Annotated in this window: 49 protein-coding genes (2 of these 49 cut by a window edge); 33 read left to right on the plus strand and 16 right to left on the minus strand. The window is 63.4% G+C overall.

From position 1 onward, the window contains the following. Positions 1–1,671: the 3' portion of an acyltransferase family protein gene (locus CLV47_RS02450; RefSeq protein ID WP_170110931.1), read on the plus strand. It extends 486 nt beyond the left edge of the window; 1,671 of the gene's 2,157 nt are visible here — the last part of the coding sequence; its start codon lies beyond the left edge, outside the window; the stop codon is at positions 1,669–1,671. Positions 1,672–1,738: 67 nt separating this feature from the next. Here the strand turns inward: CLV47_RS02450 and CLV47_RS02455 are convergent, their stop codons facing one another. Together CLV47_RS02455 and CLV47_RS02460 are read right to left on the minus strand one after the other, a co-directional pair. Beyond that, positions 1,739–3,040: an acyltransferase family protein gene (locus CLV47_RS02455; RefSeq protein ID WP_106347390.1), complete on the minus strand. Its 1,302-nt coding sequence runs from the start codon at positions 3,038–3,040 to the stop codon at positions 1,739–1,741. A 17-nt stretch (positions 3,041–3,057) separates the two neighbouring features. Next, entirely contained in the window at positions 3,058–4,878 is a 1,821-nt protein-coding gene (locus CLV47_RS02460) for a rhamnan synthesis F family protein (protein ID WP_202862334.1), read from the minus strand. Between the two features lie 461 nt (positions 4,879–5,339). Here CLV47_RS02460 and CLV47_RS02465 point away from each other — a divergent pair, with 461 nt between their 5' ends. Then, positions 5,340–7,373 (plus strand): DUF7657 domain-containing protein, encoded by a 2,034-nt coding sequence (locus tag CLV47_RS02465; protein WP_106347392.1) that lies wholly within the window; start codon positions 5,340–5,342, stop codon positions 7,371–7,373. Positions 7,374–7,419: 46 nt separating this feature from the next. On the opposite strand, the gene CLV47_RS02470 is transcribed toward CLV47_RS02465, so the two are convergent. Next, a complete protein-coding gene (locus tag CLV47_RS02470; RefSeq protein WP_106347393.1) occupies positions 7,420–8,460 on the minus strand; it encodes a glycosyltransferase family 2 protein in 1,041 nt (346 codons plus the stop codon). After that, positions 8,457–9,803: a lipopolysaccharide biosynthesis protein gene (locus CLV47_RS02475; RefSeq protein WP_106347394.1), complete on the minus strand. Its 1,347-nt coding sequence runs from the start codon at positions 9,801–9,803 to the stop codon at positions 8,457–8,459. Before CLV47_RS02475 ends, CLV47_RS02470 begins: the two co-directional genes overlap by 4 nt. A 149-nt stretch (positions 9,804–9,952) precedes the next feature. Between CLV47_RS02475 and CLV47_RS02480 the strand changes: the two genes are divergently transcribed. Together CLV47_RS02480 and CLV47_RS02485 are read left to right on the plus strand one after the other, a co-directional pair. Then, positions 9,953–10,651, plus strand: a complete 699-nt coding sequence (locus CLV47_RS02480; protein WP_202862335.1) for a glycosyltransferase family 2 protein — start codon at positions 9,953–9,955, stop codon at positions 10,649–10,651. Beyond that, positions 10,648–11,034 (plus strand): DUF2304 domain-containing protein, encoded by a 387-nt coding sequence (locus CLV47_RS02485; protein WP_106347396.1) that lies wholly within the window; start codon positions 10,648–10,650, stop codon positions 11,032–11,034. Before CLV47_RS02480 ends, CLV47_RS02485 begins: the two co-directional genes overlap by 4 nt. On the opposite strand, the gene CLV47_RS02490 is transcribed toward CLV47_RS02485, so the two are convergent. After that, positions 11,031–11,660 (minus strand): class I SAM-dependent methyltransferase, encoded by a 630-nt coding sequence (locus tag CLV47_RS02490; RefSeq protein ID WP_177557465.1) that lies wholly within the window; start codon positions 11,658–11,660, stop codon positions 11,031–11,033. The genes CLV47_RS02485 and CLV47_RS02490 overlap by 4 nt on opposite strands. 181 nt (positions 11,661–11,841) lie before the next feature. Here CLV47_RS02490 and CLV47_RS02495 point away from each other — a divergent pair, with 181 nt between their 5' ends. The 3 genes from CLV47_RS02495 to CLV47_RS02505 all read left to right on the plus strand — a co-directional run bounded on the left by CLV47_RS02495 (position 11,842) and on the right by CLV47_RS02505 (position 19,781). Next, a complete protein-coding gene (locus CLV47_RS02495; protein ID WP_202862336.1) occupies positions 11,842–16,827 on the plus strand; it encodes an NAD-glutamate dehydrogenase in 4,986 nt (1,661 codons plus the stop codon). A 124-nt stretch (positions 16,828–16,951) separates the two neighbouring features. Continuing rightward, positions 16,952–17,893 carry an alpha/beta hydrolase gene (locus tag CLV47_RS02500; protein ID WP_106347399.1) on the plus strand — a complete coding sequence of 314 codons (942 nt, stop codon included), beginning with the start codon at positions 16,952–16,954 and terminating at the stop codon, positions 17,891–17,893. A 307-nt stretch (positions 17,894–18,200) separates the two neighbouring features. Continuing rightward, positions 18,201–19,781 carry an ABC transporter substrate-binding protein gene (locus CLV47_RS02505; protein ID WP_106347400.1) on the plus strand — a complete coding sequence of 527 codons (1,581 nt, stop codon included), beginning with the start codon at positions 18,201–18,203 and terminating at the stop codon, positions 19,779–19,781. Positions 19,782–19,854: 73 nt separating this feature from the next. Here CLV47_RS02505 and CLV47_RS02510 read toward each other — a convergent pair whose 3' ends face one another. After that, the gene (locus CLV47_RS02510) at positions 19,855–20,274 is read right to left on the minus strand and encodes a cupin domain-containing protein (protein WP_106347401.1); all 420 of its coding nucleotides are present in this window, start codon (positions 20,272–20,274) and stop codon (positions 19,855–19,857) included. 191 nt (positions 20,275–20,465) lie between these two features. On the opposite strand from CLV47_RS02510, the gene CLV47_RS02515 reads away from it, so the two are divergent. From CLV47_RS02515 to CLV47_RS22410, 5 genes are all read left to right on the plus strand, one after another. Beyond that, the gene (locus CLV47_RS02515; RefSeq protein ID WP_202862337.1) at positions 20,466–21,167 is read left to right on the plus strand and encodes a lytic transglycosylase domain-containing protein; all 702 of its coding nucleotides are present in this window, start codon (positions 20,466–20,468) and stop codon (positions 21,165–21,167) included. A gap of 16 nt (positions 21,168–21,183) precedes the next feature. Then, a complete protein-coding gene (locus tag CLV47_RS02520; protein WP_106347402.1) occupies positions 21,184–22,107 on the plus strand; it encodes a ketopantoate reductase family protein in 924 nt (307 codons plus the stop codon). Between the two features lie 72 nt (positions 22,108–22,179). Beyond that, positions 22,180–22,803 carry a TetR/AcrR family transcriptional regulator gene (locus CLV47_RS02525; RefSeq protein ID WP_106347403.1) on the plus strand — a complete coding sequence of 208 codons (624 nt, stop codon included), beginning with the start codon at positions 22,180–22,182 and terminating at the stop codon, positions 22,801–22,803. A 108-nt stretch (positions 22,804–22,911) separates the two neighbouring features. Beyond that, positions 22,912–24,075: a flavin-containing monooxygenase gene (locus CLV47_RS02530; RefSeq protein ID WP_202862338.1), complete on the plus strand. Its 1,164-nt coding sequence runs from the start codon at positions 22,912–22,914 to the stop codon at positions 24,073–24,075. A gap of 46 nt (positions 24,076–24,121) precedes the next feature. Then, positions 24,122–25,750, plus strand: a complete 1,629-nt coding sequence (locus tag CLV47_RS22410; RefSeq protein WP_106347404.1) for a helix-turn-helix transcriptional regulator — start codon at positions 24,122–24,124, stop codon at positions 25,748–25,750. Positions 25,751–25,831: 81 nt separating this feature from the next. On the opposite strand, the gene CLV47_RS02540 is transcribed toward CLV47_RS22410, so the two are convergent. Beyond that, complete coding sequence (locus CLV47_RS02540; protein WP_106347405.1) at positions 25,832–26,440, minus strand: malonic semialdehyde reductase; 609 nt, start codon at positions 26,438–26,440, stop codon at positions 25,832–25,834. A 159-nt stretch (positions 26,441–26,599) separates the two neighbouring features. Here CLV47_RS02540 and CLV47_RS02545 point away from each other — a divergent pair, with 159 nt between their 5' ends. Continuing rightward, a complete protein-coding gene (locus CLV47_RS02545) occupies positions 26,600–27,403 on the plus strand; it encodes an alpha/beta hydrolase (protein ID WP_106347406.1) in 804 nt (267 codons plus the stop codon). A 93-nt stretch (positions 27,404–27,496) separates the two neighbouring features. Here the strand turns inward: CLV47_RS02545 and CLV47_RS02550 are convergent, their stop codons facing one another. Further along, on the minus strand, positions 27,497–28,789 hold the full coding sequence (locus CLV47_RS02550) for an NAD(P)/FAD-dependent oxidoreductase (RefSeq protein ID WP_106347407.1): 1,293 nt from the start codon (positions 28,787–28,789) through the stop codon (positions 27,497–27,499). Between the two features lie 57 nt (positions 28,790–28,846). Between CLV47_RS02550 and CLV47_RS02555 the strand changes: the two genes are divergently transcribed. The 4 genes from CLV47_RS02555 to CLV47_RS02570 all read left to right on the plus strand — a co-directional run bounded on the left by CLV47_RS02555 (position 28,847) and on the right by CLV47_RS02570 (position 32,627). Continuing rightward, positions 28,847–29,452, plus strand: coding sequence for a class I SAM-dependent methyltransferase (locus CLV47_RS02555; protein ID WP_106347408.1), 606 nt, complete (start codon positions 28,847–28,849; stop codon positions 29,450–29,452). Between the two features lie 24 nt (positions 29,453–29,476). Next, entirely contained in the window at positions 29,477–30,556 is a 1,080-nt protein-coding gene (locus CLV47_RS02560) for a glutathione S-transferase family protein (RefSeq protein ID WP_106347409.1), read from the plus strand. Positions 30,557–30,726: 170 nt separating this feature from the next. Further along, positions 30,727–31,797, plus strand: a complete 1,071-nt coding sequence (locus CLV47_RS02565) for an ATP-binding cassette domain-containing protein (RefSeq protein WP_238145177.1) — start codon at positions 30,727–30,729, stop codon at positions 31,795–31,797. Then, on the plus strand, positions 31,794–32,627 hold the full coding sequence (locus CLV47_RS02570; RefSeq protein WP_106347410.1) for an ABC transporter permease: 834 nt from the start codon (positions 31,794–31,796) through the stop codon (positions 32,625–32,627). The genes CLV47_RS02565 and CLV47_RS02570 overlap by 4 nt, the downstream gene beginning before the upstream one ends. A gap of 1 nt (position 32,628) precedes the next feature. On the opposite strand, the gene CLV47_RS02575 is transcribed toward CLV47_RS02570, so the two are convergent. Both CLV47_RS02575 and CLV47_RS02580 read right to left on the minus strand, forming a co-directional pair. Beyond that, entirely contained in the window at positions 32,629–35,775 is a 3,147-nt protein-coding gene (locus CLV47_RS02575; protein ID WP_106347411.1) for an ATP-binding protein, read from the minus strand. A gap of 245 nt (positions 35,776–36,020) precedes the next feature. Next, positions 36,021–36,287 carry a GlsB/YeaQ/YmgE family stress response membrane protein gene (locus CLV47_RS02580; RefSeq protein ID WP_106347412.1) on the minus strand — a complete coding sequence of 89 codons (267 nt, stop codon included), beginning with the start codon at positions 36,285–36,287 and terminating at the stop codon, positions 36,021–36,023. A 160-nt stretch (positions 36,288–36,447) separates the two neighbouring features. On the opposite strand from CLV47_RS02580, the gene purU reads away from it, so the two are divergent. Next, the gene (gene purU, locus CLV47_RS02585; protein ID WP_106347413.1) at positions 36,448–37,317 is read left to right on the plus strand and encodes a formyltetrahydrofolate deformylase; all 870 of its coding nucleotides are present in this window, start codon (positions 36,448–36,450) and stop codon (positions 37,315–37,317) included. A gap of 21 nt (positions 37,318–37,338) precedes the next feature. Here purU and soxR read toward each other — a convergent pair whose 3' ends face one another. Further along, complete coding sequence (soxR, locus tag CLV47_RS02590) at positions 37,339–37,812, minus strand: redox-sensitive transcriptional activator SoxR (RefSeq protein WP_106347414.1); 474 nt, start codon at positions 37,810–37,812, stop codon at positions 37,339–37,341. 95 nt (positions 37,813–37,907) lie between these two features. Then, positions 37,908–39,110 carry an acyl-CoA dehydrogenase family protein gene (locus tag CLV47_RS02595; RefSeq protein ID WP_106347500.1) on the minus strand — a complete coding sequence of 401 codons (1,203 nt, stop codon included), beginning with the start codon at positions 39,108–39,110 and terminating at the stop codon, positions 37,908–37,910. Between the two features lie 160 nt (positions 39,111–39,270). On the opposite strand from CLV47_RS02595, the gene CLV47_RS02600 reads away from it, so the two are divergent. The 3 genes from CLV47_RS02600 to CLV47_RS02610 all read left to right on the plus strand — a co-directional run bounded on the left by CLV47_RS02600 (position 39,271) and on the right by CLV47_RS02610 (position 42,803). Beyond that, a complete protein-coding gene (locus CLV47_RS02600) occupies positions 39,271–40,497 on the plus strand; it encodes a mannosyltransferase family protein (RefSeq protein ID WP_106347415.1) in 1,227 nt (408 codons plus the stop codon). Between the two features lie 159 nt (positions 40,498–40,656). Next, positions 40,657–41,295: a PadR family transcriptional regulator gene (locus CLV47_RS02605; RefSeq protein ID WP_106347416.1), complete on the plus strand. Its 639-nt coding sequence runs from the start codon at positions 40,657–40,659 to the stop codon at positions 41,293–41,295. Continuing rightward, complete coding sequence (locus tag CLV47_RS02610; protein ID WP_106347417.1) at positions 41,292–42,803, plus strand: DHA2 family efflux MFS transporter permease subunit; 1,512 nt, start codon at positions 41,292–41,294, stop codon at positions 42,801–42,803. The genes CLV47_RS02605 and CLV47_RS02610 overlap by 4 nt, the downstream gene beginning before the upstream one ends. On the opposite strand, the gene CLV47_RS02615 is transcribed toward CLV47_RS02610, so the two are convergent. Then, positions 42,800–43,333, minus strand: coding sequence for an AAA family ATPase (locus CLV47_RS02615; RefSeq protein ID WP_106347418.1), 534 nt, complete (start codon positions 43,331–43,333; stop codon positions 42,800–42,802). The two genes, CLV47_RS02610 and CLV47_RS02615, sit on opposite strands and share 4 nt — an antisense overlap. 367 nt (positions 43,334–43,700) lie before the next feature. On the opposite strand from CLV47_RS02615, the gene CLV47_RS02620 reads away from it, so the two are divergent. Continuing rightward, the gene (locus CLV47_RS02620; protein ID WP_106347419.1) at positions 43,701–44,750 is read left to right on the plus strand and encodes a molybdenum cofactor biosynthesis protein MoaE; all 1,050 of its coding nucleotides are present in this window, start codon (positions 43,701–43,703) and stop codon (positions 44,748–44,750) included. Positions 44,751–44,869: 119 nt separating this feature from the next. Continuing rightward, positions 44,870–45,637: an enoyl-CoA hydratase/isomerase family protein gene (locus tag CLV47_RS02625; protein WP_106347420.1), complete on the plus strand. Its 768-nt coding sequence runs from the start codon at positions 44,870–44,872 to the stop codon at positions 45,635–45,637. A 26-nt stretch (positions 45,638–45,663) separates the two neighbouring features. Here the strand turns inward: CLV47_RS02625 and CLV47_RS02630 are convergent, their stop codons facing one another. Further along, positions 45,664–45,906 carry a MoaD/ThiS family protein gene (locus tag CLV47_RS02630; protein ID WP_106347501.1) on the minus strand — a complete coding sequence of 81 codons (243 nt, stop codon included), beginning with the start codon at positions 45,904–45,906 and terminating at the stop codon, positions 45,664–45,666. Positions 45,907–45,910: 4 nt separating this feature from the next. After that, the gene (gene moaA / locus CLV47_RS02635) at positions 45,911–46,951 is read right to left on the minus strand and encodes a GTP 3',8-cyclase MoaA (protein ID WP_202862339.1); all 1,041 of its coding nucleotides are present in this window, start codon (positions 46,949–46,951) and stop codon (positions 45,911–45,913) included. Positions 46,952–47,161: 210 nt separating this feature from the next. Here moaA and CLV47_RS02640 point away from each other — a divergent pair, with 210 nt between their 5' ends. Both CLV47_RS02640 and CLV47_RS02645 read left to right on the plus strand, forming a co-directional pair. Then, entirely contained in the window at positions 47,162–49,432 is a 2,271-nt protein-coding gene (locus CLV47_RS02640; protein WP_202862340.1) for a HelD family protein, read from the plus strand. 2 nt (positions 49,433–49,434) lie between these two features. Further along, complete coding sequence (locus CLV47_RS02645) at positions 49,435–49,905, plus strand: tRNA (cytidine(34)-2'-O)-methyltransferase (RefSeq protein WP_106347422.1); 471 nt, start codon at positions 49,435–49,437, stop codon at positions 49,903–49,905. A 311-nt stretch (positions 49,906–50,216) separates the two neighbouring features. On the opposite strand, the gene CLV47_RS02650 is transcribed toward CLV47_RS02645, so the two are convergent. Then, on the minus strand, positions 50,217–51,866 hold the full coding sequence (locus CLV47_RS02650; protein ID WP_106347423.1) for an FAD-binding dehydrogenase: 1,650 nt from the start codon (positions 51,864–51,866) through the stop codon (positions 50,217–50,219). Positions 51,867–51,979: 113 nt separating this feature from the next. Here CLV47_RS02650 and CLV47_RS02655 point away from each other — a divergent pair, with 113 nt between their 5' ends. The 8 genes from CLV47_RS02655 to CLV47_RS02690 all read left to right on the plus strand — a co-directional run. Then, positions 51,980–52,786: an alpha/beta fold hydrolase gene (locus tag CLV47_RS02655; protein WP_106347424.1), complete on the plus strand. Its 807-nt coding sequence runs from the start codon at positions 51,980–51,982 to the stop codon at positions 52,784–52,786. After that, the gene (locus CLV47_RS02660) at positions 52,779–53,363 is read left to right on the plus strand and encodes a TetR/AcrR family transcriptional regulator (protein WP_106347425.1); all 585 of its coding nucleotides are present in this window, start codon (positions 52,779–52,781) and stop codon (positions 53,361–53,363) included. The genes CLV47_RS02655 and CLV47_RS02660 overlap by 8 nt, the downstream gene beginning before the upstream one ends. Before the next feature lie 62 nt (positions 53,364–53,425). After that, positions 53,426–53,854 carry a nitroreductase family deazaflavin-dependent oxidoreductase gene (locus CLV47_RS02665; protein WP_202862341.1) on the plus strand — a complete coding sequence of 143 codons (429 nt, stop codon included), beginning with the start codon at positions 53,426–53,428 and terminating at the stop codon, positions 53,852–53,854. Positions 53,855–53,894: 40 nt separating this feature from the next. Further along, entirely contained in the window at positions 53,895–54,749 is an 855-nt protein-coding gene (locus tag CLV47_RS02670; RefSeq protein WP_106347427.1) for an Fpg/Nei family DNA glycosylase, read from the plus strand. Between the two features lie 145 nt (positions 54,750–54,894). Next, positions 54,895–55,380 (plus strand): hypothetical protein, encoded by a 486-nt coding sequence (locus tag CLV47_RS02675; protein ID WP_106347428.1) that lies wholly within the window; start codon positions 54,895–54,897, stop codon positions 55,378–55,380. Positions 55,381–55,384: 4 nt separating this feature from the next. After that, positions 55,385–56,491 carry an alpha/beta fold hydrolase gene (locus CLV47_RS02680; protein WP_106347429.1) on the plus strand — a complete coding sequence of 369 codons (1,107 nt, stop codon included), beginning with the start codon at positions 55,385–55,387 and terminating at the stop codon, positions 56,489–56,491. Next, positions 56,488–57,021 carry a GNAT family N-acetyltransferase gene (locus tag CLV47_RS02685; RefSeq protein WP_106347430.1) on the plus strand — a complete coding sequence of 178 codons (534 nt, stop codon included), beginning with the start codon at positions 56,488–56,490 and terminating at the stop codon, positions 57,019–57,021. The genes CLV47_RS02680 and CLV47_RS02685 overlap by 4 nt, the downstream gene beginning before the upstream one ends. Further along, positions 57,018–57,671 carry the 5' portion of an alpha/beta fold hydrolase gene (locus tag CLV47_RS02690; RefSeq protein ID WP_106347431.1) on the plus strand. The gene runs 357 nt beyond the window's last position, so only the first 654 of its 1,011 coding nucleotides appear in the window; its start codon is at positions 57,018–57,020; its stop codon lies beyond the right edge, outside the window. Before CLV47_RS02685 ends, CLV47_RS02690 begins: the two co-directional genes overlap by 4 nt.

Genomic DNA, 57,671 nt, shown 5'->3' on the forward strand with positions numbered 1-57,671 from the left:
GGCGGAGAGACTGCGCGTTCACCGTTCCAGCACTTCTGGTCGTTGTCAGTCGAAGAGCAGTACTACATCGCCTGGCCGGTGTTAATCGGCCTCGCGATCGTGTTCTGCAGGCGCCGCGGCTCGACACGGCAAATCGTCGGTGTACTGGCAGTCGGCTTCGTCGTGGCGTCTTTTGTTTACGGACTCACCGCCAGTTATACCAGCCCGGCCGTCGCGTACTTCTCGACATTCGCGCGCGCTTGGGAACTTGGCATCGGGAGTGTTCTTGCGTGTGTCGCCCCCATTGCATCGAAGTGGTTGCGGCCACACGAGCGAGGGCGAAGTTTCGCCCTATGGGTAAGTCTTGGCGCTCTAGCCGCTTCGTTCGTATTAATAGACTCCGACGACGTCTTTCCAGGTTGGGTAGCGACGGTTCCGACAGTCGCTACTGCGCTAATAATCTTGGTCGAGGCGCCCGAGAAGGCGCGGCTGACGGGGCTATTCTCAGCTCGGCCGGTGCAGTTCATAGGCGACGTCTCATACGCGCTCTATCTTTGGCATTGGCCACTAATTGTCGTCACGCCGTTTGTGTTGTCACATGGGCCGTCCTGGTGGGAAAAATGCGGGGTGATTGCCGTCTCCGTGGCTCTCGCTTGGGTGAGCACTACTTTCATAGAGGCACCGCTGCGGCGCAATCGACTGCTTGAGCGGCGGACGCGGTACAGTTTCGTGCTCGCGGCCGGGCTGTCGTTAGTGGTCGTTGCGGCGTCGGTGATCGTCGTGCTCCAGACAGACCAGATGGAGCGTAAGACTGCGACGGATGTAGTCGCGCAGATAGCGAAATCCCCGGATTGTTTTGGGGCGGCGGCGATGGACCCAGGGAATAAGTGTCCGGCGCACCAACCCCTTGTCACCTCACCGGTGTACGCAAAATCGGATATGTCACCGGTCATAACGGACTGCCTCAACTGGCCACCCTTTGAATCGTTCCAGTCTTGTACGTATGGGACTCAGTCACGTCCGATTAAGCGGATTGCTCTCTTCGGCAATTCACACGCTGGGCACTGGCTTCCAGCGTTTGAGGCGCTGGCAACCGCACGAGGCTGGCAAATACAGACGTTCGTCATCGGTGTTTGCCAACCTGTCGACGATGTAGTGAAGTTCGCGGATGGAATGGCAGGCATGTCAGCTGGGGAGCTTGCCAACAAGTGTAAGAAGGTCGTCGACAACGCATTAAATGAAATCGAGAAGGGTCATTTTGATCTAGTCGTAATGTCCGATCTCGATCGCAAGCCGCAGGCCTCTGTGGAGGATTACGCTAAAACTATGGCTGCCCTTGCGACACCGTCGCGAAGGCTGATGGTAATCCGAGACACGCCCGCACCGTTAGACCCAAAGAACGAGCCTCCTGATTGCGTCGCGACCAATCCGGACAACTACGACGATGCATGCGCCGGTACTAGATCGGCGTGGATCGGCTACGACCCGCTGGCCGACGCCGCAAAAAAGCTGGACTCTCCAAATGTCACGACAGTCGATCTGAACCAGTATCTCTGCGGTCCGGTCCGATGCCCGGCGGTCATCGGCGGGGTCATCGTTTACGCCGATTACAACCACATGTCGACAACGTTCGCGAGGACGCTCGCGCCCTATCTACTTCCGTATGTCGAGCCACTCTTGATTCGCAAATGACAATCGAAGGACGATCCTGGTCGGCTGGCGTCATGTCTTTTGCGTGTTGGGCTCCTGGCTTTGCAGATCAGGCCCTATCCGTTGACCCGGCGCTTCGCCGGGTTTGATTCGGCTGAGAGTCGCCAGAGATAGCACTGGGAGCCTGACCGACCGACGTGGTCAGCTGATTATCGATATCGCGTAGTTTCTGCGCATACCGAGACGACGAGAAGTTCGGATTTACCAACGACCGCTTGATCTTGTCATTGAGCGGGCCAGCCTTTTTCTGTGCCGCCGCGAGCAATGAGGGTGTCCAGCTCTTAAGACTCATCGCGCGCTTTTCGATAAGGTGCCAACTCGCGAACGCAACTAGATGGATGGCTGCGACAATGCAAATGTGGTAAACCCACCAGCCGGCCTTCTGGAGGCCGAAGTATGCTGAAAACTGCATTATTGGCCACGCAAATATGTATATACCGTACGAAAGATCCGCGTGTACATCCCAGCGTGTTAGTGGAATTCGAATCGCGCACCACATCAGTACGTACACAAAACCAAACTGCCCATAAAGCAGCCATCCCGCACCCGAGAAATAGGTAAACGCCGCGAGGGCCAGGGCTGCAACGGCGATGCGATCGTCGATACGGATCACATCGTCAAATAGCGCAAATACCATACCTACCGCAAACGGCATTAGAACCATAATGTTCTTATAGTCGTTAAGGAATGGCGCGAACTTGGTGAAATCGCCGAAGCCGGCCCATGTCATCGTGTTAAGTACAACCATGAAGCCCGCAAAAGTGGCCACTAGCCAGCGAAATTTCAGAATACCAAGAAGGCCGAAGATCCCAATAATGGCGTAACCCTTGAACTCATAAATAAGGGTCCAAGCGGAACCATTCCAGTTGAACCCGCCCGCGTGACCCAACGGAATAGTCGAACCCATTCCGGCTATATTCGGCTGATTCATGCGCAGAAACATGTTATCGGTAAAATAACGGAACGGTGAATCGACGGTAGGCGACCAGTAGTTTGTGGCTGAACCATAGGTGTGTATATATGCGATCGGGCCGAGCACGAATGCCGTTACAAGCAGGGCCGCCCAGAACGCAGGAAAAATGCGTAGTATGCGCCTCCAGAAGTAGCGAAATATCGTCGATGACCCTTGGCGACTCTTGGTGATAAGAAAGCCGCTCAGAAAGAAGAATCCACAAACGGCCACGCCGCCCAACGACTGCTCGGTCGTGAACTGGAGCCCGAGGTCATGTCCTCCGTAAAAGCCTGCCAACGGACCTGCGTGTGAGAAAATCACGGCGAACGCCATCAGCCATCGAAGGAAACCGATGCTATTGGATTTCGGGTTAAACGCCTGGCGAATAGTTAAAGGCATAATGGCTTGCGCTATCTCTATAGTCTGTCTTGGGCCTGGTGTGGAGACCTTCCCGCTCTGTACGCCCGACGAGTTAGGCGGTATAGCGGTCGGAGACCGTGTCCCACTCTAGGAAATCGCCTATCGACGGCGTCTTTTACTGCCGACAGCAATGGGTGTCCAGCCTGAATCCGATCTAAGTAATCCATCTGATCCTGCGTAAAATGGGGGAGCCGCGACGCAACCCGCTGCAGCTTATATTCCAGGAATGCGTAGTTAATGCTGGCCCAGTCTCGATTTATGATCGACCGCAAATGGTATCCCTCATTCATTGCGGCATATCCGAGCAGCCGTTCCTGGACGTGAGCTAACCCGCCATCGTTATGACCTGGCTCCGCCGGATAGTCATCCCAGGTCCAATTGTGCTCCGCTAGAGTTCGGAGCGAATCCGGGCGAAACCAAAACATCGTCCCATATGGGGCAACAGGTGTGGAGCGATCGAACTTGGTCGTGATTCCCAACTTCTCAGCGATGTCCTCAGCCTGTTCGCGGTTGGTGAACCAGGAGTGCCCAAGGGTTGGGTAACCAACGTTCACTATTGGCGGAAATGCCATGCCGAGCGTGGGCTGGTCCTCAAAAAGCCTTAGTATGCTCGCGACGTAGCCTGGCGTATAGAGCAAATTATCAAACATGTGTTCTTTAAACAATACGGCCGTGTTGTAGTCGTTCTGAGGAGATTTTTTCGAGTGTACTCGACATATAAGATCGTATTTGTCGGACAGTAGGACATCTTTGCAAGTGATAAGGAGTGCGCTCATATCTCGCCCGCGGTTTTGCTCCATGACGCGGACTTCGACGTTTGCCGCGTCATACGGCTTGAGGTCTCGCTCGATATGCCGCTTCTTGTCCTCGGATACAGTCGTCACAATTAGGTCGTAGGGAACGGGGATGTTTTTAACGTAGGACATGGTCTCATCGACCATATCTTCGTAGTAGATGTGTGCGAGCACAGCTATGCGCGGCTGAGGTTCCGGTCGGTAGCCAGAATCGAACTCTGGAAGGACCTCGAGCAGAGATAGATTCGTATAGAGGGTTCGGGGTTCTGCTGAGCGAACCACATTGCGCCAGATCAGATCGGTCGGATAGTCGGTTGCCTCGATGGCTTCCATAACTCGTCGGCCAAGGATTGCGTTGCGCTCTAAGTAGGTAGGTTCATGGAAGAAGAGCCGACGTTTGACTATCGGGCAACGGTCTTTTAGTAAAAGATTGGCGTTTTCGAATATAGGGTGTGTCGACGGATAGTTCTCTGGGGGGAATGTCACGCTATACGAAAATCCGCGCTCCGAGAAGTGCTTCGTGAATCGTGATTCGTGTCTCAGTATCGAATCTTCATAGGAGTGAATCATAGGCATGGAATCCCAATAGTCCTGAAATTCAAGCGAGGTAAACATCCGCTTACGGACAGCGATCCAATGGGACTGGATGTGCATTGGCAGTTCATCGTTCGCGCCTGGGAAGGGGTTCGGATTCATCGACTTATGCGCCGTTATCCCCCAGAAGTCTACGTCCTGTCGATTCATGGTCTCGAACGTTTCAGAGAACGGAAACACCGGTCCAAAAAATGTGTAATTCATGAGGACAAGTTCGTCATATTTCGCGAGACGATCTCGGCCAAACGCTTCCATTGCTTGCTTGTATCCCCAGACGTCGAACCCGACGTTTTCCCGTACGTATACGGTGTCGGCAACCGACTCGAGTTTCGAACGCCCGTCCGTTGTCAGAGCCGAATTGGAGACCACGAAGATGGTTTCGGCGTGCTCGCGCAGTCTCGCTAACTTATGGACGATATAGTCGTCCACAATTCCGTGCGGATCGAAAAATAGGTAGAATATTACGCGGCGCACCCGTGTCCCTTCAGATGTGATTGTTTGGTTGTGAAGCGTCTAGATGCTCGGGGATTGCAGCAATGGACTCTCTAGCCCCGACAGCTGCCGGGTGTGGCAACCTAATCGCGACGTTGCTACGATACAGGCACTCTTCGTCAAGTTCGCGGATCTCGCGGATCGACGTTCAGGCGCTTGCCTGTTGAGTGTCTGATTCCTCACAGATGGCACCGTGGCCGGCTGCCCGGTATGCCCCAATACCGAGAGGTTTTGCCGGAACCCGCCGGCGCAACGGTCGGGTGGGCTTGCCGCGGGTGTAAGTTCTCGTTGTTCTTGCGCCGGCGGTTACTCTAATGCGCGGCACAGCTGTCAAGCGCTCGTATTGGCGCATGTCAGGGGTCGTTTTATCGAGCCGAAGTGAGGACTCTGAGTTTCAGATGGGTGTTGACAGGGCGTATGACAATTCTGACTTTGCCATTGCCGAGGAGTGCGATGATGGCGCTCCCCAGACCGCCGGCGGCACCGTCGCGGCTCGCATCTGTAGATCGGTGGTGTCTAGAACCTCAGTAGTCGTCCGGAGACTTGGAGTCGGACGTGCGTCTTCACTCGTAATCTATGCGCTATTGGTTGTGTTCGGTACTACGACCTCGTCGCTTGCCTACTCCATGATGAGCCAGGGTTCTGGATTTGCTCCCGGCGTTATTAGCGGGGAGCCACGGCTGATACGCGGCGATGAGTTTTTGACGTCTACCCCGATCCTGCTGGGATACATTGCGGCCCACGGAACGTCGGCCTTGACGCCTTTAGCGCAGACGCCAGACGTCGTTCATCAGATCCCGTCATCAGGGGTTTTCGAGTCGGTCGTGTTTTTCGATGGGTCCTTACTGCGCTTGCTGTCCTTTGTGCCTGATCAGATGTTGTTCGCCGCGTTTTGGTGGTTGCCTTCCCTGCTCCTAATGCTGTGTCTACCTCCGTGGATGCAGCGACTCGGCGCGAGTCGAATCGGCAGCTGGCTTGCCACGGGTTTGGTATTTGTCGCGCCGTCGGTTGCGTGGTGGTCGATGACGCCGATTCGAGTTATGGCTTTCACGCTCGCCGGATGTCTGCTCTTGATTCGTGGATATGATACTTGGGTAAGGCGACCCTGGCTTGGGTTTTCCTTGTGCGTGTTAGCCGGCATTCTCTGGTCGAGAGTTGTGTCCAATTACGTACCCTGGGCGATCGTGCTGTCGATTCCGATCGTGTTAGCGACAGTATCGTGGTTGCTTTTTCATCGCCGTGGCCGAAAGTTTGCTGTGAAGGCAGCTGTCACGACGTGCTTAAGCGCATTGGTTATGTTGGCTGGCCTAGTTTTCGACAACTGGGCGGCCCTGGTAGCGCAGTCAGACACCGTGTATCCAGGAGCTCGGCGCGTGACGGGTGCGATCCTTCCGGCCGCGAACATGTTCGCCGGACCGTTTCTTCGTAGCCTTCAAGACAACTCGGCGGCCACTGGCATCGGTCAGAGTGATATGTCGCAGGCCTTCACCGTGTGCGCCGTGTGGGCCCTGGTGCTGTGGGTCGGGCTTCCTCAGCGGAAATGGTCAAGGCGCTCAATTCCAATCGCGATGCTTGGCGTATCGACGGCGTTCTGGCTTAGCTGGTGTCTGCTTGATTGGGGTGGTCTTGGCGCGCACCTGCCGATTGTTAACAGAGTCGTGCCGATTCGTGCCGCGCAGACCGTGGGAATCTTGGCGACAATCCTGCTCGGGTTCGTGATCTCGCGAGTTCCTCGCGCGCCTTCCGCCAGGATTCCGCTTACGGCGGCCGTGAGTTGTGGTGCAGCGACTGCCATCGGTGGGTCGTCCCTCTCTGCGGTGTTCATGCCGAGCGTTGGGCCGAAAGAGATATTTCTGTGCACCGTTATCGTCGGGATATTGGTTGGGCTTCTGACGGCATTTCCACGTAGTGGGTGGCTGGCGGCGCTTGGTGTAGGTTGCGCAGCGCTCGTAGTCGTTGGTGCGAATCCAATCCAAGTCGGTTTGGGGGACCTACGAAACAGCAGCACCGCTCAGAAATTCATGGCGATAGGTGTCGACGCGCGCCGAGGACACGAGCTCTGGGCCACCGATTCAAAGTTGACGGCTGCACTCTTGACAGCAACAGGTGTCCCGCAACTGGGCGGCAATCAGGTCACGGGACCGGTCGCGAAAAAGTGGCAGCAACTAGATCCATCAAGCCAGTACAAGGAGATCTGGAATAGGGGTGTGAGCGCGATCATAATGCGGTGGACGACGGATTCGAACGCAACGATTTCGCTCGGTGCGGCTCGTGACCAGATAATCGTAAGTGTCGACCCGTGCGCGCTGCCCGCTAAGGGCTTCAACTTGACCCACATCGTTTCCGAGGGCCCCTTGCCGAACGGTTGCCTGATCTCGAACGGTACGTTCGAATGGAACGGCGCGGAGAAGTATATTTACGCGATCAACTAGCTCCGGTTAACGATTTGACCCGGTGGTCGGTGCGTTTAGGACGAGGTCAGCGTTGAATTATCGTGCGGGCAAACGACCAGTAGATCGCTAATGCGGAGTTCAGCACTCCCATTCCTGGGGGTTGGGTAATCATCGGGGGTTCGATCTTGGACTCGAGCAGTGACGCAAACGCACGTGGGCTCATCTGGTTCGTCGACTGGATCCGCCGTCGGGCTTGGACGATGAAACGTCGGTTGCGTGCCAGCCACATCCAGCCACTTACCTTCTGGCGTGTCCAGCCTTGGAGGATTGCCATGACGAGGAACGCGGGCTCCGTGAGAAGCACCATCGGCAAGACCACGCGCAGCACTGGAGTGGGGAAGTCCGTGAGTACGACGATCAACCGGTTGCGTTCGACGAGATGCATCTTGCGCGGGTTGCGCGAGAATTCGTAGAAGTGGTCCGCGATCGCGTCCGGCACGTAGTCGATCTGATAGCCGCGGAACTGGACGCGCAGGCTCAAGTCGGTGTCTTCGTGATAGGCGAAGTAGCGCTCCTCGAAACCGCCTACCTCATCCCAGACTTTGCGCCGCATTGCGAAGAATCCGCCCGTAGCGCACGCGACCGCCCGGCGCAGAGAGTGGTCGGCGGCCGGCTCGCCGCAGGACCCCGCCCAGGTCACGCCGAGGTAGTGGATCGGATTGCCGACTGAGTTGACCTTGTCCGGCTCGTCCGCCAGATGTAGTGAGCCGCTAGCGATTCCAATCTGCGGCTCATGCGCCACGGCTACGAGGGCATCGAGCGCCCCGTCCCGCACGATCGCATCTGAGTTGACGAAGATGAGCATCGAGCCGGTTGCTTCGTGTGCACCGTAGTTGCACCCTCCGGCGAAGCCGAGGTTGTTGCCGTTACCGATGACGCGAATTCGCGGGTCGATCCCAAGATCACGTGTCGTGCCGTCGATGATGCCGTTGTCGACGAGCACAACCTCGTCGCTTGGGCCGAGTTCTGCGCAGATCGCTGCCAGACATCGTTCAAGATGCTTTTCCTCGCCGTAGCCGAGTACGACAACCGACCGCCTGACCGCACCCTGCTCCAACATCTTCATGCCTCCGGTTCTGTCGCAGGGACGGCTGTTGTTTGAGTCGCCGGTGCGCTTGCAAGCAACCGCTCCAATTGCGTCCAGCGGTAAGCGAACAGCAGCAGGCCGCCGAACGACGAGAGCAACAAGCAGAGACTAACCCGGGTGGTCAGCTCGATCGGGAGCGCGAGGAACGCCAGGAACAGGACCACGGAGATGACCCAAATGATCCCGGCATCTTTCGCCCGCTGGGCTGCGATCAGTACCTGCGCGAGCGCCGAGGCCACCATGAATACGAGGCAGCCGAGGGATAGGAGACCGAGCGTCCAGCGGGAAATGTCGAAACGTGGACCGAAGACGAAGACCAGGAGTTCGGGACCGAACGCGATAAGCAGAACAGTGGCAAGCGCGCCGAGTGCGGTGAGCGCCACGCATACGCGCCGCACCAGTGACCGAACAGCGATGAGTTCCCGGCGCGCGATCAGTGCCGCGATGTTGGGCAAGAGTGACGCTTGGAGGGCCGCAAACAGGAACAACGGGATCCGCGCGATCACAAGGGCCGACAGGAAGACTCCCGCGGTCGGATCAGTAGGGCTGGCGATAGCCTTGGCGGCGAAGGTCCCACCGTTCGCAAGCAGTTGGCTCATCAGTACGGCGACCAGCATCCAGCCGATCACCTTGCGAATCGACGCCCAGCTGTCCTCGTGAGCTCGGCCGTTACTTGCGCCGTCGACGTACCGGAAGTGCGCGCCGATAACCGAGACGCCAGTGGCGACTAGCTGCGAGACGACGAAGACCGCCGCGTAATGCCACGCGGTACTCGAACCACCGAGCGCCAGCGCCGCAGCGCCGACGACGCGCAGGACGCCGTCCACGCAGAGGCCGACACCGTACCGACCGAAATGGCCGCTGCCGGCGAGCATGCCGCGCGAGGTGTGGACCGGCCATAGGCAGGCCGTCGCGGCGAGCGTCGTGATGAATAGAGGCAGGTCACCGTTGAAGATCCGAGTCCCGATGAGCGGCCACGCGGCCGCCGACAATACGACGACCGCGGCCAGGAGCAAGCCGCCAAGTGTGATGATTCGGCGAAGCGCGGGGCGGGCGATCGACCCGTCGTGAGCCGACGAGATCCTGCGGGCGCACTCTTGCTCCAAGGGCAGAAACAATCCAGGGCCAATGGTGAATAGCACCGTCCAAACGACGGTGATTTCGGCGTACCCGACCGGGTGCAGAGCGCGAGCGGCGATCAGCAGGAAACCGTACGACGTGAGGCCCATTACTCCGAGGCCGGCACCTACGGCGACCGTCCCTTTGGGTAGCTTGGCGAGGAACGCGCCGAGTTTGCTGCCGCTGGGAGTACGCCGGGTCATGTATCAGTAGCTTCCGAAGTGGGAGTGTCGCGGGGTTTCCCCCTGCGACAGTGGGGTAGAACGGTATGGTGGGGCGCCAGCCGGATCGGCAGAAGGCGTAGGGACCAGCATAGCGAGACAGATGCGGACAACGGCGGACAATGACGAGCGTGGCTAATCTCGATACGTGGATAATGGTGCCCGCATATAACGAGGCGACCGTGGTTCGCAAAGTGATCGAGGACCTACTCCGGACCTTCCCAAAAGTCGTCGTCGTCGATGACGGAAGTGCCGACGCTACCGTAGACGAGGTGCGGGCGACTGATGCCCGGGTTGTCTGTCATCCGATGAACCTCGGCGCTGGCGCCGCGCGACAAACCGCGATTGAGTTCGCGTTGCGAGATCGGCGCGCGCAGTACTTTGTCACGTTCGACGCCGACGGCCAGCATCGCGCCGACGATGCGAGCGAGATGGTTCAGTTCATGCGGGAGAACCCCGTCGATATCCTCCTGGGGTCGCGCTTTCTAGGCGCCGAGGCGATCGGGATGTCGAAGTCCAAGAAGCTGCTCCTTTCTGCGGGGCGAGTGTTCGAACGCTTCCAGTCCGGGATCGCACTGACCGATGCCCACAACGGTCTTCGCGCATTTCGTCGAAACTTCGCGCAGACCGTGAAGCTCAGCATGGCTGACATGGCGTACGCCAGCGAGCTACTGTCGCTGATCGCTAACAGCGGATTGCCGTACGGCGAGTTTCCGGTCACGATTGACTATTCGGACTACTCGAAGGCCAAGGGTCAACGCTCGATCAACTCGGTCAATATCGCTACCGACGTATTGCTGCACCGGATGCTGAAGGGGCCGCGCAAATGATCATCAAAGTGCTCTTGATCGCGGCGACCGTGGCGGTCCTGTTCTTCTTGCTCCGGCATCGCCAGCGGGTCAGCCTGAAGGCCGGGATACGGGTGACAGGCATTTTGCTCGTGATCGCGGCGATCGTGTGCATTGTGTGGCCGGATATTCCTCAGGCAGTCGCCGACGCAGTAGGCGTCACCCGCGGTACGGACCTCATGCTCTATGTGCTGATTGTCGTTTTTTTCTTCAGCGCCGTTGGGATGTACCTACGGTTGCGTGAACTCGATCGAAGGGTGGTTGAGTTGTCCCGGTCCATAGCGATCGAGACAGCAGTCAGCCGCGATGGTGTCCCGGGCGCGACGGAATCAGACCCGGGCAGCGACGAGTTCTCGGGCGCTTAGCCTTTTCGAGATACAACGACGAACTCGTTGTAGGGAAAGACCTTTCCGACCACACGCGGGAACGGGAACGAGTACTCGTACTCGAATTTCAGACCGAGACGCCCACACACCTCTTGGAGCACCGCGAAATCGGCGAACAGGACATGGGTGTCGTCGGTCTTATAGCCCATCTCCTGCGGACAGATGAAGACGCACCGGGCTCCGTCCTTGAGGAACGGTAGGTACGACTCCATGATCTCGACTGTCTGGTCGAGCGGCATATGCTCGACGAGATGGGCCGCCAGCAACGCGTCGTATCCGCCCTTGACGGCCACCTGAGGATTGTCGAAGAACTCGTCTGTGGTGTAGGCGTCAAGACCCCGATCGCGCGCGACCTGAATCGAGTGCGGGTTGTGATCTACGCCGACGGATTCCTTGCTGAGGTATGCCAAGTTTCGCCCGATGCCGCAACCGACGTCGAGGGTCTTGCCGAGGGTCAGCCGCTGGATATTGCGGCGGTACGGCGCCTGCACGTCAAGGGCTTGTTTCCATCGCTGACCCGATAGCCGGGTGAGTCGGTCGGCGTACTTCGTGCCGGCAGTCGACGGCTCCGTCGCATCTGTTTTGTCTACAGGTTCGTTAGTCATAGTCATGTCTTTGATCGGCAGATAGGTGGGCTACTAGACCGTACGTGATCTCCGGATGCTCGCCCACCATTTCCCTTGCGGAAACACCGAGTTGAGGCTGACTTGGTCGAAATCGAGCGCCTTAGTGGCTAGCCTCGGGGTGTGCTCACAACGGCGTGGACACGAACTCGGGAGGTCTGGAGTGAGCCAAGGCATGCTCGGTGTACAGGTCACTGAGGCCGAAGCCAATGCGGCATCGGCCATGATCAGGGACACAGCGAGTGCGCTCGCAGCGCTGATGGGCGACAGTTCGCCGATGTCGGCGAAGGCGTCCCGCCAGTTAGTCACGGCCTACTTTGCGCAGACACCGTTACAGGATGTTGGCCGGCGCACAGCTGAAGATCTAGCTGCGACCATCGCGGCGCATTTGCAGACGGGACGGCGTCGCGTCGAGGGTGAGATCGCGATCCAAGTACGTCGCACCGGCAACCGGCGGGTGGTCATCGACATCGTCGTCGACGACCGGCCGTTTCTCCTTGACTCGGTCCTTGACCAGCTGCAGACGCACAACGCGCACACCCGATTCGTCGTACACCCCGTGTTGCACGTCGTGCGTGACCCGGTCGGACAGTTCGAGGCGATCGCGAGCAACGACGCCGAGCGATCGGCGGCGATCGCGGAGTCCTGGATGCACCTGGAGCTCGGCGGCATCGATGTCGACGACGAGCTCGGTGCGCTCGAGGGTGAATTGCAGCAGGTGCTCCGGGACGTGTTCGAAGCGGTCGAGGACTGGCCCGCGATGCGCAAACTCGCCGACGACATCGCCACCGAGTTGCGTACGTCGCCGCCCGTGGGGATACCCACCGCCGAAGTCGACGAGACCGCCGAACTGCTCGAATGGCTTGCCGATAACCACTTCACCTTTATCGGCTACCGCGAATACGTGTTGAAGAGGCGCAGGGGAGCCGACTACCTCGACGACGTGCCCGGCACGGGACGGGGGATCCTGCGCGCCGACCGCGACCAGACCCGGCCGCGCAAGCCACTCCCGCCGCCCTCGCAGAAGATCGCCCGCGAAAAGAAGCTGCTGACGATGACCAAGGCGGCGTCGCGATCAACGGTGCACCGTGCGGCGTACCTCGACTACATCGGGATCAAGCAGTTCGACGCCAAGGGTGAGGTCGTGGGGGAGCGCCGGTTCATCGGCCTGCTGACCTCCGCGGCGTACCGGCAACGCGTCCAGCACGTGCCGATCATCGGCCACAAGCTCGCACGAATCATGGACGAGTCCGGTCTCGACCCGATGTCGCACACCGGCAAGGACCTGCGTGACATCATCGAGTCCTTCCCCCGCGATGAGCTGTTCCAGGCCAGTGTCGAGCAGATTCTGGCGGTCGCGGTGGCCGTAATGCAACTGGGAAAGCATCGCCAGACCCGGCTGTTCCTGCGACGGGACGACTTCGGCCGGTTCTTCTCGGCGCTCGTCTTCCTCCCACGGGATCGCTACAACACCGAGGTCCGCCTTCGGATGAACGCGATCCTGATGGAGGAGCTTGCCGGAACCCACATCGAGTTCTCCGCACAGATCAACGACGACTCCCAGATCGCCCGGCTGGAGTTCGTGATCCGGGTGCCCGCGGGCAGCGCGGACACTGACCTGACGCGCGCTCAGTTCGACAAGATTCAACGCCGGGTCGTGGAGGCATCACGGTCGTGGGACGACGACCTCAACGACCTACTCGACGACGTCGACCCGGACGAGGCGTCCGCGATCCAACTTCTCGCGCGCAGCCTCCCCGGCGGTTACCGCGCGCATTTCGACGCGACCGCAGGTATCGAAGACGTCCGCGAACTGCAACTACTGATGCGGGCCGACGCGAAGAGCGCATCGCCGACCGACCTGCCCATGGTCGCCGCAGGAATTTCTCTTCGACTGTTCCTGGACGATGAACCCGACGGCAGCATCGTAGACAGCCAGGCGGACCTGCAAGACAAGGTCAAGACGCGACTGAAGATCTACACCCTCGGCCACCACATGCAGATCTCGACGGTCATACCGCTGCTTCAACACCTCGGGCTTCAGGTGCTCGACGTACGCACCTATGACTTCGACGTACCCACCGATGACGGGCCGACGCCCGTGTGGATATATCAATTCGGGCTGCGTCCGTCGATCGAACTGGTCAAGGGACGTGAGGGGCTTGCCGCGAAATTCAACGACGCGTTCGCCGCGGCGTGGAGCGGCGTAAGTGAGAGCGACCGGCTCAACCGGCTCGTGCTCGGCGCCGGCATGACGTGGCGCGAAGTCGCGCTGCTCCGTGCGCTCGGCCGCTACGTGCGAATGGGTGCGCTGTCCTTCAGCAAGGAGCTCGTCGATTCTGCGATCGCGGCCAATCCGCACATCGCGCAGATGCTCATTGACCTGTTCTATGCGCTGTTCGACCCGGCCACGGACGAATCTAACGAGGCGCGAACGCGCAAGGCCGAACGAATCCGCAAGAAGGTGCGTGCGGCGCTCGTGGATGTCGCCAGCCTCGATGAGGACCGCGCGCTGTCCGCCGTGTTCCGGGTCATCATGGCGACGCTGCGGACCAACTACTTCCAGAAGGACCAGGACAACAACACCCAGCCCTACATCTCCATCAAGCTCGACCCGAACGCGATCCCCGAGTTGCCTGCGCCCAAGCCCTACCGGGAAATCTGGGTGCATTCGCCCCGGTTCGAGGGGGTACATCTGCGTTTTGGCGAGGTTGCTCGCGGCGGGCTGCGCTGGTCGGATCGACGCGACGATATGCGCACCGAGATCCTCGGGTTGGTGAAGGCGCAGATGGTCAAGAACACCGTCATCGTGCCGACCGGCGCGAAGGGCGGCTTCCTCCCCAAGCGACTGCCCGATGCAGACATCGACCGGGACGCGTGGCTGGCCGAGGGTGTCGCCTGCTACCGCGCATTCATCCGGTCGATGCTCGAGATCACCGACAACCGCGACGGTGACGCGATCATTTCGCCGGCGAACGTCGTACGACGAGACGACGACGATCCCTACTTGGTCGTCGCGGCGGACAAGGGTACGGCGGCGTTCTCGGACTACGCCAACGAAGAGTCGGTCAACGCCGGCTACTGGCTCGGGGACGCATTCGCATCCGGCGGGTCGGTCGGCTACGACCACAAGGACATGGGGATCACCGCGCGCGGCGCCTGGGAGTCGGTCAAGCGGCACTTCCGCGAGCTCGGCACCGATACCCAGGCGGAGGAGTTCACCGCCGTCGGGATCGGCGATATGTCCGGCGACGTCTTCGGCAACGGCATGCTCTGCTCGGAGCAGCTTCGGCTGGTCGCGGCCTTCGACCACCGGCATATCTTCATCGACCCCAATCCCGACGCCGCGGCGACCTACCCTGAACGGCAGCGACTTTTCGACCTGCCGCGCTCCTCGTGGGATGACTACAACCGCGATCTGATCTCGCGTGGCGGCGGGATCTGGCCGCGTACGGCGAAGTCGATACCGATCTCCGACGCCGCCCGCACCGCTCTTGGCATCACCGGCAAGGCAGCCGAGTTGCCGCCCAATGAGCTCATCAAGGCGATCCTGTTGGCGCCGGTGGACCTCCTCTGGAACGGCGGAATTGGTACCTATATAAAGGCTTCCGACGAATCCAACGGAGAAGTCGGAGACCGCAGCAACGACACGATCCGGGTCAACGGCGCGCAGGTCCGGGCCAACGTCGTGGGCGAAGGCGGCAACCTGGGCGTCACCCAGCGCGGCAGGATCGAATATGCGCTCGTGGGTGCGGGAGGAGATGGCGGGAAGATCAACACCGATGCCATCGACAACTCTGCCGGCGTCGACACTTCCGACCACGAAGTAAACATCAAGATCCTGCTGCAACAGGCGATCGCGGACGGCGTACTCAAGGCCGACGCGCGGCCCAAGCTACTGCACTCGATGACCGACGAGATCGGGCGCCTCGTGCTGATCGACAACTACGACCAGAACGTCGCACTGGCCTGCGAGGAATACAACAAGATGTCCCTCAACGACGCGCATCGGCGGTTGATGCGTTCGCTGGAAGCCTCGGGGCTGCTGGACCGCGACATTGAGTATTTGCCCACGGACGACGAATTGCGTGAGCGGTTTCGCAACGGCGACGGTCTGACCTCGCCGGAGCTCGCGGTGCTCCTTGCCTATTCCAAGATCCAGATGAAACAGCAGCTGCTGCAGTCGAGTTTGCCTGATGCGTCGGCATTTCACAGTCTGCTGGTCGACTACTTCCCGACCCCGCTGCGCAAGAAATATGAAGGGCAGATGGGTGCCCATCCGCTGCACCGCGAGATCGTCGCCACGCTCATTTCCAACCAGCTCGTCAACACCGGCGGTACGACGAGTGCACTGCGGATGGTCGAGGAGACCGGGGCGACACCCGAGGCGGTCTTCCGTGCCCAAACTGCCGCGACCCGGATCTTCGATATGCATGGAGTCTTCGCGAAGATTTCGGGTCTGGACAACAAGGTCCCGAGCAACATCCAAACGTCGATGCGAGTTGAGATCCAGCGTCTTGTCGAGCGCGGCACTCGGTGGCTGGTGCGCAACGTTCCGTTGCCGATCGATGTCGCGGCAACGGTCGAGCGCTACACCGGCGGAGCAGCCGAGGTAATCCGCAACCTGCCGCGCTCGCTAACAGGGATGGACCGGGACACCTTCGAGGGGCGCACCAGGGAGCTCGAGTTTGCCGGCGTACCAGCGGTTTTCGCAAAACTGGTCGCCTCGATGCCCAAGGCGATCGCGGCGCTGGACATCGTCGACCTCGCCGCCACCACGCAAGGCAAACTGTCGGAGATCACTGCGGCGTACCAGACGGTCGCCGACAAGTTCGAGATCTCGGCCTTGCTCGAGCGGATCATTTCGATGCCGCGCGACAGCCGGTGGCGGTCGATGGCCCGCGGCACGCTGCGCGACGACCTCAACTGGTCGCACGCCCAGCTCACGTCGCAGATCATGAACGTCACCGGCGCGACCAAACCCGAAGCTAAGTGCGAGGTGTGGCGCGACCAGCTGTCCGAAAACGGTGAGCAGTCGCTGGAGATGCTGGCCGAGATCATGTCCACCGACACCAACGATCTTGCATCGATTGTGGTCGCCGTACAGCTCATCCGGGACGTGGTGACCGGTACGACGACGACTCACTGACCCGCTCTGTCGTTACGTCCGGCAAGGTGGTCGTCAGGGCGACCACTTTGCCGGACCTAACAGTGCGGATGCGGGCACGTGTCATGATGTGGTCCAGATCGCTTCCGGACTGAAGGGCGCCCGCATGCTCGACCCACAGGCTCAGAATCTGCTCGACCTCATCGCGGCAAGGAACTTGCCCCCGGTTCATGAGCTCCCTCCGGTCGAGGCGCGGGCGGCGTACCGCTTGTCCTGCGAGGCGACGGGCCCGGCCGTGCCGGATGTCGCCTCGACGCGTGATTTCGAGGTACCGGGCCCGGACACACCGATCCCGATCCGCGAATATCGACCCCTTGGCAACGCGGCCGGCGAAATACTTGGTGCCCTGGTCTACATCCACGGCGGCGGGTACGTCATCGGCGATCTTGAAACGCACGACACGCTGTGCCGGCTGCTGTCCAACCAGTCCGGCTGCGCGATCTACGCCGTGGACTACCGGCTGGCGCCCGAGTCACCGTTTCCCGCGGCGGTCGACGACTCGCTCGCCGCTGTGCGCTGGGTATTCGACAACGCCACGACACTCGCGATCGACCCCTCGCGGATCGGGATCGGTGGCGACAGCGCGGGTGGCAACTTGACCGCCGTCTCCTGCCTAGCGCTGCGCGACTCCGGTGGGCCGCGTCCGGCGTTCCAGATGCTCGTCTACCCCGGAATCGACATGCACTGCACTATGCCGTCGCACAAGGAAAACGCCGAAGGCTACATCCTCACTGCCGAGACAATCGACTACTTCGTCGGCCACTACGTGGATTCGTCAGAGTACGACGACTGGCGTGCCTCGCCGCTGCTCGCGGCCAATCACGCCGACCTGCCGCCGGCCCTCGTGATCACGGCCGGGTTCGATCCGTTGCGCGACGAGGGTGCGGCGTACGCCGACAAACTGTCCGCGTCCGGCAACTCCGTGCAGTACGTCCACTTCCCGCGAATGGTGCACGGCTTCCTCACGATGAGTGGCGTACTTGACGAAGCAACGACCGCGATCACCCTGTGCGCGGCGATCATGCGGGAGCGTCTCGGCTCCGCCTGACTCCTCGCTTGTGTCATCACTTGTGCCCTTGTGTCACCGACCTCGGTGACACAAGGGCATCGTTCGTGACACAAGCGCCGTTTGAGCAGCGGAAAGATTGACACGGCCCGGCCGGACCGGTTAACTAACACGAATTTCATGTGTTGAGCCTTGTCGTTAGACACGCCAAGGTCTACGTCTGCGTCGTCGGCGTTACCACGTCGGGTCGCTTAGCGAGTGTCGCCGCGATCGCGGGCGTGCACCGAATTGCCATCAGGACAAGTAGCGAACATTCCGAGTTTCTCGTACCGGTTGATTGGATTCGCATATGCGCAGGAGTTCCACGTTAATTGTCGGCGTACTGGCCGCGGCTATGGTGGCGGCCGGTTGTGGCGCACCCTCGCAGAAGACCCAGGCAAGCGACGTATCGCTTGAGAGCGGAATCCCGCTCGACAAGAACTTCGATCCCGAGGCCGAATTCAACTGGTCGTTCCCGGTCGGGACCACAAGCTGGGACCCGATCCTCGGATCGACCGGATTCGACCTGCCGTTCTTGTTGCCGGCGTACGACCGGCTCGTCTACCTTGCGCCAGATGGAAAGTTCGAGCCCATGCTCGCCGAGAGTTGGGATGCGTCCGCCGACGGCAAGGTGCTGACCTTCAAGCTCCGCGCTGACGTCACGTTTTCTGACGGAGAGCCGTTCAACGCCACCGCGGTCAAGACCAACCTGGATCGCGCCGCCGGGCCGGGGAGCATGATCAAGTCCCAGTTGCACAACGTGGCCAGCGTCGATGTGGTCGACGACCTGACGGTCAAGGTCCAGCTGGACGGCGGGATGGGAGCCTTCCTCGCTGCGATGTCCGAGCGCCCGGGGATGATGGCCTCGCCCAAGGCGATCGCCGCCGGAAACCTTGCCGCAGCGCCCGTCGGGGTCGGCCCCTACATCGCCTCCGAAATCGTTCCAGGCAACAGCGTGACCTTTACCAAGACCGAAGGCTACTGGGATCCGGATGCGCAGCGCGTCGCGGTGATGCACTACAAGGCGATACCCGATGACCAGACGCGACTCAACGCGTTGCAGTCGGGCGAGCTCAACGGTGCCTACATCGCGCAGAAACACGTCACACCGGCGAAGGACGCCGGTCTGGACGTCATCGGCGACGTCAGCCCGGTCCTGAACTACCTCGCGGTGAACACGAGCGTGAAACCCTTCGACGACCCGAAGGTGCGGTTGGCGATGAACTACGCGATCGACCGCGTCGGCATCGGCGAAGGCTTGTTTGAAGGCCTCTGCACGCCCCAGATCCAGCCCTTCCCGTCGACGAGTTTCGCCTACAACAAGGACATCGGTGACGGCCTCGACATCTGGCCACACGATCCGGAGAAGGCGAAGAAACTGCTGAAAGAGGCCGGCTATCGGGACGGCTTCACCTTCGCAACGGTAGTTACCACGGTCACCGCCTATGTTGCCGAGGCCGAAGCGATCCAAGACCAGCTCAAAGAGGTCGGGATCAACATGGAGATCAAGCCATTGCCGACCGTGCAGCTCGTCGACGAATTCGGGATCTCCAAGGTGACGCCCGCCGTCGTCACGCCGACGTCCTCAACGGTAGATCCGCATACCTTCATGGAAGGGACGATGCATCCCGACGCTCGCTTCAATCCCGGCGCCCAGCTGTCTCCGAAGATGGTCGAGCTAATCGAAAAGGGAGCCGCTCCACTGGATTCGAAAGATCGGGCACCCTTCTATAGCGATTTCATGGACCTGTGGATCGACGAGGTGCCGCATGTGATGCCGATCTGCGTCCAGCACATCACGCAGGCGTACGACGACACGGTCTCCAACGTGCAGATCTATCACAGCGGCGTCGTCGACCTTCGCGGTGTCGCGGTCAGCAAGAAGGACTAGGTTCGGGGTTTGTGTGGAAGTTCTATGTACGCCGGCGTACATAGAACTTCCACATAAACAAGGCGGCGTGGGTTTAGGCGAGCTCGAAGTCGGCGAAGTCGAAGCCTGGCGTCACGACACAGCCCACGATGACGGTCTCGTCGCCCGCCGGACGCGCGGCCTGCCAGACGTTGGCCGGCACCAGCAGTTGGCCGCCGAGCCCGAGGGTGTACGTCGTCGCGTCGCCGGGCCGGGCGCCGTCGCCACCGAGATCGAGTTCGAGAGGGCCGCCGCCTTGCCAGAACCACAGTTCGTCGGAGCGCACCCGGTGCCACGCGGATTCTTGCCCGGGTTGCAGTAGAAACGAGATCGCGGTCGCGAGACCGCGCGGACCGTTGGGCGTGGCGACGTCCTGCGGGTTGCGATAGTGCTCGACGTACCAGCCGCCCTCCGGGTGTGGTTGCATGCCGAGGGCGGCGGGATCGGTCAGGTCGTCGGCGTTGAACTGGTACATGCCACCGAGCCTACGGAGCGTGAGCCGCGACTTACACGGACTTGGCCTACGACACCCGAATGAGTAACGCCGCCGGTGACCTCGGACTAGATGTGCTCGCGCCCGGCGCCAATTAGTCCGGCGCGCGGGAGGCCCGTTCCGTGAGTGCAGTGCTCGCTAAAGGTGCGCGTTGCGGTCGCTAGGATTTCGGCGTGCCTCCTGCTCAGCGCCGTACGGCGTCGTCGCCTCGAAAGGTGGTGTCGACGCGTACGCCGAAACGGACGACCGCTGCCAAACGGAAGACTGCCTCGCAGCGGGCGATGGAGAAGCGGATCGCGCACCGAAATCTCTTGGCGCGTAGGGCATTGGTGATTGGTGCCGCGATCCTGATAGTGGCGGGCATCGTGTTTGCCGTGGTCAAGGAAGAGCCGCCGGCGTACGCCGATGAACTCGGCTGCGCGGCCACCGCCCCACTCAAACAGGGGAGCGTCCCGGGCGGGTGGTACGACGATGTCGTGGCCGCCGCGAAGAGTTCGGGGCTGCCGGCGCCGATCCTCGCCGCGCAGCTCGACCAGGAGTCCCGATGGGATCCACAAGCGGTCAGCCATGCCGGTGCACAGGGTCTCGCTCAGTTCCGGCCCGACACGTGGGACGAGTACGGCGCGGGCGACCCGTTCGATCCGCAGGACGCGATCAAAGCGCAGGGCAATTTCATGGCGCACCTCATCGAGTCGGTCACGTCGCTGGCCACCCAGAGCGGCGAGCACCCCGTCGTACTCGCGCTCGCGGCCTACAACGCCGGTCCCACCGCGGTCGCGAAGTACGGTGGTGTGCCGCCGTTCGCGGAGACCGAGCACTACGTCAAGGTGATACCGCAGATGGCGAACTCGACGTACGCCGAGGGCTGCGACTAAGGCAATTGGAGGACTCGTGAAGATAGCCGTTGTCGGCACCGGGGCGATGGGCTCGACGTACGCCGGACTGCTCAGCGCGGCCGGGCACGAGGTCTGGGCCATCGACACGTGGGTCGAGCACATCGATGCGATCAACCGTGATGGTCTGCGGGTCGAAGGTGCCAGCGGTGATCGGGTGGCGCGGCTCTCGGCGAGTACGTCGACGGGGGACCCTGGCGTCTGCGACCTGGTCATCATCGCGACCAAGGCCGACGGGGTGACCGCGGCCGCGCGCAGCATCGACCCGCTGCTCGGCCCGGAGTCCGTCGTACTCACCATCCAAAACGGCCTCGGCAGCGCCGAACGCATCGTCGAAGCAATCGGCCCGGAGCGGGTGCTGGTCGGGATCGCGGGCGGTTTCGGTGCGTCGATCCGTACGCCGGGGCACGCGCACCACACCGGCTGGGAGACCGTCCGGATCGGCGAGCTGGCCGGTGCCGTCTCGCCCCGGCTGCGGGCCGTCGTCGACGTGTGGCGCAACGCCGGATTCCCTGCTGAGGTCGCGGAAAACGTGCACCGGATGATCTGGGAGAAGTTCATCTGCAACGTCGGCTTCTCCGGGATCTGCACGCTGACCGGACTCAAAATGGGCGAGGTCACCGACAACCCGGATGCGTGGGAAGTCGGCGCCGGCTGCGCCCGCGAGGCGTGGGAGGTCGCGCGGGCGCTCGAGGTCGGGGTGCGGTTCGACGATCCGGTGGCGCACGTGCGCGAATACGGCCGCGCGATCGCGGAGGCGCGGCCGTCGATGGCGCTTGATCATTTGGCGGGCAAGCGCTCCGAGGTCGACGTACTGAACGGCGCGGTGCCCGTCCAAGCACGCAAGGTCGGCCTGCGTGCGCCGTACAACGAGGTGGTCAGCGCCCTGGTGCGGCAGCGGGAGACCCAGTTCGCGACCTGAGCCGTCGACGATTTTGGCGGGCGTTGGCCACAAAACCGAATCGGATTCGGCTTTGGTCGATACACTCGGCGAATGGAACGTGAGAGCACCGGTGTGACCGAACCGATCGCAGCCGGCGGCAAGGTTCTCTCGCGCGCCGAGGCCACCCGCGCCGCCATCCTCGACGCGGCTCGGGTCGTGTTCGTCCGTGACGGGTACGCCGAATCGTCGATCGCCGTGATTTGCGAGTCGGCCGGCGCCAGCGTCGGCAGTCTTTATCACCACTTCGGTGGCAAGGCCGACGTCTTCATCGCGCTGTTTCGTCGGCACGCCCAAGTGCTCAGCTCGGCCGCGACGAATGCCGTCGTCCTCGCCCGCGCCTCCGGCGAGCTCGACCCGGTCGAACTGTTCGTCGCCGGTGCGCGTGGATATCTGCAGCAGTGCCGCGCGGAGAAGGACCTGACCGTGCTGTTCTTGTACGGCGACGGCCCGCCCGGATTCAATGCGCTTCGTCGGGCGGAGGACTCGTCATGGGTCGGTCAGAATTCGCGACTGATCCGGGCGGAAGAACGCCGTAACGGTCGGGCTTTGGTGCATGTGCTGACGACCGTGTGCGGCTCGGCCGGGCGCGAGGTGGCGAAGGCGCAGACCGCCAAGGACACCGACGTACTCATCGACGACTTCTGCGACCTGCTCCGCCGCGTCGCCCAGCCTTAACCTCGGCCGCGAGACGCGGACTGTGTGGAAATTCGACGTACGCGGGTGTACGCCGATCTTCCACGTTATCGACGGAGTGCGTGGATCTACCCATTCCGGCGATCGAGAATGGGTAACTCGCCCGATGCGTTGACGTACGACGCGCTTCTAGCGTTGGAGACCTCCCAACCAATGGAGGAAGTCATGTCGAGTGAGTACGTCGAAACGGTGGTTATCGGGGCCGGCCAGGCTGGTCTCGCGGTGGGGTACCACCTTCGGCAAATTGACAGGAAGTTCTTGATTCTCGACGGCAATGTGCGGGTGGGAGATGGCTGGCGGCGGCAGTGGGACTCGCTGAGACTCTTCAGCCCCGCCAGCCACGACGCGCTGCCCGGGATGCGGTTTCCCGCCCCGAAGTGGTCTTATCCCGGCAAGGACGAGGTCGCGGACTATCTGGAGCAGTACGCCGCGGCGTTCGACCTTCCGATCCGACTTGAGAGCACTGTCGACTCCTTGGTCGCCAGCGCGGACGGGTATGTCGTGACCGTCGGCGCGCACCAGATCGAGACCAGCAACGTGGTGATCGCGACCGGCGGACTGGGGCGTACGCCGTACATCCCGGCTTTCGCAGACCGGCTCGATCCGGGAATTCTGCAGCTGCATTCGAGTGAATACCGCCGTCCCGCGCAGCTGCGGCCCGGTCCGGTGCTGGTCGTCGGTGCCTCGCACTCCGGCTGCGATCTGGCCTACGAGCTTGCGCCTCATCATCCGACAACGCTGTGCGGGCGCGACCCTGGCCAGATCCCCGTCCATCTCGATTCGCCGATGACCCGCGTGATCTTCCCTGTCGTGGCATTCGTGGAGGGCCACGTGCTCACCCGTCGTACGCCGATGGGACGGCGTGCCAAGACACATGTGCGCGACCATGGCGCGCCGATGCTGCGGGTGAAGCGGCGTGACCTGCTCGCCCGCGGGGTCAAGCGAGTCACCGAACGGGTCACCGACGCGCGAGGCGGCCTGCCGCTGCTGGCGGACGGCACCGTCGTGCAAGTCGCGAATGTACTGTGGTGCACCGGATTCCGTCAGTCATTCGATTGGGTTGATGTGCCGGTCTTCGACGACGACGGCTGGCCGGTGGAGAATCGCGGAGTCACCGAGTCGCCGGGCCTGTACTTCAGTGGGCTGTCGTTCCAGTACGCCTTCTCGTCGATGCTGATTGACGGCGCCGGACGCGACGCGGCGTACGTCGTACGGCATATCGGGCAACGCGAGCGCGCGTACGTCGACGCCTAACCGGATTGGGCCCGTCGCGGGTATTCTCCGACCAGGAGGATCCGCGATGGGCGTGGTCGCCGAACTCGTTTATGGGCGAGAGGCATTCGAACGCCGGGCCTGGGCCACGGCCTACGAGGCGCTGTCCGCCGTACCGCCGGAATCGCTGGGCGAAGCTGACCTGGCGGCCCTCGCTACGTCTGCTTATCTCGCCGGCGACCATGAGAGTGCGATCCGCGCGTGGCATCGCGCATTCGAGTCTCACATCGATTCCGGAGACAGCCTGAGCGCCGTTCGTGACGCTCATTGGCTGGCTTTCGCCAGCGCGGTCGGCGGTAATTTCGCGGCCGCGGAGGGGTGGGTCGCCCGCGCCGAACGACTGCTGCAGACTCAATCGGCTGATGTTGTCGAACGTGGCTATATCTGTATTGCGCACTTCCAGAGCTGCATCGCGGCAGGTGACTTCGCGGCAGCCGAAGAGCTCGCTACCCAGATCCGCGAGATCGGCGAACGGCACGGAGATGCGGATCTCGCGGCGCAGGGGCTGTGCGGTCAGGGTCGGATGATGATGTACGCCGGGCGCGTGCGCGACGGACTAGCGATGCTTGACGAGGCGATGCTGAGGATCGCCGGCGGCGACGTGTCGCCAATCTTCGCCGGCATGCTCTACTGCGCAATGATCGACGGCTGCCAGGAGGTCGGCGACTACCGGCGAATGTCCGAATGGACCTCCTCGCTGAGCCGGTGGTGCACCGCCCAGCCCGACATGGTGCCCTTCACCGGTCAGTGCGCCGTGCACCGCGCCCAGATCATGCGCCACCACAGCGGTTTCAACGAGGCGCTGAATGAACTCGCCTTAGCCATCGACCGCTACCGCGCGGCCGGCACCGAGCCCGCCGCCGGGATGGCATTTCACGAGCGCGGTGAAATTTTTCGAGTCCTGGGCGATTTTGAGGGCGCAGAGGAAGCGTTCAACGAGGCAGCCGCGCTCGGCTACGAACCGCAGCCGGGACTTGCGTTGTTATGGATGGCGCAAGGGCGAATTTCTGCGGCAGCCGCAGCCATCAAGCGGGTCCTCGCCGAGACCCCGAACCCGATCCAGCGGGCCCGGCAACTTCCGGCAGCCGTGCAGATATTGCTGTCCGCGGGCGCCGTCGTGGATGCCACTGCGCCCTCCGACGAGCTCGACTCGGTGGCGCGGCTGTTCGGGACGGACTCGATCGATGCGATCGCGTCGTACGCCGCCGGCCTGGTGCGCCTGGCAAACGATGATCCCGCCGGAGCACTGCCGCCGCTGCGACGAGCGTGGACCGCCTGGATCGACGCCGGGTCCCGCTACGACGCGGCGCGGGCGCGGGTGCAGATTGCGTTGGCGTTTCGTGCGCTCGGGGACGAAGACTCCGCGATCGCCGAGCTGTCGGTTGCGGGTCGTACGTTTGCCGAGCTCGGCGCGACCCCGGACGAAGAACTGGTCGCGAGGTTGGTACGGCGTACCGCTCCGGGTGGCTTGTCTGAGCGGGAGATCGAGGTGTTGCGTCTGGTCGCGGCGGGCAACAGTAACCCGCAGATCGCCGTTGCTTTGGTCCTCAGTGAGAAGACCGTGGCGCGTCATCTGAGCAACATCTTCGCCAAGCTCGCAGTCCGCTCGCGCACGGCGGCCGCGGCGTACGCCTTCGAGCATGGTCTCGTCCGTTAGTTCCGGGCGATTGCGACAGTGTGGAAGATCGGCGTACGCCGGCGTACACCGATCTTCCACACAATCGGCGATTGAGGCCTCTTAGGCGGTGCGGACGACCTCGTCGTACGCCAGCCGCGGCAGCCGGTCCATCCATGCATTGTCGGCGGGCTTGCCGACGTTGATGACGGCGAGCGTCTTGGCGGTGCCCTCGGGGAAGAAGTCGGCGTCGACCTGGGCGAAGTCGCCACCAGTCATCGGGCCGGCGGCGAGGCCCTCGGCGCGGATGCCAAGGATCAGGTAGCCGACTTGCAGGGTGGCGTTCATCTTCGCGATCTGATCCCGCTCGGGATTGTCGGCAAAGAGGTCCTTCGCGCCGGGGAAGTGCGGGAACTGGGTCGGCAGGTTCTCGTGGAACTCGGTGTCGGCGGCGACTACTAGCGTGAGCGGCGCGGCGAGCGTCTTGGCTTTGTTGCCGTCGGACAGCGCATCGACGAGCGTCTGGCGGGCCTGCGGCGTGCGGACCGCGACGATGCGCAGCGGCTGGATGTTCATCGACGTCGGGGCCCACTTGACCAGGTCGTAGATCGCCTGGAGCTGCTCGTCGGTCACGGGCTCATCGGTGAACGAGTTGGCGGTGCGCGCGTTGTGGAAAAGAAGATCGCGGGACTCGTCGGTGAGGATATCGTCGCGGAAGGTCTGGGTTGACATATTGAAAAGTGCTCCTTGATTGACGCGGAAGATCGAACCTCTCCACACTAGATGAAAATTCAACCAATGCTTCTAAGTTGAACCGTGAACTAACCCACACGGGTTCGCCAAGCGCTAGGTAGCCTGAGCAAAAGGTTTAGCCCGGCGAGAGGTGTTGTGATGGCGAAAAGCACGGAGTTCGACTACGAAGGTCACGGCGGCAAGCTGGTCGCGCGGCGCTGGGACAACGACGAACCGCGATATGTCGCGCTGATCAGCCATGGGTACGGCGAACACATCGGTCGCTACGAATATCTCGCCGATCGTCTCGTTGCAGACGGTGCGGCAGTGTACGGCGTGGACCATCTCGGCCACGGCAAGAGTGAGGGCGAGCGGGTCCTGATTCCCGACTTCGAGAAGGTCGTGCATGACCTTCGGGAGCTCGAGACCACGGCCCGATCCGAGCATCCGCAGTTGCCGGTTGTCCTGATCGGGCATTCGATGGGCGGAATGATCGCGGCCCGCTACGCACAGCATTACGGCGCCGATCTCGAGTCCGTCGTACTGTCCGGGCCCGTGATCGGCGCGTGGGACACCGCCAAGGTGCTCCTGGCGATGGACGAAATTCCGGACGTACCGCTCGACCCCTCGGTCCTGTCGCGGGACCCGAGTGTCGGTACGGCGTACGCCGAGGATCCGCTCGTGTGGCACGGCGCCTTCAAGAAGCCGACGCTCGAGGCGTTTGACAAGACGGTGCGCGACATCAACGCCGCCGGGCCGATCGAAGGTGCACCGGTGCTTTGGCTGCACGGCACCGACGATCAGCTCGTGCCGTACGAGAAGGCCGCCGAAGGCTGGAAGCTGATCGCGCCGGAGCAGAGTGCGCAGAAGGCGTACGACGGGGCGCAGCACGAGATCTTCAACGAGACCAACAAGGACGAGGTCGTCGACGACGCGCTCGCGTTCATCAACAAATACCGTTAAACGCTCTTCCTTGTCGCGGCAGATGAGGTGTGACCAGGGGAGTCTGCCGCGACTGGGGGCGGAGGCGGCCGACGTACGCCGCCAGCAAAAGCGTCAGGCCGCTGATGTCCCGTCGTCGCGAAACTTCACCGGAGTGTCGCCGACGATGGCGTTGTGGTTGCGGTGCCAGAAGATGTACTTCGAGCCGAGATTGACCATGGCAGCTAGCCGGTTGCGACCGCCTAATAGGTAGAACAAGTGGACCGCCATCCAGATGATCCATGCCGGGAAACCCTTGACCGGTGGTAGCCCTTTTGTCTGCAGTACGGCGGAACTGCGGCCGATCGTGGCCAGTGAGCCCTTGTCCCAGTAGCGAAATGCCGGGACCTGCTCGCCGGCGATTTTTGCGGCAATGAGGCGGGCGACGTACTTGCCGCCTTGCATCGCCGGCTGCGCCAACTGCGGAAGCGCGCGGTCACCGTCCTCGACCGCGACATCGCCGACGGCGAACACGTTGTCGAACCCTTGGACGCGCAGATGGTCGTCGATCTTGATCCGGTCGCCGCGGCCCTGCGGGACACCCCACGACTTGATCGACTCGTGCGTGGTTACGCCGGATGCCCAGACCACGATTCCGGCCGGGATGAAGTTGCCGTCGCCATCGACGACCCCGTCCTTGCGCACTTCCTTGACCGAGGTGCCGAGGCGCAGGTCCACGCCGCGCTTCTCCAGCGAGCGTTTTGTGTATTTCTGCAGGCTCGGCACGAACGGTCCGAGCAGCGCGTCCTGCATCTCGATCAACGTCAGATGGGTTCGTTGCGGGTCGAGCTCGGGGTAGGTGACAGGCATGTCGTTATTGCGCAGTTCGGCGAGCGCGCCGGCCATCTCGACTCCCGTCGCTCCGCCGCCGACGACGATGACTCGTAGGTCATCCTTCTGACCCCGGACGACCGCTTCCTCAAGCGTCGCGACGATCACGTCGCGCAGGGCGAGTGCCTGGGTGCGTGTGTAGAGGGGCATCGCGTGCTCGGCGGCGCCGGGTATTCCGAAGAAGTTGGCGGTGACCCCGGTCGCGAGGATGAGGTAGTCGTAGCGCTCGACATTGCCGTTGGTCAGGGTGATCGACTTCGTGTCGTGATCGATACCGGTAACCGTGCCGTTGACGAACCGCACGTTCTTCTGCCGCGAACGGATCGATCGCAAAAACCAGGTGATGTCGCCGGGGTTGAGCGCCATCGTCGCCACCTGGTAAAGCAGCGGCTGGAACGTCGAATACGTACGTCGGTCGATCAACGTCACGTCGACGTCGGCGCGTCGTAATGCGCGTACGGCGCTCAGCCCGCCGAACCCGCCGCCGATGACAACAACGTGCGGACGCTTGCTCGGAATCGTTTCGCGCTCAGCCATGCACCCTGCTTACCATCATCGGCCCCCGGAGCGCGATAGTAGGAGAGAATCGGGGGCATGGACGACGCGACGCCGAAGACCAGATTCGAAATCAGCCGCACCGGGGACAGCCTCGAGGACTACGCACAGCGGTTCATCGGCGGCTACGAATCGGGCGAGGACCTGTACGGCGAAGCCCGGTTTGTCGACGCGATGGCGAAGCGTGGCTCGCGGGTCCTCGACGCGGGTTGCGGCACCGGGCGGATGGCCGGTCAGCTCTCGAAGCTCGGTCATGATGCGATAGGGGTGGACCGCAGCGCCCGGCTTCTGGAGGTTGCGCGGAAGTACTTCGCGGACACGACGTACGTCGAAGCGGACCTGCTGACCGTCAGCGGCCAGGAACTCGGCGGCGGGAAGTTTGACATCATCGCGGCCGCCGGCAACGTCGTACCGTGCCTGGCACCGGACACCGAACGCGACGTGCTCGCCAACCTCGTCTCGCTGTTGGTCCCGGACGGCCGGCTCGTGCTCGGTTTCAAGACCGATCGCGAATACTCATTGGCTCAGCTCGATGCGGACAGCCACGCGCTCAGTCTGACGGAGGTGGCGCGATTCAGCGATTGGCAACTGGGCAAGTGGTACGACGAGTCCGGCTGGATCAGCGTCATTCTGCAAGCAGGCTAGGCGTTGGAACATGGAGGGAACACCATGAGCGACACCAAAGAGTTCAAGCGGGACAGCAACTACATCAGCGACCGGATTACGGTCGACGGTCGGGACGGATGGCCGGTCGAGCCAGGTCGCTACCGGCTGGTCGTCGCGCGCGCCTGCCCCTGGGCCAATCGCGCGGTGATGGTACGTCGACTGCTCGGGCTCGAAAACGTGATCAGCATGGGCATGTGCGGGCCGACCCACGACGAGCGGAGCTGGACGTTCGACCTCGACCCAGGCGGCAAAGACCCGGTCCTCGGCATCGAACGGTTGCAGCAGGCGTTCTTCGCCCGCGACCCTGACTACCCGCGTGGGATCACGGTCCCGGCCATGGTCGACGTACCCACCGGCAAGGTCGTGACCAACGACTTCGCGCAGATGACGCTCGACTTCGGCTCGGAATGGCGTGAGTTCCAGCGGAAGGGGGCGCCCGACCTCTATCCCGAGGCGCTGCGCGCCGAGATGGACGAGGTGATGCAGCGGGTCTTCACCGAGGTCAACAACGGCGTCTACCGCTGCGGTTTCGCTGGCTCGCAGGACGCGTACGAAGCGGCGTACGACCGGCTGTTCGACACGCTGGAGTGGCTCGAAAAGCGCCTCGCGACCCGGCGCTACCTGATGGGCGAGTCGATCACCGAGGCCGACGTACGGCTATGGTCGACGCTCGCCCGGTTCGATGCGGTCTATCACGGGCACTTCAAGTGCAACCGCCAGAAACTCACCGAGATGCCGGTCCTCTGGGCCTACGCCCGCGACTTGTTCCAGACGCCCGGCTTCGGCGACACGATCGACTTCCCGCAGATCAAAGAGCACTACTACGTCGTACACACCAACGTGAACCCGACGCAGATCATCCCGAAAGGCCCCGACCTCGCCGGCTGGATCACGCCACATGGGCGCGAGTCGCTTGGCGGGCGACCGTTCGGGGACGGTACGCCGCCCGGCCCGGTCCCCGAGGGCGAGCGAGTTCCCGCCGACCACACCCCGCTGACCAACGGATCGGCGGCGAACGCGCAGCCGGTCGCCTCCTTCGTCACCAATCCGGACGGTTCCACTCGGCCGTGGGACGGCAGCTGACCGGCGTGGCGCCGTACCTAAACACCGCCGTACTTAAATAAACACCGCCGTACCTAAATAAGGTCGTCCGAATCGGCGACTATCGCGACCACTACGTATGGCCTCCCGCCGAAATCGCGTGAAACCGGCGCGAGGGTGCGGTGAAACCGGCGGCGGGCACTCTCAGTGTCATGACTACAGACACCATGACCCCGCTGCCCGCCGTGACCCGGCCGGGGACCGAGACCGCCGTTCTCACTGAGGGCCTCGTCAAGACTTTCGGCGACAACCGCGCGGTCGACCACATCGACCTGCAGGTAAATGCCGGCGAGATCTTCGGCGTCCTCGGACCCAACGGCGCAGGCAAGACCACCGTGCTGAGCATGCTCGCGACCCTGCTCAAGATTGACAGCGGCAAGGCCGAGATCTTCGGCGTCGACGTACGCCGCCAGCCCCATGTCGTGCGTCAGCTCGTCGGAGTGACCGGGCAGTATGCCTCGGTCGACGAAAACCTCACCGCGATCGAGAACCTCTGGATGTTCGGGCGGCTGCAAGGCCTCAGCTCGGCAGCGTCGCGTCGTACGGCGAACGAGCTGCTCGGCCAGTTCGGACTCGAAGAGGCGGCCAAGCGGCCGATCTCGCAGTTCTCCGGTGGCATGCGCCGCCGTCTCGACCTCGCGGCCAGCCTCATCACCCGGCCACCGCTGATCTTCCTCGACGAGCCGACAACCGGACTCGACCCTCGCACCCGCGGGCAGATGTGGGTCACCATCCGTGAGCTCGTGAAAGGCGGCTCCACGGTCCTGCTGACGACGCAGTACCTCGACGAGGCCGACCAGCTCGCCGGGCGGATCGCGGTGATCGACAAGGGTAAGAAGGTCGCCGAGGGCACCCCCGACGAACTCAAGACCTCGGTCGGCTCCTCGACGTTGCAGGTGGTGCTCTCTAACCCTGACGAGATCGCCGCCGCGATGGACCTCGTACGTCGGCTACTTAGCGAAGACCCCGTACTTAGTCCCGAAAACGCGCGCATCAACGTCGCTCTCGACAACGCCGACCAAGCGGCCGACGTACTCATCGGGCTGCGCAGCTCCAACATTTCGATCGCGTCGGTCAACGTGCAGAAACCCAGCCTCGACGAGGTGTTCCTTGCGCTGACCGGTCACGACACCGCCGAGCCCACAGACGCCGGCAGCACCGTCGCCGATAACACCGGCTCCCATAACGCCGGCTCCCATAACACCCAGGAGGTGAACCGATGACTACCCTCATCGCCGAACCAACCGCGACGGTCGCGATCGACCGCGTCGCCCAAACCAAACCCCATGTCACACTGCGCGAGACGTTCAGCCAAATAATGACCATGGCCTGGCGGGCCACGAAGAAGATGCGCCGCAACCCGGAGCAGTTCTTCGACGTCACCGTCCAGCCGCTGCTGTTTACCGCGATGTTCGCCTACATCTTCGGTGGCGCGATCAGTGGTGACGTGCAGAGCTACCTGCCGCTGATCATCCCGGGCATCCTCGCGCAGACCGCGCTCACCTCGTCCATGGCCACCGGCGTACAACTACGCGAGGACATGGACAAGGGAGTCTTCGACCGGTTCAAGTCACTGCCGATCGCGCGGATAGCGCCGCTGGCCGGGCCGATGGTCGCGGACCTGCTGCGCTACGCGCTCGCGACCACGCTCACTTTCGTGATGGGCTTCATCATGGGTTATCGCCCCGGCGGCGGCGTGCTCGGCGTCCTCGCCGGCGGTCTGCTGGTCGTCATCACCGGCTGGTCGCTCGCCTGGGTCTTCACCTGGGTCGGCACGATCGCCCGCTCCGCCCAAAGCGTCCAGGGCATCTCGATGATGATCATGTTCCCGCTGACGTTCCTGTCCAACGCGTTCGTGCCAGTGAGCTCGCTGCCTGGTTGGCTGGCCGCCTTCGTCAAGGTCAACCCCGTCTCGCACGTCGTAACTGCCGTGCGCGACTTGGCCAACACCGGCACCGTGACCGGTCAGGTTGGGTGGGCATTGGTGGGATGCGCTGCGATGGTGGCGATCTTCGCGCCGCTGTCCTTGCGTAGCTATCAGCGCAAGATGTAGCTCAGCCGAGCAGTTTCGTGAGGAACTGCTGCGCCTCCCCGCGCAGGTCGGCGCCGCGGCGATCGCCGTACTCCTCCTGCAACTTATCCAGCAACCCCGGTGCGATTCTTTCGGCCGGGGTTGCGGCGTTGTCCCATGCCATCGTGGGGGTCAGCCTGCTGTAACCGAAGCGGTCGGCGAGCACGATCAGGCGGATCGCGTCGGGTGCCGGCAGCGCGTCGCGCAAGAGTCCCCACAGACCGATCGCGAACAGCACCAGTCCCGTGACCGGGTAGTCAAGGAAGTTGCGTGGCGGATCCAGTTCGCTGTTTATGGCGAGGGGTGCCTTTGATCGCAATAGGTTCCAAAGGTCGGCGCCATCTTCGCCGGTGCCGTACAGCGCGTACGCCGCAAGACCGGCCGACTCCGCGAACAGCAGCCACGGCTCCTGGCCGCTGGGCTCCTCCAGCCCGGGAAACCGCAGTTGGCGGGACTGCGCGATGTTGGCACGGTGCAGCTCGAGCCCGGCCTCAGAGTTGCCGCGAAGCAGCGCGAGCTCGGCCTGGCCGATAGTGACCGGAAGGTTGCCGCCGAAACCGACCTTCGACCAATCGATGCGGGTCACCTCGTCGTACATCCGCTCGGCCTCGTCGTACTCGCCGTTTAGCATGGCCGCGACGGCGAGTATGGAGCGGCATTGAACCGCATCGTCCATGCTGCCCAGCCGATCGAGCACCGGAACGGCGAGTCGCGCGTGGCTCGCGGCCTCATCAAATTGCCCGAGCTGCGAGTGCCACTGCGCGAGCTGGGTACGCAAGATCGCCCGCCCCCATGGCCCGTCCTCGTCGCGGCGCAGCGCCAGCGCGCGCGTCGCCGCGTCAACAGCGCCTCGCGCGTCGCCGGCGTTCTCGAGAGTGTGTCCCAGGTAGAGCAGGGCCTGGATCGCGACGTGCCGGTCCGGGTCGTCGCACATCCGGACGATCTGGGCGAGAGACTCCGCGTGATCACCGGCGGCGGTTAGGGCGAGCACGACCTTGACTACGCCGGCGATCATCGGTGTCGAACCGGGGCCGATCCTTTCCAGTGCCATGCGGGTGATATCAGCGGGCCGCGGATGCCCGATGAACGAGTTGGTCAGGACCAGGCTCATCGCGACTCGTGCATGGTCGGCGAGCTCCGGCGGCGGCATCCAGCCATCCACGGCGGCCTCGACGGCATCGATCAGCGCGATCACCCTGCTGTGCTCGCCGCCGATCGACCAGAATCCGCCGAGCGCCGCAAGCAGCACGATCATCGTGTCGGTGCCGGCCTCGGCCAGGGTACGTCGCAGCACGTCCGCGAGGTTGGTCTCCTCGGCCCGGATGGCGTCCATCGCGGCGAGCTGATGCGGACCGTGCACCTTGAGAGCCCAGCGGCCGGCGTACTCGCGGGCCCACGCCTGCAGCGCCAGCGCGGCGGCGGCGTCCTCACCCGCGTCGATGAGCTGCATGCGGCCGAATTCGCGCACCGTCTCGAGCATCCGGTAGCGCACACTGGCCCCCGCGTCGCTGACGGTAAGCAGTGATTGGTCGACGAGGTTCTGCACCGCATCGAACGCGTCGGTACCGAACACCGTCTCGGCGGACTCGAGGGTGAACCCGTCATGGAAGATCGCGAGCCAGCGTAAGGCGCGGCGCTCGTGCTCGGCCAGTAGATTCCACGACCAGTCGATGACGGCGATGAGCGTCTGGTGTCGGTCCGGCGCCGTACGGTCCCCGCCGCGCAGCAACGCGAACCTGTTTTCTAGGCGCCGATTGATGTCGCGCACCGACATGACGCGCACCTTCGCGGCGGCCAGCTCGATGGCGAGCGGAAGACCGTCGAGTCGGCTGACGATATCGGCGGCCGCCACCTCGTCGATCTCGACGTTGGGGCGGGCCGAGGTCGCGCGCTGGGTGAACAGGTCGATCCCGTCGGAGACACTCAACTGACTGAGCGTGTAGATCCGCTCGGCGGCGATGTTGAGCGGCGCGCGGGTGGTGGTCACGACCCGTAGCCCGCGTGCGTTGGCGACGAGGAACGCGACGAGGTCGGCGACCGCGCTGACGACGTGCTCGCAGTTGTCGAGGATGAGCAGTGTCGGCGCGGCGTCGAGGTGTTGCGCGATCCGGGCTCGTACGTCGGCGCGCTGCTCTGCGGTAAGCACCCGCCGACCGCTGACGGAGTCGCGCACTCCGAGGGCCGAGCCCACCTCGCCGACGACGTCCTCCGGCGCCGAAACGCCGACAAGCTCGACGAAATGCACGATCGACTGCTCGGAATCGCGTCCGACGACGTGCGCCAGTCGGGTCTTGCCGAGTCCGCCGGCACCCACGATGGAGACGACCCTGGACGTGTGAAGCATGGCGCGTATCGCCCGTACGTCGTCATCGCGACCGATCAGCGAGTTGATGTCGTACTGAAGGCCATCGCGGACAGGGCGGTCGGCGGCCAGCAATTCGCCGTACAGACGCTGGAGCGCGACGCTCGGGTCGGTGCCGAGCCGTTCGGCGAGCGCGACCCGGTACGTTTCGTAGCGGTCGAGTGCCGAAGATGGCCCGCGTACGGCGGATTCGCTGCGCAGCAGGCATTCGAGGAGCGCCTCGTCTTGAGGGTGATCGAGTACGGCGCTTTCGAGCACGCCTATCGCGGCCGGGTGATCACCGCTTCGGCTCAGCGCCATCCCGAGCAGAACCTTCGCTTCCGCGGCGCGGGCGCTCGCGCCGCTGCGCAGGTCGGCGAGATGCCCCGAACCGATCGGGTGCCCGTCGACGAGACGGATTGCTTCCTGTGCCGCATCCCGGGCCTTGTTGGGGTCGCCGTCCGAGAGGCGTTTGCGGGCATCAGAAACGAGATCGTTGAGGAGGAACACGTCGACCTGGTCGCGGGGGAGCGCCAATCGGTAGCCATTCGACGTACGCGAGATGATTTCGTGAGCGGTGGCGCCTCTGGTCCGCGAGACGACGACCTGCAGTGCCTTCGTCGGGTTAGCCGGCCGCGCTTCCGGCCACAGCGTGTTGATCAGGTAGTCGTCAGTGGCGCCGTCGTGCGGATGCATGGCAAGGATGGCGAGCAGCGACTGCGGACGTTCGCCGACCAGAGGGGCGCCGCGCCAGGTGACGCCATCGAGGAGGGTGAGGGTGATCGGCACCGGTCCAGAGTACGGCGTATTCGCCGATCAACCCGCCGTACCGACGACACCGCCGTACCGACGACACCGTCGTACCGACGACACCGCCGTACCGACGACACCCTCGCACATTTGTGCCATTTCGCAGCAGTGCCAGCCGCGTGGTGCTGCAGATCGGCACATTTGTACCGGAATGTCGCGGAGCCGAACGCAGCGCGGCCCCGGACCGAAGTCCGGGGCCGCGCTGTCTTGGTTGCTTGGTGTCTCTACTTGGCGACGGACTTCTTGTTGGTCACGCCGAGGTAGATGCTGATCCCGATGATCGCAAGGACAACGCTGATGATCCAGCGAATCCAGTCGAACCCGTTGGTGTCGGCGACGCCGAACGCCTGCGCGATGTAGTAGCCGACGACCGCTGCGACGATACCGATGATGATCGTCCAGAGGATGCCGATAGGCTGCTTACCCTTCATGAAGAGTCGGGCGAGGGCGCCGATGATGGCACCGGTGATGATGGCCGCAAAGATTCCCATGTCGAGGACTCCCTTTTGCTGAAACCGAGTGGTGCTAGCGCGCTCAGTGTATATGTGAGTTAACAGGAGTAACACTTGTTTACTGACGTTTCACCGTATTGAGATAATCGATAGTGCGGGCCATATCGGGCCCCGAACATAAAACTGGGGTATCTGCACAATGACCGATAGGCCGCTACGTCCCGAATTCGTCATGACGCTGTCCTGCCCCGACGCGCCGGGACTCGTCTTCGCGATCACCGGCTTTCTTCGCGAGTACGGCGCCAACATCCTGGACCTGCAACAGCACTCGGACCGCTCCAGCGGCCGCTTCTTTATCCGGGTGCAGATCGAGTTCCTCGACGCGGCCCCCGAGCTTGCGTCAATGCGCGCGGCGTTCGCATCGGTCGCGGCGTCGTACGACATGGACTACTCGATCACCGACGCGGCCACGCCAGCGCGCACGCTGATTTTGGTGAGCAAGTTCGGGCACTGTCTCAACGACCTGCTCTTCCGGCACCGCAACGGGACACTCAACATCGACGTGCCGGTAGTGGTCTCCAATCACGAGGACATGCGCGCGATGGTGGAGTCGTATGGGATCGCCTTCGAGCACATCCCTGTCACGAAGGATACGAAGGCGCAGGCCGAGGCGGCGATGTTCGCGCTGGTGGAGAAGTACGACGTCGAGCTCGTCGTACTCGCCCGCTATATGCAGATCCTGTCCGCGGAGGCCTCGGCGCGCCTGGCGGGTCGAGCGATCAACATCCATCACTCGTTCCTACCCAGTTTTAAAGGCGCGAAGCCATATCACCAGGCGCACGACCGCGGCGTGAAGATCATCGGTGCGACCGCCCACTATGTGTCCGACGTACTGGACGAGGGGCCGATCATCGAACAGGATGTCGCGCGCGCCGATCACGGGATGACCCCAGAGGACCTGGTTGCCGTAGGCCGAGACGTCGAGACTCAGGTGCTCGCGCGTGCGGTCAAGTGGCATTGCGAGCACCGGATCTTCGTCAACGGCCACCGCACTGTTGTGTTCCGCTGATTTTCGTTGGGTGAGCGAGATTTAGTCCGCGATACCCATCGGATGTCGAATCATCCGGGCGCCGGCGCCGTACTGGCTGATCTGGTCGCCGGCGTTGTAGATCGTGCACTTCTTGAGGCTGAGGCAACCGCAGCCGATGCACCCGTCGAGGTTGTTGCGCAGTGTGGTGAGCTCCTCGATGCGCGCGTCGAGGTCGGCGCGCCACTTGCCGGAGAGTTGGCGCCACTGTGCGGCGGTGGGCGCGCGGTCGATCGGCAACGTGGCGGCCATATCGGCGATGATGTCGGCCAGCGGTACGCCGAGCTTGCTGGCTGCGCGGATCACCGCGAGCCGGCGCAGAGTGGATCGGGCGAAGCGGCGCTGCCCGGCGGAGTTGCGCTCACTGTGGATCAGGCCGAGTGACTCGTAGTAGCGGATCGCCGAGGTTGCGAGGCCGCTGCGGTTGGCGACCTGCCCGATCGGCATCAGGTCTGTCGTGCGCAGGTGAGCAGACATGCGCCCCACTCTAATAAGGACCTGGCAAACGCCGCGTCCGCGCGGGCGAGCCCTGGGGCCCACCGGCGCGGACGTGGTGTTGAGTGTGCGTGATGTTAGTCCTTGTACTTAGCGACTTCCTGGCGAGCGACGGTGCGGATGTGCACCTCGTCGGGGCCGTCGGCCAGGCGCAGCGTGCGTGCGTGCGCGTACATGTTGGCGAGCGGGAACTCGTCGGAGACGCCGCCGCCACCGTGGATCTGGATCGCGCGGTCGATGATGTTGGCAACGATGCGAGGCGTCGCGACCTTGATCGCGGCGATCTCGATGCGGGCGCCCTTGGCGCCGACGTTGTCGATCAGCCAGGCGGACTTCTGCACGAGCAGGCGGATCTGCTCGAGTTCGATGCGGGAGTTGGCGATCTGGTCGCGTACGACGCCCTGCTCGATGATCGGGCCGCCGAACGCGTGTCGTGAGGATGCGCGGTCGACCATGGCCTTGATCGCGCGCTCGCCCATGCCGATGAGGCGCATGCAGTGGTGGATGCGGCCGGGGCCGAGGCGGCCCTGGGCAATCATGAAGCCGTCGCCCTCGCCGGACAGGATATTGGCCTTCGGGACGCGGACGTCCTTGAAGTCGACCTCGCAGTGTCCGTGCTGGTCCTGGTAGCCGAAGACCGGCAGGTTGCGCAGAATCTCGATGCCCGGGGTGTCACGCGGGACGAGAATCATCGACTGCTGCTTGTGCGCCGAGGCGTTGGGGTCGGTTTTGCCCATCAGGATGAAGATCTTGCAGCGTGGGTCGGCGGCGCCCGAGGTCCACCATTTCCGACCGTTGATGACGTAGTCGTCGCCGTCGGCCTCGATGCGGGTCTCGATGTTGGAGGCATCCGAGGATGCGACACGCGGCTCGGTCATCGCGAATGCCGAGCGGATCTCGCCGTCGAGCAGTGGCTGCAGCCACTGCTGCTTCTGCTCGTCGTTGCCGAACAGGTGGATCGTCTCCATGTTGCCGGTGTCCGGTGCGGCGCAGTTGATCGCCTCGGGTGCGATGGTCGAGGACCAGCCGGTGATTTCTGCTATCGATGCGTACTCGAGGTTGGACATGCCTGAGACGTCCTTGAGGAAGAGGTTCCATAGCCCGCGGCCGCGCGCTTCCTTCTTCAGCTCTTCGACAATCGGCGGCACTTCGTGGTTGTCGTGGCCTGCCTTGGCCCGCCAGTCGTCGTACTCCTTCTCGGCGGGGAAGACGTGGGAGTGCATGAAGTCCCACATCCTCTCCTGGTAATCCTTGGCTTTTGCGCTGGGTTCGAAGTCCATGGTTCCTCCTTGACCGGGCAAACCGGTATCCGCCATCACTGGCTGCATCGATTCGATTTGATAGTTCGTACCTTCACGTTGTTACTACACGACGAATCGGCGACCGAGCAAGCGCTCGGTCGGTAACCTCACATATTCAACGTGCCATAAACTCAGGCCGATGACGTCCGAGGTGCACGAGACCCCGCAGCGGACGCCGCCGTATCGCTGGTACGCCGATCCGCGGCTTCGGGCCGGGCTCATCGGGTCGGTCGTTTTGTACGCCGGAATCCGGCTGGTCGGGATGATCGTGCTCGCGCTCGGTGTCGATCATGCCGGGCGCAGTCTCGCCGAGCGACTGCTGTCCTGGGACGGTCGGTGGTTCGCGCAGATCGCCGAGCACGGCTATCCGGGCTATATCAACCTGACCGATGTACATGACGAAACGAGCGGTGCCTACGCGTTTCTGCCGGGCTATCCGCTGCTCGTCCGGCTGGTCGCGCTCGTCACCGGCAACATCGACCACGCAGGACTAGCCGTAACTGGCGTGGCGGGGGTGGTCGCCGCGGCCGGGATCTACTGCTACGTGACGCGGTTATCCGGCCGGATCAGGGTCGGCGTACTGGCAGTCGGGCTGTGGGCCGCGCTGCCGATGTCGGTCGTGCTGTCGATGATGTACTCAGAGGCGCTGTTCGTCGCGCTCGCTGTCTGGGCGCTGTATGCCGTGCTCGCCGATCGATGGCTCACCGCAGGAGTGCTGTCGCTGTGCGCGGGGCTGGTGCGACCGTCCGGCATCGCGCTCGGTGTAGCGGTCATCGGCGCCGCGGTGATCTATTTCGTGCGCCGCCGGTACGACGCAACTGGGCCCAGACCGGTGCGGGTGGTCATGTCTGCGGTGCTGGCGGTGATCGGCGTACCGCTGTGGTGGGTGTACGTCGCGATCGACACCGGCCGCGTGGACGGATGGTTCGCCGTACAGGACTTTTTCTGGGGATCCCACCTGGACTTCGGGGTGAGTTTCGCGGATGGGTTCTGGGACGCAGTCACCTTTGTGGGCATCGGGCACGGCTCGAGCGCAGTCGGGTACATCGTCAACTTCGCCGCCGTGGCGGGCCTGTTGATGGCGCTGATTCCGTTGGTGAGCCTGGTGGTGCGTGCGGTCGGCGACGCGCGCTGGGCGGCGCCGATGCTGTATGCGCTGGTGCTGCTGGGCATGGCGATCGGCTCTGCCGGATACCTACACTCCAAGCTCAGATTCCTGGTGCCGATCTTCCCGATCGTGATTCCGGTGGCGATCGTGCTGATGCGCACTCGCCGGGTCACAGCGACGCTCGTCCTGATCAGCGCCGTACTGCTTAGCGCGTGGTGGGGCGCGTTCATGCTGCTTGTCTGGCCGTACGCCATTTAGCCGTGCTTGTGTCACCAACCGTGCACTTGTGTCACGGAGGTCGGTGACACAAGTGCACAAGCGCTGACACAAGCGGCCTGTGACGTAAATCCGCATTGCGCGCGGCGATAGTCCGCGCGTAGTATTCCATGCGGAATAGTCGACGCGGAGGTTTAAGTGATGGGGACGAAGCCGACGACCCTGGGGATCGCGGTGCTTGCGCTACTGCTGGAGCGTCCGATGCATCCCTACGAGATGTATCAGCTGTTACTCGATCGTCGCGAAGACTTCCTGATCAAGGTCCGCCCCGGCTCGCTCTACCACACTGTCGACCGGCTTACCGAGCTAGAACTGGTCAAAATTGTCGGTACCGAGCGAGATGGTGGACGTCCAGAACGTACGACGTACTGCATCACGCCCGAGGGCACCGAGAGGCTGTCCGCGGGCGTCCGCGAGATGTTGCGTACGCCGGTCAACGAATATCCGCAGTTCCCGGTCGCGCTGGCGGAGGCGCACAACTTGCCGCGTGAGGAGGTCATCGAGTTGCTCAGTGATCGAGTAGCGCTGATCGAAACGGACATCTCTGGAATCACGCACGCGCTCGAAGGCCCTCGAGCGCGGGGTGTGCCTGAGGCATTTTGGCTGGAAGGCGACTACGTCGTTGAGCTGCGGAAGACGGAGGTCCGGCTACTTCGGCGCCTCATCAAACGACTCGAAAACAACGAACTTCCCTGGCCGTACGACGATCCGGCGGCATGCGCCGCTTCGCCCACTGCTGCGGCCTCTACATCAACGAACGGAAAAGAAGTAGATCAATGACCTCGCAAGTAGAAGCGACACCACCTGAGGTCAAGGCGCCCAGCGCCTGGCCCGCACTATGGGCGCTCGTCATCGGATTCTTCATGATCCTGGTGGACACGACCATCGTCTCGGTGGCCACTCCCGCGATCATGGACGGGCTGCACAGTGACGTCAACGCCGTGATCTGGGTGACCAGCGCCTACCTCCTGGCGTACGCCGTGCCGCTACTGATCACCGGGCGACTCGGTGACCGGTTCGGGCCCAAGCGGGTTTATCTAATCGGGCTCACCCTGTTTACGCTCTCGTCGTTGTGGTGCGGACTGACCGGGTCGATCGAGATGCTTATCATCGCGCGGGTCTTCCAGGGCCTCGGCGCGGCGATGATGACACCGCAGACGATGGCAGTCATCACCCGGACCTTCCCGGCCGACCAGCGCGGCCGGGCCATGAGCCTGTGGGGCGCCACGGCCGGCGTCGCGACGCTCGTCGGGCCGATCCTCGGCGGCGTACTCATCGACTCGCTCGGCTGGGAGTGGATCTTCTTCATCAACGTGCCGATCGGCGTGATCGCCTTTGTGCTGGCGATGCGGCTGGTGCCCAACCTGCCGACGCACGTGCATCGATTCGATTGGCTCGGCGTCGCGCTCAGTGCGGTCGGACTCTTCATGGTCGTGTTCGGCATCCAGGAAGGCCAGAAGTACGACTGGAACGTATGGGTGTGGTCGTTGATCATTGCGGGCGTCGTCGTGCTCGTGCTGTTTGTGGTGTGGCAGGCGCGCAACCGCAAGGAGCCGCTGATGCCGCTGAAGCTCTTCTCGGACCGCAATTTCTCGTTGGCCAACGTCGCCATCACCGCAGTGGGTTTCTCGATCACGGCGATGGCTTTTCCGCTGATGCTCTTCGCGCAGGGCGTACTCGGGCTCAGCCCGACCCGTGCGGCCTTGTTGATGGTGCCGATGGCGGTCATCTCGGGCGGGCTTTCGCCGTACGTCGGCAAGCTCACCGATCGTGCGCATCCGCGCTACGTGGCCGGTTTCGGGCTGCTGTGCTTCCCGGTCGCGTTGGTGTGGCTGGCAATGGTGATGACTCCCGGAGTCGCGATCTGGAAGTTGCTACTGCCGATCGCCTTGATCGGTGTGGCGAACGGCTTCATGTGGGCGCCGCTGAGCAGTACGGCGACGCGCAACCTGCCCATGCATCAGGCCGGTGCGGGCGCGGGCATTTACAACACGACGCGGCAGTTCGGCGCGGTGCTCGGCAGTGCTGGCATCGCCGTACTCATGGATGCGCAGATCTCGGCTAACCTGCCCGCTTCGCCGGGTGGCGTGCGTGGCGAGGGGGGCGTCGCGAAGCTTCCCGCGTTCCTGCACGAAGGGTTCAGTACGGCAATGGCGCACTCGATCCTGCTTCCGGCGGGAGTTCTGGTGATCGGGTTGATCGCCGTTCTGTGCTTCACGGCGCCGGGTCATCTGTCCCGCAAGCCGGCGGCGTCCGGATCGACCGCCGAACCCGCGCCGGTCGGCTAACTGCCCGGGAGCCCCACCGCGTCACAGATGACGTCGGCGCGGTAGGGCAGTGGCCCGGCCGGCACGTCGATTAGCCGATATCCGCACTCGCGGTAGGTCTGCTCATGGAGTCGTTCGAAGGCGAGCGAATCGGCGTAACTGATCTGCCGGGCTGCGGTGTTCTCGATAGTCCCTTGATTGCGGACGAAAAGCACGGTCCGGTCGTAGATGTCGGTGCGACGGGTCTCGTCCGTGAGCTCCGGCGGCGCCGGTACGTCGAGGAAACGCGCCAGCGCGAGGGTGCATACCGGAGAACGATCGAAGAACGTCGTCGCGCCGGCCGGCGCCCGTTGCTGGCGGGCGTGCTGCAGCGCGAGCACTTTGTCGACGAATCTCGGCGCGGCCCACGGTTCGGACGCGCCCAGAGACTGCTCGAGCGCGATGACATCCGTGGCCGACTCTTCGACGACGGCGTACCCGCGTTGCTCCAATAGCCGGAGTATGGCGGTCTTTCCGGCTCCCGGCGTACCGGTCAGGATGTAGTTGGGCATGCAGGTCTGGCTCCTTTTCGATGGTGGTGGAGTGCGGGCGTGCTGCGGCGGGCAGCGAGCGGGTTTGAATGAGCAGGTCGGCGGCGCATAATCTCGGGAATGACCGGATTATGGCCAACTTCGAGAGTGTTGAGGTGTGCGGTGGCAGACGCGGACGAGCGCGACTGGCGAGCCGGACCAACGCATGTTGATGCTAGCGGTTATCGCGCGACTAGGGTGACCAGTATGAATCTCGCAAGCTCGCGACGCGCAGGTGGCTGGGATGCGTTCGTCGTCGTGTCACTAAGGTGTCGGGTATGACGTACGCGAGTCAACTGTTGGCCGGTGGTTGCCGTGAATCGACCGGTGGCTCTGTGAGGTGGCGGGTATGACATACGCGGGTCTGCTGTTGGCTGGTGGAATGGGCAAGCGGATGGGGCTGCCCAAGGCGCTTATTCGACTTCCTAATGGTCATTCGATGCTGACCAACTCGATGCGCATCCTGCGCGAGGGCGGCTGCGAGGACGTCGTACTGGTCGTCGGCGCCGGCGAGTCCTATGTCCGCAAGTCGCTCGACGCCGCGCGCGCGGAGGTCCGCGAGATCATCGGCGATGGCCGGCTTTTCATCGTGAGCAACCCCGATTTCGAGGAGGGCATGTCGTCTTCTGTGCGCGCCGGGATGCGTGCGCTGGCTCAACTCGACAGCAAACCGGACTCGGCAGTGGTACAACTCGTCGATACACCGGACATCAGCCCGGACGCAATCGACAAGATCGCCCGCTACAGCGCCCCGGACGCTCTGGTGGTGGCGACGTACGACGGTCAGATCGGGCACCCGACCCTCATCGGTCGTAACCACTGGGAGCCGATCGCATCAACGGTCACCGGCGACGTCGGTGCGCGGCAATACTTCAATGGTCGTAGCGATGTGCAGCGGGTCGCGTGCGATGGTCTCGGTTCGCCTGTCGACCTCGATACGCCGGAGCAACTCGCCGCCCGGCAGCGCACCTTCATCCCCGCCGACGTCGTACGCGCCGAGGTCACCAACGACACGGTCAGCGTGTCGTATCTCGAGATCCTGGTGCGCGACCGGCGAGCCGGCGCGGTGGTGTCGTTCTCGGGCACCGTGCGCGATCACGACGAGGGCCGCACGGTCACTAACCTCAACTACCTGACTCACCCGACCGCAGACGAGACGATCAAGAAGATCGCGCACGAGGTCGCCGCCACGGCAGGAGTCCGCGCGCTCGCCGTACAGCACCGAGTGGGGCCGCTCGAGATTGGCGATGTCGCGCTCGGCTGCGTCGTGTCCGCCGACCATCGCAAGGAAGCATTCGAGGTGTGTGCCGAACTCGTGGAACGGGTGAAGTCGGAGTTGCCGATCTGGAAGCGGCAGATCTTTGAAGACGGCACCGACGAGTGGGTCAACGCCCCTTAACCGCGGGACTCCCGGCAGTTGTTGCGTCCGCCAAAGTGGTCGCAATAACGACCACTTTGCCGGACGCTACGCCGCTCAATCGCACGTGCACTGCTCACGGATTCGCTTAAGGGGTTTGTATGACGACTGATTTGACAATTGACATTGCCGACTTCATCGCGACCGTCGAGGTGCACCGCCCGCCCGCGAACTTCTTCGATGTTGAGCTGATCAGTGATCTCGCCGATACGTTCGAGAAGCTTGACAAGGATCCAGAGTGTCGCGCGATCGTCCTGTGTTCGGAGGGTAAGCACTTCTGTGCTGGCAATGATTTCTCGCGATCGTCGAACGGGGCGCCTCGTAGTTCCGGAGGAGGCGAACTATACAAGGAAGCCGTTCGGCTGTTCTCCGCCGAAACTCCGGTCGTTGCCGCCGTGCAGGGGGCGGCCGTTGGGGGCGGTCTGGGGCTCGCACTGTCGGCAGATTTCCGGGTGGCGTCTCCGTCGTCGCGCTTCGCGGCCAACTTCACGCAACTAGGATTCCATCAGGGGTTTGGTCTTACTGTGACCCTTCCACGTCTCGTCGGCCAGCAGGCGGCCCTCGACATGATCCTGACGGGGCGCCGGGTAAAGGGCGACGAAGCCTTTGCGATGGGCTTGTGTGATGAGTTGGTGCCGGAAGAAGGATTGCGGGCCGCCGCGCGAGCCAGGGCGCTTCAGCTCGCAGCCTCGGCCCCGCTTGCGGTCGTGAGCGCGCGCAAGAGCCTCCGCGGTGATCTGGCAGACCAAGTGCGTATCGCTACCGACATAGAACTGCGTGAGCAGACACGGCTTCGCACGACAGAAGACTTCCGCGAAGGTATCGCGGCTTCGGCCGCCCGCCGTGAACCGAAGTTCAAAGGTCGGTAGGCACACGGCCCGGCGTCGAGTGAGACTTAGCCGCCGGCGAATGGTGGCAGTACGTCGAGGGTGCTGCCAGCCGGTAGGTCGGCCGCGCGGTCGTTCATCGCGACGCCATTGAGAAGGAAGCTGCAAGACGGCATTAACTTGGCCATGGGCTCGCCGTACTTGTCGAGTGCCGTGTCGATGAACTCCTGCAGGGTGCTGGCCGGGTACTGGGCTTCTTCGGTCCCCGCGGCGGCGCTGGCCGCCGCGAAGAACCGCACGGTGATCGTCACGGAACTAGCCACCGATCGCCGACATCGGGCGCGCTGGCTGCAGGAACGATGGGTCGTCGATCCCGTGCCCCGCGCGCTTGCCCCACATGGCCTTGCGCCATTGTTCGGCGAGTTCTTCGTCGGTCGCGCCGGACCGCAGCGGCGTACGCAGGTCTGACTCTTCGCGAGCGAACAGACAGTTGCGGATGTCGCCGTCGGCGGTCAGCCGAGTGCGGTCGCAGTCACCGCAGAAGGGCCGGGTTACCGAACCGATGATCCCGACCTTGGCCGGCCCGCCGTTGACCAGCCAGGTTTCGGCCGGCGCCGCGCCACGGTGGGCGGGGTCCGGAGTCAGGTCGAACAACGGTTGAAGCTGGGCGAGGATCTCCTCGGCGGTGATCATGGTGTGCCGGTCCCATACGTGTCCGCCGTCGATCGGCATCTGCTCGATGAACCGCAGCTCGTAGCCGTGGTCGAGCGCCCACTGCAGCAGCGCGGCGGGCTCGGTGTCGTTGATTCCGCGCATCAGAACCGAGTTGACCTTGACGGGGGTGAGGCCTGCAGCGGCCGCAGCCTCGATGCCGGCGATGGTGTCAGCGAAGCGGTTGCGCCTGGTCAGCGACGTAAAGGTGACGTCATTGAGGGTATCGAGCGAGACGTTGACTCGATTGAGCCCGGCATCGGCGAGGGCCTGCGCGTTTTTCGACAGGCCGAGCGCGTTGGTCGTCAGACTCATATCTGGGCGCGGGGTCATCTTGGCGACCTGGTCGACGATGCTGACCAGCCCCGGTCGCAGCAGCGGTTCGCCGCCGGTAAATCGAATCTCTTCGATACCAAGTCGCTCAACCGCGATACGCGCTAGCCGGACGATCTCGTCGTCGGTGAGCAGCGTGTCTTTCGGCAGCCACGGCAGCCCCTCGGCGGGCATGCAGTAAGTGCAGCGAAGGTTGCATCGGTCGGTAAGGGAGATGCGCAGATCCTTGGCGACACGACCAAAAGTATCGACGAGCTTGCCCGCTTTACGGGCCTCGTCGATCGTCATCGGGGCATCCACTGAAATAGACATCACGCTCACTCTAGGTCGTTTGGCAACACTCCCGCCACACCGGTGCATCGGACGACTGGTCAAATCGCCCCGCGCAGTGTTCCGCGGGTAACAAGGGGCAGCGTCGGCGCCGTGAAACGAGATACGATGGTGAGCCGTTTGCCTTATTTATGTGCGCGCGGTTCACGACCGAACCACACGTACGACGTACCGAGCATGGAGCAGCGTTCTTTGCCAGAGTCACCTGCCACGCCCGAGCACTCCGAGGTGCCGGCTGATGCGACTGATACGCCCGGCGTACCGACGTCCGAGCAGCGTGTCGACCCCGAGGCCATCGAGATCGCCCGTGAACAAGAGCACGTCGACAAGGTCAACGTGCGCGTTGAGCAGCTGCTGCTCAACGCTGACGCGATCACCCGCGAGGGGCTCGCCCGCGGACGTTCAGGAAGTTTCGGCGGACTTGTTGAGCGCGACGCGTTCGTGCACGTGGCGTCTCGTCGCAAGCATCTGCTCAACCGCGAGCACGAGGGGCTGGTCTTCGGCCGGCTGGACTTCGATAACCGCGTCGTGCACCACGTGGGGCGGATCGGCGTACTGGACGAAACCTACGATCCGCTTGTCTTGGACTGGCGTGCCCCGGCGGCCGCGCCGTTTTATCAAGCGACCGCCCACGACCGGCTTGGCGTCATCCGGCGCAGGGTCATCCGCTGCAGCGGGCCCAAAGTAATCTCGGTCGAAGACGACCTGCTCGATACCGAGGCCGAGCTCGATGGCATGAATGTGATTGGCGACGGCGCGCTCATCGCGTCGCTGTCGCGGGCGCGCACCGGTCAGATGCGCGACATCGTGGCGACGATCCAGAAGCACCAGGACGAGGCGATCCGCGCGCCCTCGGACGGCGTAACGCTGATCTCGGGTGGGCCAGGCACAGGCAAGACCGTCGTCGCGCTGCACCGCGCGGCGTACCTGCTGTATCGCGACCGGCGCAAGTTTGAGACGACCGGCGTGCTGGTCGTCGGACCGTCGCGGACCTTTATGCGTTACATCGAACGCGTGCTGCCCTCACTTGGCGAGGACTCCGCGGCGCTGCGCTCGGTGAGTGAACTCGTGGACGGGTACGCCGCGAGCAGGCACGATTCGCCTGAGATCGCCGCTATCAAGGGCGCCGCGAAGATTGCTCCGGTAATGGGGCGCGCCGCACGGTTCATCCCACCGGAGGCTCCGTCAGAGTTTCGGCTGCTCTATCGCGGACAGCTGCTCGTCGCGAGCGGACCACAACTCAAAGGGCTGCGACGTAACGTCCTGCGCGGCAACCGGAAGTACAACCGGTCGTTCCGGGCGGTCAAGGACGCGTTGAGCGACCTGCTTTATCGCGAGGCCGGCGAGCGGGTGCAGGAGGAGCGCAACCTTTCGGAGTTCCGTGAAGAGCTCGGCGACCGCGAGGAGTACAACGAGTTTCTCGCCGCCTGGTGGCCGATGCGGACGCCGGCCGACGTACTACACACGTTGCGCGACAAACAGTTTCTTCAGGTCTGCGCAGGAGGGGCACTGCGCCGCGAGGAGATCGCGTTACTGGCTGAAGACTGGGCAGCGCACGACGACTTCTCGGTCCAGGACATCGGCCTACTCGACGAGATCCGCGACGCACTGGGGGAAATCCCACCACCGCCGCCACCGCGGGACGAGTTCGACCTCGCGCAGTACGAAGAGCTGACCACCGCCGCTGACCGGGAGTACGCCGTTGCGGGCACCCGGGTCCGGCCGGACAACTACGCCGGTTACGGCCACGTGATCATCGACGAGGCGCAGGACTTGTCGCCGATGCAGTGGCGGATGGTCGGTCGTCGCGGACGGTTCGCGTCGTGGACCGTCGTCGGCGACGTCGCGCAGAGCTCGTGGGGCAATCCCGCCGAGGCGCACGCCGCCATGCTCGAGTCGATGGGCAAGGGCACCCGCCGCGAGTTCCACCTCGACACCAACTATCGCAGCCCGGCGGAGGTCTTCCGGCTCGCGGCAGATGTCATTCGGGCCGTCGTACCGGACGCGGACCTCCCCGACGCCGTACGTTCCACCGGATTCGAGCCCGAGCACGTCATCACCGACGAATTGCGGTCGGCGACCGGCGATGCGGTACGCCGGCTGCTCGACGACGTCGAGGGCATCGTCGCGGTCATCGCACCCGCGGCACGATGCGACGAGGTCGCGGACTGGATCGCCGAGTACGACGCTGAGCGGGTGTCCGTCGTCGACGAGCTGTCCGCCAAAGGCTTGGAATACGACGGGGTCGTCGTACTGGAGCCGGACGAAATCGCAGGCGGAAACGCCCGGGGCACAAGGATTCTGTACGTCGTACTGACTCGAGCGACGCAACGACTCGTGACGATTGGGCGGACCGCCGACTGGCTGCCGCGCGACGCTGCCTCCGGGGTCGAGACCCCGGCCGTGCCCGACGAGGACGACACGGGCGAGCGGTACGCCGCCCAGCCGTCGTTGTGGGATTGAGCGTGAGTGCGCTCATCCGAGTGGCCTTCTGGCAGCCGGAAATCCCCGGCAACACAGGCAACGCGATCAGACTGACGGCGTGCACGCCGTCGGAGCTACACCTGATCGAGCCACTCGGCTTCAGCTTCGAAGACAAGCAGTTGCGGCGGGCGGGGCTGGACTACCACGATCTCGCCAACGTCTTCACTCATCCGGATGCGGACACCGCGTTCGCCGCGTTGCAGCCTGCTCGGATCATCGCGTTTAGCCGCAACGCGACGACGTCGTACGCCGATATCACCTATGCGCCAGGGGATGTATTGCTCTTCGGGCGTGAGTCCGACGGCCTTTCGCCCGAGGTGCTCGCGCACCCGGCGATCGACGAGCGGGTGCGGCTGCCGATGCTGCCGGCCCGCAGATCGCTCAACTTGAGCAACTGCGCCGCGGTCGCGATTTTTGAGGCTTGGCGGCAGCTCGACTTCGCCACTCCCTAACCGCGATCCGTCACAAAATCCGGTCCGGTCCGTCACAAAATCCGGTCCGGTCCGTCACAAAATCTCGATCAACCCGCATGACCGTACATTTGTGCTATTTCCAACAGGTTCCTCCCGTTCCGCGCTGCATTACGTAACAAATGTGACGATCGCGCTGAATCCCGGTGACGCGGAGCGAAACTGGACCGAGGCGGCTCCTTCCGTATTCAGCCTGCTTGGATGGCGAGTCAAGCCGGACGTACGGCGCGGGGGTGACGGATCGCCGGGGATTTTGTGACGGATCGCCGCAGATTTTGTGACGGATCGCGGGGCTAGGCGGTTGCGCGGGCGGCGGCCCGGCCGGCTTGCCGACCGGAGTAGATGCAGCCGCCGAGGAACGTCCCCTCGAGCGACCGGTAGCCGTGCATTCCGCCGCCGCCGAACCCGGCAACCTCGCCCGCGGCGTACAGGCCGTCAATCGGTACGCCGTCCGTCCCGAGCGCTTGGCCGTCGAGGTTCGTCTCCAGCCCACCGAGGGACTTGCGGGTGAGTACGTGCAGCCGTACGGCGATCAGCGGTCCATTTTTGGGGTCGAGGAATTTGTGCGGCGTGGCGACCCGCCCGAGCTTGTCACCGCGATAGGACCGCGCGCTGCGCAGCGCCGCGATCTGCAGGTCCTTGGTGAAGTCGTTGTCCATCTCGCGGTCGCGCGCGACGACCTCTGCCCGCACCCGGTCCGCGTCCAGCACATCGCCGCCGCCGAGCTCGGCCATCCGGCGTACCAAGTCGTCGAGATCGTCCGCGACGATGAAATCGGCGCCGTGCTTCTTGAAGTCCTCCACGGGGCCGGGCGCGCCAGGGAGCACGCGCTTGAGCGTCATGCGGACGTCCTTGCCCGTCAGGTCCGGATTCTGCTCCGAGCCAGAGAGCGCGAACTCCTTCTCGATCACCTTCTGCGTGAGAATAAACCAGCTGTAGTCGTGCCCGGTGGTGCGCAGGTATTTGAGGGTCCCGAGGGTGTCGAAGCCGGGGAACAGTGGCACCGGTAGCCGTTTGCCGGTGGCATCGAGCCAAAGCGACGAGGGCCCCGGCAGGATGCGGATGCCGTGGTTGGCCCAGATCGGGTTCCAGTTCTTGATTCCTTCGACGTAATGCCACATGCGGTCGGCGTTGATCAGATGAGCGCCGGCATCAGCGGCGATTTCGCGCATCCGGCCGTCGACGTGAGCGGGTACGCCGCACACCATCGAATCGGGCGGACTGCCAAGTGACGAGGGCCAGTACTTCCGCACCAGGTCGGTGTTTCCGCCGATGCCTCCGGAGCTGACGATGACCGCTTGCGCGGTCAGCTCGAACTCGCCTGCCGACCCTCGGGTCGACCCGACGCCACGATCGGCCGCGTCGGGCGCCAGGACCGTCCCGCGTACGCCGGTGACACCGCCGCTCTCGATCACGAGCGAGTCGACTTGGTGCCGGAATCGGAACTCGACCTGGCCGGCGTCGACTCCCTGGCGCACCCGCCGTTCGAACGGTTCGACGACGCCCGGCCCTGTGCCCCAGGTGATGTGGAATCGAGGGACCGAGTTGCCGTGTCCGATGGCGCCGTACCCGCCTCGTTCGGCCCAGCCGACCATCGGAAACCAGCGCATGCCCTGCGCGTGTAGCCATCGACGTTTTTCGTCGGAGGCGAAGTCGACATATGCTTCGGCCCATTTGCGTGGCCAGTAGTCCTCGGGGCGATCGAACTGCGCCGTACCCATCCAGTCCTGCAGCGCGAGTTCGGGAGAGTCTTTGATGCCCATCCGGCGTTGTTCGGGTGAGTCGACAAAAAATAGCCCGCCGAATGACCAGAATGCCTGGGCCCCAACGTTTTGGTCGTTCTCCTGCTCGACGATCAGCACCTTGCGGCCGGCGTCAACTGCCTCGGCCGCGGCGACCAGACCGGCGAGTCCGGCTCCTACGACGATGATGTCGGCGTCCATGAGTACCTCGATCTCTCGTCGGGTTCAGGTCTGCCGAGTCTAACGAGCCGGCAATCGTGCACGGTCGAGTTCGCGTATTGCGCAATGAAGTTAATAGTACTAACCTAAGAGTTATGACTACTAACTATGTTGAGGTGGAAGGCGGCCGAGTCGCGTACTCGGTCGACGGCAAGGGCCCGCTCGTCCTCTGCGTGCCGGGCATGGGTGACCTGCGTACGTCGTACCGGTTCCTCGCCCCCGCGCTCGTCCAGCGCGGATTTCGGGTGGCCTGTATGGACCTGCCGGGGCATGGCGAGAGCAGCGACGGGTTTGCGGCGTACGACGACGTCAACCTCGGAAAGGCGATCCTCGCGGTGATCGAGGCCCTCGGCGGTCCGGCGATCGTGGTCGGCAACTCGATGGCAGCGGGAGCAGCCGTGTGGGCCAGCGTCGAGGCGCCGACGACAATTAACGGACTCGCCCTGCTAGGCCCGTTTGTGCGCGATCCGTTGGTCAATTGGGTGTCGCGGGCGGCGATGACCGCACTGCTCGTGAAGCCTTGGGGGCCGGCGGCATGGCGCTCCTACTTTAAGAAGTCCTTCCCGAGTGCGCCACCGGCCGACCTCAACAGCCACATCGCGGACATCAAGTCATCGATGGAGCGTGGCGAGCATTGGCGGTCCTTCGTAAAGACGACGCGTACGACGCACCGCCCCGCCGAGGAGCGCATCGCACGGGTGACGGTGCCGACGCTGGTGGTCATGGGATCGAAGGACCAGGACTGGCCGGATCCGCGGATGGAAGCGCAGTGGGTCGTGGAGCAGACCGACGGTCGACTCGTGATGGTCGACGGGGCGGGGCACTACCCGATGGCGGAGTTTCCCGACGTCGTGTCGCCCGCGGTCGGCGACTTCATCGCGGAGGTCACCGGCAATGCCTAAGGCAGCTTTGTCGCGCGAGATCGTGGTGCGTGCGGCGTACGACGTCGCTGCGAAGGTCGGCTTCGATCGGTTTACCGTCGCGGACGTCGCCCGGCATCTCGGCGTGAGCGTGCCTAACATCTACAAGCACGCGAGCGGCCTGGACGGGCTGCGGCGTTCGATCGCGATCGCCGCCACGCGGGAGCTCACCTCCGCGGCGACCCACGCCGCGGTAGGCAAGTCCGGGTCTGAGGCCTTCCTCGCGATGGCGGCGGCGTACCGGACCTTCGCGATCGAACATTCGGGGATCTACCCGGCGACGCAGGTCGTGCCCGCGGCCGATGACTCCGAGCACCTGCAGGTGGCCGAGTCCGCCGTGGCGATGTTGGCCGCGGTGCTCCGTGGCTACGGCCTGAGCGACGATCGGCAGATCGACGCGGTTCGGACAGTACGCAGCCTGCTGCACGGATACGTGGCGTTGGAGATCGCGGGTGGCTTCGAAATGCCGCAAGACGTAGACGAGTCGTTCCGGTACGCCGTACGACTGCTGGACAAGGGGCTTTCCGCGTCGTCGCAAAAGCGGCGTCGTGCGGGCTAGCCACAGACGGGTTAGATTTGGGGCGGCGCGCCGTCACGCCGCAACTCCCAGGAATGAGAACAATGAGCGACTTCAATTCCCAGATCGTTGATGAGTTCCGCGCTAATGGCGGTAACGTCGGCGGCCCTTTCGAGGGCGCGCCGATGGTCCTCGTCCACCACGAGGGGCGCAAGAGCGGGGCCTCCTATGTCTCCCCGATGATGTATCTACCCGCCGACGACGCAGACGCGATCTATGTCTTCGCATCCAAAGCCGGGGCCCCGACCAACCCCGACTGGTATTTCAACCTCACCGCGGCCGGCCAGGCCACCGTCGAGGTCGGCACCGACACGTTCAAGGTCGACGTCGAGGAGTTGAAAGGCGCGACGCGTGACGAGGTGTACGCCGAGCAGGCACGCCGTTTCCCAGGGTTCGCGGGCTATGAAGACAAAGTCAAAGGCGTCCGCACGATCCCGGTGTTGAAGCTCCGGCGCCACGAGCGTTCGACGTAACGCAGGTGACAGCGTCGTACCCGTCTGCGACGATGGACCCATGCCAGAGTTGCCCGAGGTCGAGGCGCTTGCCCATCACCTGCGCGAGCACGCCGTCGGTAAGGTCGTCGCCCGGTTAGATCTGGCCGCCATCTCGGCGATCAAGACCTTCGACCCGCCGTTCACATCGCTGCAGGGGCTCACGGTGACGGGGGCGAGCCGGCATGGCAAGTTTCTCGATGTCGATGTCGACGGGATCCACCTCGTCGTACATCTGGCGCGCGCCGGGTGGCTGCGATGGTCCGAGTCGCTGTCGAAGACCCCGCCAAAACCGGGCCGTGGTCCGCTGGCGCTACGAGTACACCTGGATGACGGCAGTGGGTTCGACCTGACCGAGGCCGGCACCAAGAAGGGCCTGGCGGTGTACGTCGTACGCGATCCCGAAGAGGTGCCGGGTGTGGCGCGCCTCGGCCCGGACGCGCTGTCGCTGGATGAGGCAAGCCTCAAGGAAGCGCTCGCCGGTCAGGGCGGTCGGCTCAAAAACGTGCTTACCGACCAGCGTGTCATCGCGGGTATCGGCAATGCCTACAGCGATGAGATTTTGCACGCGGCGAAGATGTCGCCGTTCAAGACCGCGAGCAAGTTGACCGACGCCGAGCGTGACATCCTGCTGCACGCGATCATCGACGTTGAGACCGACGCCGTACGCCGCTCAGTAGGCCAGAAGGCGGCCACGCTGAAGTCCGAGAAACGGTCCGGGCTCCAGGTCCATGCACGCACTGGCATGCCATGCCCCGTGTGCGGCGACACCATCGCGGAGATCTCGCTCGCCGACAAGAGCTACCAGTACTGTCCGACCTGCCAGACCGGCGGACGCAAGCTCAACGACCGTCGGATGGACCGCCTTCTCAAGTAGCGCGGCTCATAGTCAGCCCCGCAGTCGCATCCCGCGAGCCGCTCGGCTAGTGTTCGGCCACGATGCGTTACGTGACGTAGGTCTCAATCGTCTGGCGTCGATTGAGGACGCATCGCGACCTGTCACTAAAGCGGGGAGTGGGCCCATGGCGGCGAAACCGGACAAGGCGCTGTGGCGCAAGACGTTCGACAAGGCCGAGCGCGCGATTGGCGGGCGCCTCGAGGAGATGATCGACACTCGGCAGTTCGCCGACGCGATGTCACTCTCCGCGCGCGTGCAAAAGGGCGTAACCAAACAGGTCTACGGGACCATCCACCGGACCCTGCACCTTTTCGGCCTGTCGTCACTCAAGGACACGCGCGCGATCACCCGGCAGCTTAACCGGGTCGAGGCCCAACTGCGTGAGATGTCGGCGCAGCTTGAGGCGCTCGAGGAACAGCCGCCTCCCGCATCGGTGCACGACAGGCCGGTGCAGAAGAAGCCGGCCGCGGCCCGGGCCAACGCGACTAAACGGACCAGTCCACCCAAACGGACCAGCCCACCCAAGCGGACCAGTCCACCCAAACGGACTAGCCCGAACAAGCGCCCAGCCAAGAAACCGGCGGAACCCGCCAGCGAGAGAGAGGACTAGGCGCATGGCCCGCACGCTCAGCCCCGGCGAGATCATCGCCGGCATCAAACGGGAGGTCGAGACGGCCGCGCTGCGCGCCCGCAACGGCATCCAGTATCTCGCCTTGGACAAGTCCGAAGGTCTGCAGCCGACCCCGCGGACGCTTGTCGCGAGCCGTGACAAAGTCACCCTCTGGCGTTACGCGAGCCCGAACAAGCGGTACGACGAACCCATCCTGGTGTTCCTGGGCCTGGTCAGCCGGTCGTACGTCCTGGACCTGCTGCCGGGCAAGAGCTACATCAACTCGCTGTGCGAGGCCGGCTTCGACGTCTATCTACTCGACTGGGGGCAGCCAGATGCCGCGGAGTCCGAGAACACGCTCGAAACGTACGTCGACTTCTACCTGCCGCGCGCTCTGAAGATCGTCCAGCGCGAGAGTGGGTGCAAGGACGTCAACGTCATCGGCTACTGCTTCGGTGCGATTCTTGCGCTGATGTACCAGGCCAGCCGCGGAAACTCGCCAATCTCGTCGATGGTTCTCATGGCCGCGCCGGTCGACTTCAGGCACATGCATGTGCACACCGGCCCGCTGCGGGACGGCATGCTCAACCCCGACGACGTTATCAACGACGAGGGGTTCGTGCCGGCAGACGTCGTACGCCGATCACTGTCGGTGCGCGCGCCGACGTACGACATCGCGCAGTACGTCAACCTGTGGGACAAGCTGGCGAGCAAACCCGACAGTGGCGCCCTGGAGGCGCACGCGGTAATGACCAACTGGGTGCGCGACCACGTCAACTTCCCGGGCGCGGCGTTCCGTCAGTTCGTCACGATGTTCTTGCAGGACAACGGCTTCGTCAACGGCACCGCGCGCGCCGGCGACAAGAAGATTGACTTGTCCCGGATCGACATACCGGTGCTGTCGGTCATCGCCGAACGAGACGACTTAATCCCGCCGAAAGTCTCCTTCCCACTGCGCAACCTCATGAACGAGGAGCTGTACGACGAGGTGCTGCTCAAGGCCGGTCACGTGGGTTTGGTGCTGGGAGGTACGGCGCAGCGCGTCACTATTCCGGCGATAGCAGAGTTTTTGCAGCGAAACAGCACGAGCATGGCGGAGGAGACAGCATGACCGTCAGGATTGCGGCGCCGTACGACATCGATGCGCTGGGCGCCTTCGTGCGAGCGGTGCCAGAACCCGAACGCGCCTTCTACAAAGACAACGGCACCGATGACGAGCTCGCCCAGAGGTGGAGCGAGAGCGATCCGCTGCGCTTGATAAGCGTGCGTGATGACGGCGCTATCCGCGGGATTATCGGGATCCGCCGTGGGCAGGGGCAGTCTGCGCACGTCGGGGAGATCATGCTCGTCGTACACCCAGCCCATCGGCGGCAGGGTGTCGCGTCTGAGCTCGTGAAGGCCGCCATGGTCGAAGCGATGCGAGCCGGGATCACCCACATTTTTGTGGAAGTAACGGCAAATCAGCAGTCGATGATCGACATGTTCCGTACCTTGGGGTTTACCGGCGAAGCGCTTCTTCGCGGCTTCATCAAAGAGGCGGATGGTCAGTTAGTTGATCTGATCATGCTGACCAACCGCGTCGAAGAGAACTGGGCTGCGGCCAATGCGGTTGGCCTCGACCTGGACGGAGAGCTTGAATGAGTGAGTTGGTATTGGTTGACGACACGGCGCCGGCGGCTCGGTTGGAAGATCGCCCAAGGCGGCACGAGCGAGTAGTCGCCGGAAACGTCGAGATGGCTGTCACTCAGTACGACGGTCCCGGGCATCCGTTGGTGCTGATCAACGGACTGGGCACTCATCAGCAGATGTGGAATCCGCTGGTCGCCGGCCTGACGACGTCCAAGGTTGTTACGTTCGACTTCCCCGGCATCGGCCGCTCACACGTCCTCGGCGTACCGCAGTCGATGTCTGGATTTGCCAGCCTCGTCGAGCGGGTCGTCGATGACCTCGGCCTGGAACAGCCAGATCTGTTGGGTTACTCGTTCGGGGGCATGGTGGCCCAAGAGTTCGCGCACACCCGCCCGGACCGGGTACGCCGGCTGACTTTGGTAGGAACGGCTCCGGGCGTGGGTGCCGTCGTGGGCTACCCGTCGGCGATGCTCGCGCTGGCCACACCGATGCGTTACTACTCGCGCACGTTCTACAAGTGGACGCAACGGTTCTTGGCCGGAGGTGAGATCGAGCGTAGCCCCGAGTTCCTGCAACGTACCGCCGAACTGCGCAAGCTTTACCGACCACATCCGGTGACCTACTACAGCCAGCTCTACGCCTGTCAGACGTGGTCCTCGCTG

This window comes from Antricoccus suffuscus, from assembly GCF_003003235.1.
Taxonomy (GTDB): domain Bacteria; phylum Actinomycetota; class Actinomycetes; order Mycobacteriales; family Antricoccaceae; genus Antricoccus; species Antricoccus suffuscus.

Bases quoted from the DNA above. Each gene is read 5' to 3' on its own strand.
- CLV47_RS02505 (WP_106347400.1), top strand. From the start codon at position 18,201: ATGCGCAGGAGTTCCACGTTAATTGTCGGCGTACTGGCCGCGGCTATG.
- CLV47_RS02525 (WP_106347403.1), top strand. From the start codon at position 22,180: ATGGAACGTGAGAGCACCGGTGTGACCGAACCGATCGCAGCCGGCGGC.
- CLV47_RS02660 (WP_106347425.1), top strand. From the start codon at position 52,779: ATGCCTAAGGCAGCTTTGTCGCGCGAGATCGTGGTGCGTGCGGCGTAC.
- CLV47_RS02550 (WP_106347407.1), bottom strand. From the start codon at position 28,789: ATGGCTGAGCGCGAAACGATTCCGAGCAAGCGTCCGCACGTTGTTGTC.
- CLV47_RS02600 (WP_106347415.1), top strand. From the start codon at position 39,271: ATGACGTCCGAGGTGCACGAGACCCCGCAGCGGACGCCGCCGTATCGC.
- CLV47_RS02455 (WP_106347390.1), bottom strand. From the start codon at position 3,040: ATGCCTTTAACTATTCGCCAGGCGTTTAACCCGAAATCCAATAGCATC.
- CLV47_RS02685 (WP_106347430.1), top strand. From the start codon at position 56,488: ATGACCGTCAGGATTGCGGCGCCGTACGACATCGATGCGCTGGGCGCC.
- CLV47_RS02465 (WP_106347392.1), top strand. From the start codon at position 5,340: ATGGGTGTTGACAGGGCGTATGACAATTCTGACTTTGCCATTGCCGAG.
- soxR (WP_106347414.1), bottom strand. From the start codon at position 37,812: ATGTCTGCTCACCTGCGCACGACAGACCTGATGCCGATCGGGCAGGTC.
- CLV47_RS02555 (WP_106347408.1), top strand. From the start codon at position 28,847: ATGGACGACGCGACGCCGAAGACCAGATTCGAAATCAGCCGCACCGGG.
- CLV47_RS02500 (WP_106347399.1), top strand. From the start codon at position 16,952: ATGCTCGACCCACAGGCTCAGAATCTGCTCGACCTCATCGCGGCAAGG.
- CLV47_RS02565 (WP_238145177.1), top strand. From the start codon at position 30,727: ATGACTACAGACACCATGACCCCGCTGCCCGCCGTGACCCGGCCGGGG.
- CLV47_RS02625 (WP_106347420.1), top strand. From the start codon at position 44,870: ATGACGACTGATTTGACAATTGACATTGCCGACTTCATCGCGACCGTC.
- CLV47_RS02510 (WP_106347401.1), bottom strand. From the start codon at position 20,274: ATGTACCAGTTCAACGCCGACGACCTGACCGATCCCGCCGCCCTCGGC.
- CLV47_RS02620 (WP_106347419.1), top strand. From the start codon at position 43,701: ATGACATACGCGGGTCTGCTGTTGGCTGGTGGAATGGGCAAGCGGATG.
- CLV47_RS02560 (WP_106347409.1), top strand. From the start codon at position 29,477: ATGAGCGACACCAAAGAGTTCAAGCGGGACAGCAACTACATCAGCGAC.
- CLV47_RS02680 (WP_106347429.1), top strand. From the start codon at position 55,385: ATGGCCCGCACGCTCAGCCCCGGCGAGATCATCGCCGGCATCAAACGG.
- CLV47_RS02655 (WP_106347424.1), top strand. From the start codon at position 51,980: ATGACTACTAACTATGTTGAGGTGGAAGGCGGCCGAGTCGCGTACTCG.
- CLV47_RS02485 (WP_106347396.1), top strand. From the start codon at position 10,648: ATGATCATCAAAGTGCTCTTGATCGCGGCGACCGTGGCGGTCCTGTTC.
- CLV47_RS02540 (WP_106347405.1), bottom strand. From the start codon at position 26,440: ATGTCAACCCAGACCTTCCGCGACGATATCCTCACCGACGAGTCCCGC.
- CLV47_RS02530 (WP_202862338.1), top strand. From the start codon at position 22,912: ATGGGTAACTCGCCCGATGCGTTGACGTACGACGCGCTTCTAGCGTTG.
- CLV47_RS02650 (WP_106347423.1), bottom strand. From the start codon at position 51,866: ATGGACGCCGACATCATCGTCGTAGGAGCCGGACTCGCCGGTCTGGTC.
- purU (WP_106347413.1), top strand. From the start codon at position 36,448: ATGACCGATAGGCCGCTACGTCCCGAATTCGTCATGACGCTGTCCTGC.
- CLV47_RS02570 (WP_106347410.1), top strand. From the start codon at position 31,794: ATGACTACCCTCATCGCCGAACCAACCGCGACGGTCGCGATCGACCGC.
- moaA (WP_202862339.1), bottom strand. From the start codon at position 46,951: ATGTCTATTTCAGTGGATGCCCCGATGACGATCGACGAGGCCCGTAAA.
- CLV47_RS02595 (WP_106347500.1), bottom strand. From the start codon at position 39,110: ATGGACTTCGAACCCAGCGCAAAAGCCAAGGATTACCAGGAGAGGATG.
- CLV47_RS02475 (WP_106347394.1), bottom strand. From the start codon at position 9,803: ATGACCCGGCGTACTCCCAGCGGCAGCAAACTCGGCGCGTTCCTCGCC.
- CLV47_RS02675 (WP_106347428.1), top strand. From the start codon at position 54,895: ATGGCGGCGAAACCGGACAAGGCGCTGTGGCGCAAGACGTTCGACAAG.
- CLV47_RS02470 (WP_106347393.1), bottom strand. From the start codon at position 8,460: ATGAAGATGTTGGAGCAGGGTGCGGTCAGGCGGTCGGTTGTCGTACTC.
- CLV47_RS02490 (WP_177557465.1), bottom strand. From the start codon at position 11,660: ATGACTAACGAACCTGTAGACAAAACAGATGCGACGGAGCCGTCGACT.
- CLV47_RS02545 (WP_106347406.1), top strand. From the start codon at position 26,600: ATGGCGAAAAGCACGGAGTTCGACTACGAAGGTCACGGCGGCAAGCTG.
- CLV47_RS02580 (WP_106347412.1), bottom strand. From the start codon at position 36,287: ATGGGAATCTTTGCGGCCATCATCACCGGTGCCATCATCGGCGCCCTC.
- CLV47_RS02615 (WP_106347418.1), bottom strand. From the start codon at position 43,333: ATGCCCAACTACATCCTGACCGGTACGCCGGGAGCCGGAAAGACCGCC.
- CLV47_RS02670 (WP_106347427.1), top strand. From the start codon at position 53,895: ATGCCAGAGTTGCCCGAGGTCGAGGCGCTTGCCCATCACCTGCGCGAG.
- CLV47_RS22410 (WP_106347404.1), top strand. From the start codon at position 24,122: ATGGGCGTGGTCGCCGAACTCGTTTATGGGCGAGAGGCATTCGAACGC.
- CLV47_RS02610 (WP_106347417.1), top strand. From the start codon at position 41,292: ATGACCTCGCAAGTAGAAGCGACACCACCTGAGGTCAAGGCGCCCAGC.
- CLV47_RS02665 (WP_202862341.1), top strand. From the start codon at position 53,426: ATGAGCGACTTCAATTCCCAGATCGTTGATGAGTTCCGCGCTAATGGC.
- CLV47_RS02605 (WP_106347416.1), top strand. From the start codon at position 40,657: ATGGGGACGAAGCCGACGACCCTGGGGATCGCGGTGCTTGCGCTACTG.